Source organism: Lysobacter koreensis (assembly GCF_042677045.1).
Lineage (GTDB): Bacteria > Pseudomonadota > Gammaproteobacteria > Xanthomonadales > Xanthomonadaceae > Lysobacter_K > Lysobacter_K koreensis.
This window is the reverse complement of record NZ_JBHTIH010000002.1, coordinates 1-57,158: the sequence shown is the minus strand read 5'-3', so window position 1 is coordinate 57,158 and position 57,158 is coordinate 1. Positions and strand designations below refer to the sequence as shown.

General features: G+C 69.8%; 50 protein-coding genes (1 of these 50 running past the window's edge). 31 read left to right on the top strand and 19 right to left on the bottom strand.

Translation table 11 applies throughout. From position 1 onward, the window contains the following. Positions 1-1,153, top strand: partial view of a penicillin acylase family protein gene (locus ACFQZQ_RS00495; protein WP_386810735.1) — the 3' portion only. Its footprint begins 1,241 nt before the window's first position; the window shows 1,153 of its 2,394 coding nt (coding positions 1,242-2,394); its start codon lies beyond the left edge, outside the window; the stop codon is at positions 1,151-1,153. Continuing rightward, positions 1,150-1,668, top strand: a complete 519-nt coding sequence (locus ACFQZQ_RS00490; protein ID WP_386810734.1) for a GNAT family N-acetyltransferase — start codon at positions 1,150-1,152, stop codon at positions 1,666-1,668. Before ACFQZQ_RS00495 ends, ACFQZQ_RS00490 begins: the two co-directional genes overlap by 4 nt. Positions 1,669-1,742: 74 nt before the next feature. Here the strand turns inward: ACFQZQ_RS00490 and dapE are convergent, their stop codons facing one another. The 5 genes from dapE to map are packed head-to-tail and all read right to left on the bottom strand — an operon-like array spanning position 1,743 to position 7,584. Then, on the bottom strand, positions 1,743-2,870 hold the full coding sequence (dapE, locus tag ACFQZQ_RS00485) for a succinyl-diaminopimelate desuccinylase (RefSeq protein ID WP_386810733.1): 1,128 nt from the start codon (positions 2,868-2,870) through the stop codon (positions 1,743-1,745). Next, a complete protein-coding gene (locus ACFQZQ_RS00480) occupies positions 2,867-3,229 on the bottom strand; it encodes a Spx/MgsR family RNA polymerase-binding regulatory protein (protein ID WP_386810732.1) in 363 nt (120 codons plus the stop codon). Before ACFQZQ_RS00480 ends, dapE begins: the two co-directional genes overlap by 4 nt. A gap of 7 nt (positions 3,230-3,236) precedes the next feature. After that, entirely contained in the window at positions 3,237-4,136 is a 900-nt protein-coding gene (gene dapD / locus ACFQZQ_RS00475; RefSeq protein WP_386810731.1) for a 2,3,4,5-tetrahydropyridine-2,6-dicarboxylate N-succinyltransferase, read from the bottom strand. Further along, positions 4,133-6,811 (bottom strand): [protein-PII] uridylyltransferase, encoded by a 2,679-nt coding sequence (glnD, locus tag ACFQZQ_RS00470; RefSeq protein WP_386810730.1) that lies wholly within the window; start codon positions 6,809-6,811, stop codon positions 4,133-4,135. Before glnD ends, dapD begins: the two co-directional genes overlap by 4 nt. Next, a complete protein-coding gene (gene map, locus ACFQZQ_RS00465) occupies positions 6,808-7,584 on the bottom strand; it encodes a type I methionyl aminopeptidase (protein ID WP_386810729.1) in 777 nt (258 codons plus the stop codon). The genes glnD and map overlap by 4 nt, the downstream gene beginning before the upstream one ends. 326 nt (positions 7,585-7,910) lie before the next feature. Here map and rpsB point away from each other — a divergent pair, with 326 nt between their 5' ends. From rpsB to rnhB, 15 genes are all read left to right on the top strand, one after another. Next, the gene (rpsB, locus tag ACFQZQ_RS00460; protein WP_386810728.1) at positions 7,911-8,789 is read left to right on the top strand and encodes a 30S ribosomal protein S2; all 879 of its coding nucleotides are present in this window, start codon (positions 7,911-7,913) and stop codon (positions 8,787-8,789) included. Positions 8,790-8,949: 160 nt separating this feature from the next. Then, complete coding sequence (tsf, locus tag ACFQZQ_RS00455; protein ID WP_386810727.1) at positions 8,950-9,819, top strand: translation elongation factor Ts; 870 nt, start codon at positions 8,950-8,952, stop codon at positions 9,817-9,819. A 252-nt stretch (positions 9,820-10,071) separates the two neighbouring features. Next, entirely contained in the window at positions 10,072-10,803 is a 732-nt protein-coding gene (pyrH, locus tag ACFQZQ_RS00450; protein ID WP_386810726.1) for a UMP kinase, read from the top strand. A gap of 107 nt (positions 10,804-10,910) precedes the next feature. After that, on the top strand, positions 10,911-11,834 hold the full coding sequence (locus ACFQZQ_RS00445) for a cation diffusion facilitator family transporter (protein WP_386810725.1): 924 nt from the start codon (positions 10,911-10,913) through the stop codon (positions 11,832-11,834). 103 nt (positions 11,835-11,937) lie between these two features. Continuing rightward, positions 11,938-12,495 (top strand): ribosome recycling factor, encoded by a 558-nt coding sequence (frr, locus tag ACFQZQ_RS00440; protein WP_386810724.1) that lies wholly within the window; start codon positions 11,938-11,940, stop codon positions 12,493-12,495. 187 nt (positions 12,496-12,682) lie between these two features. Further along, positions 12,683-13,438, top strand: a complete 756-nt coding sequence (gene uppS, locus ACFQZQ_RS00435; RefSeq protein WP_386810723.1) for a polyprenyl diphosphate synthase — start codon at positions 12,683-12,685, stop codon at positions 13,436-13,438. A 114-nt stretch (positions 13,439-13,552) separates the two neighbouring features. Continuing rightward, positions 13,553-14,404, top strand: coding sequence for a phosphatidate cytidylyltransferase (locus tag ACFQZQ_RS00430; protein WP_386810722.1), 852 nt, complete (start codon positions 13,553-13,555; stop codon positions 14,402-14,404). 27 nt (positions 14,405-14,431) lie between these two features. Continuing rightward, positions 14,432-15,631, top strand: a complete 1,200-nt coding sequence (locus ACFQZQ_RS00425; RefSeq protein ID WP_386810721.1) for a 1-deoxy-D-xylulose-5-phosphate reductoisomerase — start codon at positions 14,432-14,434, stop codon at positions 15,629-15,631. Between the two features lie 42 nt (positions 15,632-15,673). Further along, positions 15,674-17,035: an RIP metalloprotease RseP gene (gene rseP / locus ACFQZQ_RS00420; RefSeq protein ID WP_386810720.1), complete on the top strand. Its 1,362-nt coding sequence runs from the start codon at positions 15,674-15,676 to the stop codon at positions 17,033-17,035. Between the two features lie 130 nt (positions 17,036-17,165). After that, positions 17,166-19,634, top strand: coding sequence for an outer membrane protein assembly factor BamA (bamA, locus tag ACFQZQ_RS00415; protein WP_386810719.1), 2,469 nt, complete (start codon positions 17,166-17,168; stop codon positions 19,632-19,634). A 51-nt stretch (positions 19,635-19,685) separates the two neighbouring features. Further along, positions 19,686-20,795 (top strand): UDP-3-O-(3-hydroxymyristoyl)glucosamine N-acyltransferase, encoded by a 1,110-nt coding sequence (gene lpxD, locus ACFQZQ_RS00410; RefSeq protein WP_386810718.1) that lies wholly within the window; start codon positions 19,686-19,688, stop codon positions 20,793-20,795. 94 nt (positions 20,796-20,889) lie between these two features. Continuing rightward, positions 20,890-21,360 carry a 3-hydroxyacyl-ACP dehydratase FabZ gene (gene fabZ, locus ACFQZQ_RS00405; protein WP_386810717.1) on the top strand — a complete coding sequence of 157 codons (471 nt, stop codon included), beginning with the start codon at positions 20,890-20,892 and terminating at the stop codon, positions 21,358-21,360. A 3-nt stretch (positions 21,361-21,363) separates the two neighbouring features. Beyond that, positions 21,364-22,167, top strand: a complete 804-nt coding sequence (gene lpxA / locus ACFQZQ_RS00400) for an acyl-ACP--UDP-N-acetylglucosamine O-acyltransferase (RefSeq protein ID WP_386810716.1) — start codon at positions 21,364-21,366, stop codon at positions 22,165-22,167. 92 nt (positions 22,168-22,259) lie between these two features. Further along, positions 22,260-23,480, top strand: coding sequence for a lipid-A-disaccharide synthase (gene lpxB, locus ACFQZQ_RS00395; protein ID WP_386810715.1), 1,221 nt, complete (start codon positions 22,260-22,262; stop codon positions 23,478-23,480). Next, the gene (gene rnhB, locus ACFQZQ_RS00390; RefSeq protein ID WP_386810714.1) at positions 23,473-24,123 is read left to right on the top strand and encodes a ribonuclease HII; all 651 of its coding nucleotides are present in this window, start codon (positions 23,473-23,475) and stop codon (positions 24,121-24,123) included. Before lpxB ends, rnhB begins: the two co-directional genes overlap by 8 nt. Before the next feature lie 9 nt (positions 24,124-24,132). Here the strand turns inward: rnhB and ACFQZQ_RS00385 are convergent, their stop codons facing one another. Together ACFQZQ_RS00385 and ACFQZQ_RS00380 are read right to left on the bottom strand one after the other, a co-directional pair. Further along, positions 24,133-24,441, bottom strand: coding sequence for a hypothetical protein (locus ACFQZQ_RS00385; protein WP_386810713.1), 309 nt, complete (start codon positions 24,439-24,441; stop codon positions 24,133-24,135). Positions 24,442-24,482: 41 nt separating this feature from the next. After that, on the bottom strand, positions 24,483-26,738 hold the full coding sequence (locus ACFQZQ_RS00380) for a tetratricopeptide repeat protein (protein ID WP_386810712.1): 2,256 nt from the start codon (positions 26,736-26,738) through the stop codon (positions 24,483-24,485). Between the two features lie 165 nt (positions 26,739-26,903). On the opposite strand from ACFQZQ_RS00380, the gene ACFQZQ_RS00375 reads away from it, so the two are divergent. Further along, positions 26,904-27,548 carry a hypothetical protein gene (locus ACFQZQ_RS00375; RefSeq protein ID WP_386810711.1) on the top strand — a complete coding sequence of 215 codons (645 nt, stop codon included), beginning with the start codon at positions 26,904-26,906 and terminating at the stop codon, positions 27,546-27,548. 90 nt (positions 27,549-27,638) lie between these two features. Here the strand turns inward: ACFQZQ_RS00375 and ACFQZQ_RS00370 are convergent, their stop codons facing one another. Then, a complete protein-coding gene (locus tag ACFQZQ_RS00370; protein WP_386810710.1) occupies positions 27,639-30,179 on the bottom strand; it encodes an ATP-binding protein in 2,541 nt (846 codons plus the stop codon). Positions 30,180-30,452: 273 nt separating this feature from the next. Here ACFQZQ_RS00370 and ACFQZQ_RS00365 point away from each other — a divergent pair, with 273 nt between their 5' ends. From ACFQZQ_RS00365 to ACFQZQ_RS00325, 9 genes are all read left to right on the top strand, one after another. Beyond that, a complete protein-coding gene (locus ACFQZQ_RS00365) occupies positions 30,453-31,079 on the top strand; it encodes a hypothetical protein (RefSeq protein ID WP_386810709.1) in 627 nt (208 codons plus the stop codon). A gap of 183 nt (positions 31,080-31,262) precedes the next feature. Further along, entirely contained in the window at positions 31,263-31,496 is a 234-nt protein-coding gene (locus ACFQZQ_RS00360; RefSeq protein ID WP_386810708.1) for a hypothetical protein, read from the top strand. Positions 31,497-31,619: 123 nt separating this feature from the next. Then, positions 31,620-32,276 carry a hypothetical protein gene (locus ACFQZQ_RS00355; protein WP_386810707.1) on the top strand — a complete coding sequence of 219 codons (657 nt, stop codon included), beginning with the start codon at positions 31,620-31,622 and terminating at the stop codon, positions 32,274-32,276. A gap of 185 nt (positions 32,277-32,461) precedes the next feature. Beyond that, positions 32,462-35,983, top strand: coding sequence for a DNA polymerase III subunit alpha (gene dnaE / locus ACFQZQ_RS00350; RefSeq protein WP_386810706.1), 3,522 nt, complete (start codon positions 32,462-32,464; stop codon positions 35,981-35,983). Between the two features lie 83 nt (positions 35,984-36,066). After that, complete coding sequence (locus ACFQZQ_RS00345; protein WP_386810705.1) at positions 36,067-36,924, top strand: hypothetical protein; 858 nt, start codon at positions 36,067-36,069, stop codon at positions 36,922-36,924. 334 nt (positions 36,925-37,258) lie between these two features. Then, positions 37,259-38,218, top strand: a complete 960-nt coding sequence (locus tag ACFQZQ_RS00340; RefSeq protein ID WP_386810704.1) for an acetyl-CoA carboxylase carboxyltransferase subunit alpha — start codon at positions 37,259-37,261, stop codon at positions 38,216-38,218. 74 nt (positions 38,219-38,292) lie between these two features. After that, positions 38,293-39,648 (top strand): tRNA lysidine(34) synthetase TilS, encoded by a 1,356-nt coding sequence (gene tilS, locus ACFQZQ_RS00335; RefSeq protein WP_386810703.1) that lies wholly within the window; start codon positions 38,293-38,295, stop codon positions 39,646-39,648. A gap of 49 nt (positions 39,649-39,697) precedes the next feature. Beyond that, entirely contained in the window at positions 39,698-39,967 is a 270-nt protein-coding gene (locus tag ACFQZQ_RS00330; RefSeq protein WP_386810702.1) for an exodeoxyribonuclease VII small subunit, read from the top strand. After that, on the top strand, positions 39,960-40,841 hold the full coding sequence (locus ACFQZQ_RS00325; RefSeq protein WP_386810701.1) for a farnesyl diphosphate synthase: 882 nt from the start codon (positions 39,960-39,962) through the stop codon (positions 40,839-40,841). The genes ACFQZQ_RS00330 and ACFQZQ_RS00325 overlap by 8 nt, the downstream gene beginning before the upstream one ends. Before the next feature lie 48 nt (positions 40,842-40,889). Here the strand turns inward: ACFQZQ_RS00325 and ACFQZQ_RS00320 are convergent, their stop codons facing one another. After that, complete coding sequence (locus ACFQZQ_RS00320; protein ID WP_386810700.1) at positions 40,890-41,351, bottom strand: DUF4870 domain-containing protein; 462 nt, start codon at positions 41,349-41,351, stop codon at positions 40,890-40,892. A gap of 104 nt (positions 41,352-41,455) precedes the next feature. Then, complete coding sequence (pmbA, locus tag ACFQZQ_RS00315; protein ID WP_386811616.1) at positions 41,456-42,817, bottom strand: metalloprotease PmbA; 1,362 nt, start codon at positions 42,815-42,817, stop codon at positions 41,456-41,458. A 167-nt stretch (positions 42,818-42,984) separates the two neighbouring features. On the opposite strand from pmbA, the gene yjgA reads away from it, so the two are divergent. Beyond that, positions 42,985-43,548 (top strand): ribosome biogenesis factor YjgA, encoded by a 564-nt coding sequence (gene yjgA, locus ACFQZQ_RS00310; protein WP_386810699.1) that lies wholly within the window; start codon positions 42,985-42,987, stop codon positions 43,546-43,548. Between the two features lie 128 nt (positions 43,549-43,676). Here the strand turns inward: yjgA and tldD are convergent, their stop codons facing one another. The 4 genes from tldD to ACFQZQ_RS00290 form a co-directional block, all read right to left on the bottom strand. Beyond that, positions 43,677-45,119, bottom strand: a complete 1,443-nt coding sequence (tldD, locus tag ACFQZQ_RS00305) for a metalloprotease TldD (protein ID WP_386810698.1) — start codon at positions 45,117-45,119, stop codon at positions 43,677-43,679. A gap of 191 nt (positions 45,120-45,310) precedes the next feature. After that, positions 45,311-49,216, bottom strand: a complete 3,906-nt coding sequence (locus ACFQZQ_RS00300) for a YhdP family protein (protein ID WP_386810697.1) — start codon at positions 49,214-49,216, stop codon at positions 45,311-45,313. Between the two features lie 190 nt (positions 49,217-49,406). Next, complete coding sequence (gene rng, locus ACFQZQ_RS00295; RefSeq protein WP_386810696.1) at positions 49,407-50,909, bottom strand: ribonuclease G; 1,503 nt, start codon at positions 50,907-50,909, stop codon at positions 49,407-49,409. 187 nt (positions 50,910-51,096) lie between these two features. Next, a complete protein-coding gene (locus ACFQZQ_RS00290; RefSeq protein ID WP_386810695.1) occupies positions 51,097-51,681 on the bottom strand; it encodes a Maf family protein in 585 nt (194 codons plus the stop codon). Between the two features lie 356 nt (positions 51,682-52,037). Here ACFQZQ_RS00290 and ACFQZQ_RS00285 point away from each other — a divergent pair, with 356 nt between their 5' ends. From ACFQZQ_RS00285 to ACFQZQ_RS00275, 3 genes are all read left to right on the top strand, one after another. Continuing rightward, positions 52,038-52,796 (top strand): SIMPL domain-containing protein, encoded by a 759-nt coding sequence (locus tag ACFQZQ_RS00285; protein WP_386810694.1) that lies wholly within the window; start codon positions 52,038-52,040, stop codon positions 52,794-52,796. Positions 52,797-52,801: 5 nt separating this feature from the next. After that, entirely contained in the window at positions 52,802-52,987 is a 186-nt protein-coding gene (locus ACFQZQ_RS00280) for a hypothetical protein (protein ID WP_386810693.1), read from the top strand. Between the two features lie 330 nt (positions 52,988-53,317). Further along, positions 53,318-54,094, top strand: coding sequence for a flagellar brake protein (locus ACFQZQ_RS00275; protein WP_386810692.1), 777 nt, complete (start codon positions 53,318-53,320; stop codon positions 54,092-54,094). A 120-nt stretch (positions 54,095-54,214) separates the two neighbouring features. Here the strand turns inward: ACFQZQ_RS00275 and ACFQZQ_RS00270 are convergent, their stop codons facing one another. The 5 genes from ACFQZQ_RS00270 to ACFQZQ_RS00250 form a co-directional block, all read right to left on the bottom strand. Beyond that, entirely contained in the window at positions 54,215-54,622 is a 408-nt protein-coding gene (locus ACFQZQ_RS00270) for a DUF1801 domain-containing protein (protein ID WP_386810691.1), read from the bottom strand. An 86-nt stretch (positions 54,623-54,708) separates the two neighbouring features. Then, positions 54,709-55,209, bottom strand: coding sequence for a GNAT family N-acetyltransferase (locus ACFQZQ_RS00265; protein ID WP_386810690.1), 501 nt, complete (start codon positions 55,207-55,209; stop codon positions 54,709-54,711). A gap of 70 nt (positions 55,210-55,279) precedes the next feature. After that, a complete protein-coding gene (locus ACFQZQ_RS00260) occupies positions 55,280-55,939 on the bottom strand; it encodes an SAM-dependent methyltransferase (protein ID WP_386810689.1) in 660 nt (219 codons plus the stop codon). 115 nt (positions 55,940-56,054) lie between these two features. After that, positions 56,055-56,552: a TspO/MBR family protein gene (locus tag ACFQZQ_RS00255; protein ID WP_386810688.1), complete on the bottom strand. Its 498-nt coding sequence runs from the start codon at positions 56,550-56,552 to the stop codon at positions 56,055-56,057. Continuing rightward, a complete protein-coding gene (locus ACFQZQ_RS00250) occupies positions 56,549-56,995 on the bottom strand; it encodes a DUF6713 family protein (RefSeq protein WP_386810687.1) in 447 nt (148 codons plus the stop codon). Before ACFQZQ_RS00250 ends, ACFQZQ_RS00255 begins: the two co-directional genes overlap by 4 nt. Positions 56,996-57,158 lie beyond the last annotated feature (163 nt).

Here is a 57,158-nt window from a genome sequence, read left to right as displayed (position 1 = left end):
GCTGGCGGATTTTTCCCGCGCCGGCTCGCTGCGCGAAGTGCTGCAGTTGGCCGATGCCGTGGCGATGCCGGCGCAGAATCTGGTCGTGGGCGATCGCTCGGGCGAGATCGCCTGGCGGTTGCTGGGCCCGTTGCCGCAACGCAGCGCGGACTGCGTATCGACGCCGGTGGCAAGCCTCCGGCCCGCGGACACGGCCTGCGATCCCTGGGCACTGGAAACCGCCGGCACGCCCATCCTCCTTCCGGCGTCCGGGCGCGCGTGGACCGCCAACAGCCGCGTCGTCGATGGCGAGGCTTTGCAGCGGATCGGCGACGGGGGCTACGTGCTCGGCTCACGCGCGCGGCAGATCCGCGATCGGTTGTTCGCGCAGCAGCGATTCGGCGAGCGCGACCTGCTCGCGATCCAGCTCGACGACCGCACGCTTTTCCTGCGGCGCTGGTGGCAGTTGCTGGGCGACACGGCGACGCGGGCGCGCTCGCCTGCGCTGCAGCAGTTGTCCCGCGCCGCCAGCACCTGGCAGCCCCACGCCACCGCCGACTCGGTCAGCTACCGGATCGTCCGCGCCTGGCGTCTGAAAGTGCACGAGCGCATCGCCGAAGGCTTGGCCGCCCCGGCACGGACCGCACTGGGCGCGGAGTTCGAATTGCCCGCGCTGCCGCAACTCGAGGGCGTCGCCTGGCCGCTGCTGACCCAGCGACCGGCCCACCTGCTGCCAAGCCGGTTCGCGAGTTGGGATGCGTTGCTCGAGGACGCGGCGCGCGACGTGCGCGATGAACTGGCCGCGCAAGGCCCGCTGGCCGAGCGCAGCTGGGGCGAACGCAACACCGCCAGGATCTGCCACCCACTCGCCGGCGCGCTGCCCGCATTCGGGCGGCGCGCGCTGTGCATGCCGTTCGAGCCACTGCGCGGCGACACCGCGATGCCGCGGGTGCAGACACCGGACATGGGCGCGTCCGAACGCATGGTGGTGTCGCCCGGCCACGAGGCCGACGGCATCATCCACATGCCCGGCGGCCAGAGCGGCCACCCGTTGTCGCCGTTCTGGGGCGCGGGCCATGACGACTGGGTGCACGGGCGGCCGACGCCGTTCCTGCCGGGTGCGGTGCAGCACACGTTGCATCTCGTCCCATCGCAACCCGGCCAGTCCCGGTGACCCACGACGCAGACGCCGGCGAGCCAGCGCCGGTCATCCGGCAGGCGACCTCGGCCGATGCGGGCGGGCTGGCGGCCTTGGCGTTTCGCACTTCCGGATTGCCCGAAAGCGAGCGCGGCGATTTTTCGCCCGCGGGCAAGGCCGCGGAGATCGCGCGCGACAACATCGTCACCCTGCTCGCGCTGGTCGCGGGTGCGCCGGTCGGCTACCTGCAGCTGCGGTCCGGGCCGCTGCCGGCGTGCGTGGCTGGCGTGCGACCGATGCAACTGTGGCGGATCTATGTGGACAGCGAATTTCATGGCCGCCACATCGCCTCCAAGCTGCTGTCCGCCGCAGCGGCGGCGATGGCGGCACGGGATGTCGATACGGTTTGGCTGGGCGTGCAGCCGGACAACCTGCGGGCGCAGCGGTTCTACCAGAAGTCGGGGTTCAGGCCGGTGGGTACGACGTCGTGCCACGACGGCAGCGACGACCGGGTGTTTGCATGCGCGTTGTCGGAACTGGCACCCAGCTGAGGTTGGGTGGGTTTTATCCCGACGTCCTTACGGGAAGGACCGACCGCAACCGCATCGGCGGGTTGAAACCCGCCCTACGCGAGCATCTTCTCGATCAACGCCAAGTACAGCTCCGGCAGCGCCTCCAAGTCGGCCACCGCCACGTGCTCGTCGACCTTGTGGATGCTGGCGTTGACCGGGCCGATCTCGATGCACTGCGCGCCGAGCGGGGCGATGAAACGCGCATCCGAGGTGCCGCCGCCGGTGCTTTCCTCCGGCGCGCTGCCGCAGAACCGCGTCAGCACCTCGCGCGCCGCGGCGCGCAGCGGGCCCTCGGGCGTGTAGAACGGCTCGCCGCCACGCTGCCAGCGCACCTCGTACTCGAGACCGTGCGCACGCAGCACGTCCTCGCATTGCTGCTCAAGCTGCTCGGCGCGCCAGCTCGGGTTGTAGCGCAGGTTGAACAGCACCTGCATCTCGCCCGGGATCACGTTGTTGGCGCCGGTGCCGGCATGCACGTTGCTGACCTGAAGGCTGGTCGGCGGGAACGTCTCGTAGCCGTCGTCCCAGCGCCGCGCCGCGAGTTCGGCCAGCGCCGGCATCGCCTGGTGGATCGGGTTGCGCGCCTTCTCGGGATAGGCGACGTGGCCCTGGATCCCGCGCACCGTGAGCGTCGCGGACAAGGTGCCCCGGCGTCCGACCCGCAGCAGGTCGCCCAGGCGGGTGGTCGACGAGGGCTCACCGGTAATGCACCAGTCGATCCGCTCGCCGCGCGCGCGGAACGTCTCGGCAACCTTGCGCACGCCGTCGATCGCATCGCCCTCCTCGTCCGAGGTCAGCAGCAACGCGACCCGGCCGGGATGATCGGGATGGGTAGCGACGAAACGCTCCAGCGCCACCACGAATGCGGCCACGCTGCCTTTCATGTCGGCCGCGCCACGCCCGTACAGCACGCCGTCGCGGATCTCCGGCACGAACGGGTCGCTGGCCCAGGCCTCGCGCGGCCCGGGCGGCACCACGTCGGTGTGGCCAAGCAGGACCAGCGTCGGCCCGTCACTACCGTGCACCGCCCACAGGTTGTCGACCACGCCGAAGCGCAGCTGCTCGCATCGGAAACCGCTGCGTTGCAAACGCTGCGCGATCAGCGCCTGGCAGCCGGCATCGTCCGGCGTCACGGACGCCCGCGCGACCAGGTCGCGGGTGAGATCGAGGACGTCGCTCACTTGTCGATCCCGAAACGCTGCTTGAAGCCGTTGTCGCTGAAGCCCTGCGTGATCGAGCCATCGTCGGTCACCACCAACGGGCGCCGGATCAGCTGCGGATACTCGCGCAGCAGCAGCTTCCATTCCGCGTCCGAACCGGGCGACTTGCGGTGCGGCGCGAGGTTGCGCCAGGTCGTCGACGACTTGTTGACCATCAGGTCCCAGCCGCCGACGTGCTCCTTCCATTCGACCAGGGTTTCCGGCGACTGCGGCCGGTCGCGGTAGTCGACGAACACATGCGCGACGCCGAAGCGCTCGAGCCACTTGCGCGCCTTCTTGCAGCTGTCGCAGTTCGACAGGCCGTACAGGGTCGTCGTCATGACCGGATCAGTCCGCCAATCCGCGCAACAGGTCGTTGATCGACGTCTTGCCGCGGGTCTTGGCATCGACCTGCTTGACGATGACCGCGCAATACAGCGAGTGGCTGCCGTCCTTGGCCGGCAGCGAGCCGGACACCACCACGCTGCCCGGCGGCACGTAGCCGTAGCTGACCTCGCCGGTCATGCGGTTGTAGATGCGCGTGCTCTGGCCGATGAACACGCCCATGCCGATCACGCTGTGGTGGCCGACGATCACGCCCTCGACCACCTCCGAGCGCGCACCGATGAAGCAGTGGTCCTCGATGATCGTCGGTGTGGCCTGCAGCGGCTCGAGCACGCCGCCGATGCCGGCGCCGCCGGAAAGATGGCAGTGCTTGCCGATCTGCGCGCACGAGCCCACCGTCGCCCAGGTGTCGACCATCGTGCCGGCCCCGACATGCGCGCCGATGTTGACGAAGCTGGGCATCAGCACCACGTCCTTGCCGATGTGGCAGCCGCGGCGTGCGATCGCGCCGGGCACCACGCGCGCGCCGAGCTTGCGGAAGTCGCCCTCGCCATAGTCCTCGAAGCGCGCCGGCACCTTGTCCCAGAACGGCGCCGGGTCGGCCTCGACCAGTTGCATCTCGTTGACGCGGAAGTACAGCAGCACGGCCTTCTTCAGCCATTCGTTGACCGCCCAGCCGCCCTTGCCATCGGGTTCGGCGACGCGGAACTCGCCGCTTTCCAGGCCTTCGATCACGCGCTCCACGCTGGGGCGGGTGGAACCGTCGATCTCGTCCGGGGTCAGCATCGTGCGCCGCTCCCAGGCGCTCTCGACCATGAACTTGATCTCCTCGATGCCGGCGCCCTTGGGCGCGGCCTTCTTCCTGGCGGTCTTCTTGGTGGCTTTCTTGGTGGTCGGGCTCATCGCTTGTCTCCTTCGAGGCAGGCGCGCAGCGCATCGCGCAACGCCTGCTGTTGCACCTCGTCGAGTGGCTGGTCGCGCCCCTCGTCGTCCACGGTGGTGATCTGGAACACGTCCTCGGCGCGTTCGCCGAACGTGGCGATGCGCGCGTCGTGCACGCGCAACGACTGCTGGCGCAACACCTGGGTCACGTCGGCGAGCAGCCCGGGGCGGTCGGTGCACACCAGGCTCAGCAGCGTGCGGCGATTGGCGGTGGCGTCGAAGCCGATCTGCGGCGCGATGCGGAAATGGCGCAGGTGGCGCGGCTGGGCGCGGCGCGTCGGCTTGACCGCGTCGAGCGAGCCGGCCAGCGCCCGCGCCAGGCGCGCCTCGACTTCCTCCGCGCCCGGGGGATTGCGTGCCTCGGTCGGAATCACCTCGAAGCTGTCGAAGATCGTCGCGTTCGGTCCATCGAGCACACGCGCCTGCTGAATCGCCAAGCCGCAGCGGTCGAGCGTGGCGACGATTGCGGCGAACAGGCCGTCGCGGTCGGGCGAGTGCACGAACACCTCCAGCGCGCCCTGGTGCTCGTTGACCCGGCGCGCGCGCACCCGCGTGCCACCGACGGCGACCCCGCGCAGCGACGCGGCCTGCCACGCGAGCTGGTCGGGGCGACCGCGCTGGAAACCGATCTCGGGCATGCGTTCGAACAGCGCCGCGATCTCCGCGTCGCCGGTACCGAACGCGGCCAGCATCGCGTGCGTGGCCGCGCGCGCCTCCGCGCCGCGCTCGTGGTCCGCGAGCGGATTCTCCAGCCCGCGCCGCAGGGCCAGGCGGGTGGCGGTGTAGAGGTCGGCCATCAGCCGGTCCTTCCACGCGTTCCACAGTTTCGGCGACGTGCCGGCGATGTCGGCGCAGGTCAGCAGGTACAGCTGGTCGAGCCGCTCGCGGTCGCCGACCTTGGTCGCGAAGCGGTGGATCACCTCGGGGTCGGCGATGTCCTGCTTCTGCGCGGTCATCGACATCAGCAGGTGCTGGCGCACCAGCCATTCGACCAGCGCGGTGTCGCCTTCGGACAGGCCGTGCGCCTGACAGAACTCGCGTGCGTCGACCGCCCCCAGTTCGGAGTGGTCGCCACCGCGGCCCTTGGCGATGTCGTGGAACAGCCCGGCGAGCAGCAGCACCTCGGGCTTGCGCAGGCGCGGCCAGATCTCGTGCGCGAGCGCGAAGCGCTCGTCGGGCTCGCCCGACGCGAACGAGGCAATGTTCTTGAGCACCGCCAGGGTGTGCTGGTCGACCGTGTAGACATGGAACAGGTCGAACTGCATGCGCCCGGACACGTTCGAGAACGCCGGGATCCAACGCCCGAGCACGCCCAGCCGCGCCATCCGGGTCAGCGTGCCGACCGGCCGCGGGCCGCGCAGCAGCTGCATGAAGCGCGCACGCAGCGCGGCGCTGGCCTGCTCGTAGCTGGGCACCATCGGCAGGGTCTCGGCCAGCGCGCGCGCGGTCTGCGAATGCAGGCCGCGCACGTCGTCGCGCGAGGCCCAAACCGCGAACAACGCGAACAGCGCATCGGGCGTGCGCGGCCAGACCGGATCGCGTGCAGCCAGGTAGCCGCGGCGCGACTCGAACAAGGCATCCAGTGGCTGCGGAACCGCCTCGCCTTCGAGCTGTTCCTCGAAGCGCTGCAGCACGCGCTCGCCGATGCGCAGCACCAGCGCGGCGCTGCGGTAGAACTCCTGCATCATCTGCTCGACGCCGAGGCTGTCGCCGGTGTCGACATGCCCCAGCCGCGCGGCGAGCAGCTTCTGGTAATCGAAACGCAGGCGTTCCTCGCGTTTGCCCGCGACCAGGTGCAGGCCGAACCGCAGCCGCGACAGCGTGCGGCGCTGGCGTTCCAGGGTGGCGTGCTCGTCGGCGCCGAGCTGACCCATCGCCACCAGTGACTCCAGGTCCGAGGTGCCGATGATCCGCAATGCCATCCAGTGCAGCGTCTGCACGTCGCGCAGGCCGCCCGGGCCTTCCTTGAGGTTCGGCTCGAGGTTGTCGGCGGTGTCGCCGTAGCGGGCATGGCGTGCGCGCAGCTCCTCGCGCTTGGCCTCGAAGAACGCCTGCGCGGGCCACACCAGCGACGGCGCGATCGCGGCCTGCAACGCCTGGCACGCCGCGGCATCGGCGACCAGCGGACGGGCCTCCAGCAACGCGGTCAACACGGTGATGTCGGTCGCGGCCTGGGTGCACTGCGCGAGCGAGCGCACCGCGTGGCTGGCCGGCAGGCCGGCATCCCAGAGCAGCGCGAGCAGGCGCGCCAGCGCACCGGAATCCGCGGGCGTTTCGTCCGGGCCGGCCGGCTCCTCGCGCGCCAGCACCAGCAGGTCGATGTCCGATTGCGGGAACAACTCGCCGCGGCCGTAGCCGCCAACCGCGAACAGCGACAACCCGGGGTGATCGCCGATGCAGCGCTGCCAAGCGGCGCGCAGCTGGACGTCGACCGCCGCGGTGCGTGCGGCGAGCAGGCGGTCGACATCCTGGTTGGCATCGAAGCGGCTGGCGAGCTCAGCGTCGGTGGCGCTGAGCGTCTGGCGCACATGCAATGCCCAGCCGGCATCGTCGAGCGCCATCTCCGCCGAATCGGCGGCCACCGCCGGCGCCGGATTCGGAGGGCGATCGCCGGCGCCGGCGGCCGGGTCGCTCATAGGTCGTTGTCGTCGCCCGGCAGCCGCGTGAGGATCTCGACGCCGGTGTCGGTCACGGCGATGGTGTGCTCCCACTGCGCCGAGAGCTTGCGGTCCTTGGTCACCACGGTCCAGCCGTCGGGCAGCAGCTTGGTGTGGCGCTGGCCCTCGTTGATCATCGGCTCGATGGTGAACGTCATGCCCGGCTTCAGCACCAGCCCCTCGCCGGCGCGGCCGTAATGCAGCACCTGCGGGTCCTCGTGGTAGACGCGGCCGATGCCGTGGCCGCAGTACTCGCGCACCACGCTGAAGCGCTCGGATTCGGCGTAGGCCTGGATCGCCGCGCCGATGTCGCCCAGGGTCGCGCCCGGCTTGACCATGCGGATGCCGCGGAACATCGCCTCGCGGGTCACGTCGACCAGGCGCCTGGCCATAACCGACGGCGCGCCGACCACGTACATGCGGCTGGTATCGCCGTGCCAGCCGTCCTTGATCACGGTGACGTCGATGTTGACGATGTCGCCGTCCTTGAGGACCTTGGCGTCGCTGGGGATGCCGTGGCAGATCACGTTGTTGACCGAGGTGCACACGGTCTTGGGGAAGCCCTTGTAGCCGACGTTGGCCGGGATCGCCTGCTGCACGTTGACGATGTAGTCGTGGCAGATCTGGTCCAGCGCCTCGGTGGTGACGCCGGGTTTGACGTGCGGGGCGATGATCTGCAGGACTTCGGCGGCCAGGCGGCCGGCGACGCGCATCTGCTCGATCTCTTCGGGGGTCTTGATGGTGATGGCCATGCGGCATTATCGCCTGAATCGCCATTTCAGCGCCCCATTCAGGGGCTTGCCACGCCTCCAGCCGGCCTTGAGTTGCCCTCCACCTGCCCAGCCGGCTACAATCCGACGGCTTTGTGGCCGGTCCCGTACCTGCCACGCCGCCCACGCCGGGCGTCACCGGTGAATTCACACCCGCTGCCACAGCCCGTGCCGGGGTGCCTTCGCAAGAGGGTTCGGTCACGGCGCAGCGGGGAGGCCCAACCCCGGAACCTAGTCCCCGTCCAAACCCGGGGGCAGTCGCCATTACCCGATCCGGCGGCCGGTTCCACTGCCTTGGAGTTACAGCAATGCCCCAGATCACCATGCGCCAGATGCTGGAAGCCGGCGTCCACTTCGGCCACCAGACCCGTTACTGGAACCCGAAGATGGGTCCGTACATCTTCGGCGCCCGCGGCAAGATCCACATCATCAACCTCGAGAAGACCGTTCCGCTGTTCAACGACGCGATGAACTTCCTCTCGGGCATCGCCCAGAAGCGCGGCATGATCCTGTTCCTCGGCACCAAGCGCAGCGCGCGCGAGTCGATCAAGGAAGAGGCCGAGCGTTGCGGCATGCCGTACATGAACCAGCGTTGGCTGGGCGGCACCCTGACCAACTTCGCCACGGTGAAGAAGTCGGTGCAGCGCCTGAAGGAACTGGAAGCGGCCGAGACCGACGGCACCTTCGAGAAGCTGGTCAAGCACGAAGTGCTCAGCCTGCGCCGCGAGCGTGAGAAGAAGCTCGCCTCGCTGGGCGGCATCAAGGAAATGAACCGCCTGCCCGACGCGCTGTTCGTGATCGACATCGGCCACGAAGACATCGCGATCAAGGAAGCCAAGACGCTCGGCATCCCGGTCATCGCCGTGGTCGACACCAACTACAACCCGGAGCTGGTCGACTACGCGATCCCGGGCAACGACGACGCGATCCGCGCCGTGCAGCTGTACGCCCGTGCCGCCGCCGACGCCGTGCTGGAAGGCAAGGCCGCCGCGCCGATGGTCGGCGTGCGCGACGAGGACATGGTCGAGCTGGACGCCGAGGGCAACCCGGTCGCCAAGGAAGACCGCAAGGCCGCCCCGCGTGGCCGCGCCCCGGCCAAGAAGGGCCCAGCTCCGGCCAAGGCCGCCGACGCTGCTGCGACCACCGAAGAAGCCGCTCCCGCCGCGGACGCTCCGGCGGCCGAGTAAGCCCGCTGTCATGCAGCCGCGCCACCGTGCGCGGCTGCATGCGTTGTTCGCACCATCCCCATTCCTGTCACCGCCAGCGCGACGAACCTGCCTTCCGTAACCCGGAACATCCGCAGGCCCGCGCCACGCTGGCAACGACAACTGATTCGAGGCTATCCCCATGGCAGAAATTTCCGCTTCCCTGGTCAAGGAACTCCGCGAGCGCACCGGCGCCGGCATGATGGAGTGCAAGAAGGCGCTCACCGAGAACAACGGTGACATCGAGGCCTCCGCCGACTACCTGCGCAAGACCGGCTTGGCCAAGGCCGACAAGAAGGCCAGCCGCATCGCCGCCGAAGGCCGTATCGTCGCCGCCCAGGCCGACGGCAAGGCCGTGCTGGTCGAGATCAACTCCGAGACCGACTTCGTCGCCAAGGACGCCAACTTCATCGGCTTCACCGACGCCGTCGGCCAGGCCGCGCTGGATGCCGCCGACGTCGAGGCGCTGAAGAACGCCAAGCTGCCGTCCGGCCAGACCGTCGAGGAAACCCGCGCCGAGCTGATCGCCAAGGTCGGCGAGAACGTGCAGGTGCGCCGCATCGCCCGCGTCGACAGCGGCAACGTGCTGTCGGCCTACGTCCACGGCGGCCGCATCGGCGTGCTGATCGAGCTCAAGGGCGGCAATGCCGACCTCGCCCGTGGCCTGGCGATGCACGTCGCGGCGATGAACCCGCCGTACATCTCGCCGGCGCACGTCCCGGCCGACTTCATCGCCAAGGAAAAGGAAATCGCCCTGGCGCAGGTCAAGGACACCGGCAAGCCGGCCGAGATCCTCGAGAAGATGATCGCCGGCAAGATCGCCAAGACCGTCAACGAGATCTGCCTGACCGGCCAGTCGTACGTGCTCGACACCAACGTGACCGTCGAGCAGGCCCTCAAGGCCGCCGGCGCGGAAGTGGTCAGCTTCGTCCGCCTCGCCGTCGGCGAAGGCATCGAGAAGCAGACCGACGACTTCGCCGCGGAAGTGATGAAGCAGGCCGGCCTGGCGTAAGCCACCGGTTGCAAGCGAGACAAAAAAGGCCGCGGAATTCCGCGGCCTTTCTCTTTAGTCGGGCTTGTTGCCAAGCAGACCCGCCCGGCTTGCGGCGCCGCACCCCATCCGGACTGCCGCGCTATCGCGTCGCAATGCGCCAATCAGGCTTGCCGCCTCGCTGCGAGGCATGCCGCAACCCGCTGGGCGCCGCGGCGCACGCGAGGGGGCATCGGCTACAATCCCGGCGTTTGCTTCCCCCACGAGGTCCCCATGTCCCAGCTCGCCTACCGCCGCATCCTGTTGAAGTTGTCCGGCGAGGCGTTGATGGGGGACGAGGACTACGGCATCGATCCGAAGGTGATCGGGCGCTTGGCGCGCGAGGTGATCGAAGCCCAGCAGGCGGGCGCCGAGGTCGCGCTGGTGCTCGGCGGCGGCAACATCTTCCGCGGCGCGGGGCTTGCGGCCGGCGGAATGGACCGGGTGACCGGCGACCAGATGGGCATGCTGGCCACCGTGATCAACGCGCTGGCGATGCAGGACGCGCTGGAGAAACTCGGCGCCAAGGCGCGGGTAATGAGCGCGATCAAGATCAACGACGTGTGCGAGGACTACATCCGCCGCCGCGCGATCCGCCACCTGGAGAAAGGTCGGCTGGTGATTTTCGCCGCCGGCGTCGGCAGCCCGTTCTTCACCACCGATTCGGGCGCCGCCCTGCGTGGCATCGAGATCGGCGCCGACCTGCTGCTGAAAGCGACCAAGGTCGATGGCGTCTACGACAAGGATCCGAAGAAGCACGCCGACGCGGTGCGCTTCGACCGCCTCAGCTATGACGAGGTCATCGCCCGCGACCTGCAGGTGATGGACACCGCCGCGTTCGCGCTGGCGCGTGACAGCGACCTGCCGTTGCGGATCTTCGACATGAGCCAGCCCGGCGAACTGCTGAAGATCCTGCGTGGAGAGAACATCGGCACGCTGGTGCAGGGGCGCAACGAGGCGCGGTAGGGCGGGGTTTTCGACCCGCCGATCGGGTTACAGCACTGCCAGACCGGCGGGTTGAAACCCGCCCTACACGATGGTATCCGGCCACGCCCGCGTGGCACGATCGGCCGATGAGTCATTCGCACAGCCATTCGCACAGCCACGACCACGGCTTCGCCAGCGGCACCCGCGCGTTTGCCGCGATCACCCTGATCAACCTGGCCTACACCGCGATCGAGGCCGGCTACGGCTTCGCCACTAATTCGCTGGCGCTGCTGTCCGACGCGCTGCATAACCTTGGCGATGTGCTCGGCCTGGGGCTGGCCTGGGGCGCGGCGGTAATCGCCAAGCGCGCCCCGACCGACCGCCACACCTACGGCTGGCGGCGCGCGACGCTGTTGTCGCCGCTGGCCAACGCGTTGCTGCTGGTGGCGTTCGCGGGCGCGTTGAGTTGGGAAGCCGTCAGGCGTTTCACTGCCCCGCCGGAGATCCCGGCGCTACCGGTGATGCTGGTGGCGGCACTGGGCATCGCGGTCAACCTGGGCGCGGCGTGGTTCGTTCGCGATGGCCACGCCCACGACCTCAACCGCCGCGGCGCATTCCTGCACCTGGTGGCCGATGCGGCCGTGTCGCTGGCCGCGGTGATCGCCGGTGCGGGCATGTGGTGGCTGGGATGGACCTGGCTGGATCCGGCCACGGCGCTGCTGATCGGTGCGGTGGTGGCGATCGGCGCGTTCGGGCTGCTGCGCGAGAGCTTCGACGCGGCGATGGATGCGGTGCCGCGAGCGATCGATCAGACGCAGGTACGCGAGTTCCTCGCGGCGCAGCCCGGCGTCACCGCGGTGCACCACCTGCACATCTGGTCGCTGGGTGCCGGCGAGATCGCGATGACCGCGCACCTGGTCCGCCCCCATGACGACGAGCACGACGCGTTCATCGACCGCCTCAACCACGCGCTCGATCACCGCTTCGGCATCAACCACCCCACCCTGCAGGTCGAACATGGCCAGGCCTGCGAGCACGACCGCCACGACCGCGCGCCGCACGGGCATTAGCGCCCGGGACGGCCTCCCCGACGACCCGATCGCGGCACCGCGGCGGCTGCCCACGGCGATTCGCCTATAATCGCGCGATTCAGTCACCAGATCGGAGCGCGCGATGCTCAACGACATCAAGAAAGACGCCCAGACCCGCATGGCCAAAAGCGTCGAAGCCTTTCGCCACGACCTGGTCAAGGTCCGCACCGGGCGCGCCTCGACCGCGCTGGTCGATCACCTCAAGGTGAACTACTACGGCTCCGACATGCCGCTGACCCAGGTCGCCAGCGTCTCGGTCACCGATTCGCGTTCGCTGACGATCACGCCGTGGGAAAAGCAGATGGTCGGCCCGGTCGAGAAAGCCATCCTTGCCTCCGACCTGGGGATCACCCCGAATACCGCCGGCACCGTGATCCGCCTCAACCTGCCGCCGCTGACCGAGGAGCGCCGCAAGGAGTTGTCCAAGCACGTGCACGCCGGTGGCGAGGACGCCAAGGTCGCGATCCGCAACATCCGCCGAGACGCCAACAGCCAGGTCAAGGAACTGCTGAAGGAGAAGCAGATCACCGAGGACGAGGCCAGCCGCAGCGAACTGGAGATCCAGAAGGTCACCGATGACGCGATCAAGAACGTCGACGAGGTGGTGCGTGCCAAGGAACAGGAGCTGATGGCGGTCTGATCCACCGCGATCCGGCCGGCGCGACCCGGGCAGGATCGCGATCAGCGCTGAACTTATCCGCGCGCCGCAGGTCCGCTACACGAGCGCTGCGGCGAGTGCGTCCAGACGCATGCCCCGAGCGCGACCATCGCGCGAATCCGTATCCCGCCTCGCAACCTCCCGACCCACAGGTTCCCCCATCGGCGCCATGCCCACCGCCCCTGCACGCCTCCCGCGCCACCTGGCCGTCATCATGGATGGCAACGGACGCTGGGCGCAGCGCCGTCGCCGCCCGCGCGTGATCGGTCACCGCGCCGGCGCGCGCGCGGTCAACGTCTGCATCGATTTCTGCCTCGAACAGGGCATCGAGGCGCTGACCCTGTTCGCGTTCTCCAGCGAGAACTGGGGCCGGCCCGAGGACGAGGTCGGCGCGTTGATGAAGCTGTTCCTCAACGCGCTCGAACGCGAAGTCGACGAACTCGACCGCCGCGGCGTGCGGGTGCGCTTCATCGGCGAGCGCGAGCGCTTCGCCGAACCGATCCGCCGGCAGATGGCCACGGCCGAATCGCGCACCCTGGCCAACACGCGCCTGCACCTGACCGTCGCTGCCAGCTACGGCGGACGCTGGGACATCGCGCAGGCGGCCCGGTCGCTGGCACTCGACGTGGCCGCCGGCCGGCTGGCGCCCGAGGCCATCGACGAAGCCGCGCTCGCCTCGCGCATGGCGTTGGCGGAGCTGCCCGCGCCGGATCTGTTCATCCGCACCGGCGGCGACTTCCGGATCAGCAACTTCCTGCTCTGGCAGTTGGCCTACACCGAACTGTGGTTCACCGAAACGTTGTGGCCGGAGCTGGATGCGGCGACACTGCGGCGCGCCCTGGATGACTATGCAAGCCGCGAACGCCGATTCGGCCTGACCGGCGCCCAGGTCGCGGCCATGCCTATCGGTTCGGAACCAACCTAGCTTGAGATCGGCCGAATCAACTCCCCCCACCCTTGCCCACCCCCGCGTTGCGAGGGAGGGAAATTGGAAGGCACTCGCGATATCCGGGTGCCGTATCCATGATGAGATTGCTGAATGACCCGAACCCGCTTCCTCGCCGCCCTGGTGATGGCCCCCGTCGCGATCGCGGCGATCCTGTTGTTGCCCACCGAGTGGATGATGGCGCTGGCCGCGGTGCTGTTCCTGGCAGGCCTGTGGGAATGGTTCGACCTGGCCGAGATCGACGACACCCTGGCGCGGACGGTGCTGCTGGTCGCCAACCTGGGGGTGATGGTGGCGATCGTGTGGGCGTCGCGCTGGAGCGCGGGCTTCACCTTGGTGCTGTTCAAGCTTGCGTCGGTGATCGGCGTGATCTGGTGGTTGCTGGCCCTGCTGTGGCTGGGCCGTTACAAGTTCGCCAGCGACCACGACACCCATGCGCGTGTGTTCAAGCTCGCCGCCGGCGCGCTGGCGGTGATCCCGGCGTGGTGCGCGCTGGCGTGGATCCATGCCGAGGAGCCCAACGGTCACCGCTGGCTGCTGACCGCGCTCGCGATCGTCTGGGCCGCGGACACCGGCGCCTATTTCGCCGGACGCAAGTTCGGCGGCCGGGTATTCGGCAGCCGCAAGCTGGCGCCGCTGGTCAGCCCCAACAAGACCATCGAGGGCCTGGTCGGCGGCGTGGTCGCCGGCATCGTGGTTGGCATGGCGTTCTCGCAGTTCGCCGGCGCGCCACCGTCGCAGCTGCCGGCGGTCGCGCTGGTGGCGCTGGCCGCGGTGCTGTTCTCGGTGGTCGGCGACCTGTTCGAGAGCCTGCTCAAGCGCCACGCGGGCGTCAAGGATTCGGGCGACCTGATCCCGGGGCATGGCGGCATTCTCGACCGCATCGATGGCGTGCTCGCGGCCTTGCCGGTGTTCGCCCTCGGCAAGGCCCTGCTGGGCTTCTGACGATGCCGGCGGCAGGACACTGTAGCCATGCGTGAAGTCGCGGTACTCGGCGCCACCGGCTCGATCGGTGCGTCCGCGCTGGACGTGATCGCGCGCCATCCCGAGCGCTTGCGCGCCAGCGTGCTCGCCGCCGGCCGCAACGTCGAGGCGTTGCTGGGGCTGTGCCGCGTGCACCGCCCGCGGCACGCGGTGATCGCCGACGCGTCGCTGTTCGCGGCGCTGCGCGATGGTCTGCGCGACGCCGGCCTCGCCACCCACGCGCACAGCGGCGATGAGGCGCTCGAAGCCCTGGTCGCCGGCGATGCCTGCGACACCGTGGTCGCCGCGATCGTCGGCGCCGCCGGCTTGCCCTCGACGCTGGCCGCGGCGCGCGCCGGCAAGCGCCTGCTGCTGGCCAACAAGGAATCGCTGGTGCTGGCCGGCGAGCTGCTGATGCGCGCCGCGCATGCCGCGGGCGCGACGATCGTGCCGATCGACAGCGAACACAACGCGATCTTCCAGTGCTTGCCGACGGCTCAAGAGAAGCCCGGCGCTCATTGGTCGCCCGATGCGCATGCCGGGCTGCAGCGCATCGTGCTGACCGCCTCGGGCGGCCCGTTCCGCGGCCGCCGCCGCGACGAGCTCGCCCAGGTTACGCCCGAGCAGGCCGTCGCCCACCCGAAGTGGTCGATGGGGCCGAAGATCTCGGTCGATTCGGCCACCCTGATGAACAAAGGCCTCGAGGTGATCGAGGCGCACCACCTGTTCGGCGTGCCCGGCACGCGGATCGAAGTACTGGTGCACCCGCAGAGCCTGGTGCACTCGCTGGTCGAGTTCGTCGACGGCTCCACCCTCGCCCAGCTCGGGCTGCCCGACATGCGCACTGCGCTGGCGGTCGGGTTCGGCTGGCCGGAACGGATCGCCTCCGGCGTCGCCGGGCTGGACCTGGTCGCGCAGGGCGGACGGCTGGATTTCGAGCCGCCCGACCTCGAGGCGTTTCCCTGCCTTCGCCTGGCGTTCGAGGCACTCGCCGCCGCCGGCACCGCGCCGGCGGTGCTCAACGCGGCCAACGAAGTCGCGGTTTCAGCCTTTCTTCAGCGGCGGATCGGTTTCCTAGCGATACCCGCTCTGGTCGAAGCCACCCTGGCCGCGCTCCCCGCCATCCCGGCCACGTCACTGCAGGTGCTGCTCGAGGCCGATGCGCAGGCACGGCGCCATGCCGAAGCCGCGATCGAGGATTTTTCATGACTGCGATGTTCCAGGCTCCCGATCATGCGCGAAGGCAATTGAATGACTGAGTTCATCGGCTCGGTCTGGTGGCTGATCGTCAGCCTCGGCGTGCTCGTCACGTTCCACGAGTTCGGCCACTACTGGGTCGCGCGCCGCTGCGGGGTCAAGGTGCTGCGGTTTTCGGTCGGCTTCGGTCGCCCGCTGTGGACCCGGCGCGGCCAGGACGGCACCGAGTATGTGGTTGCCGCGATCCCGCTCGGCGGCTACGTCAAGATGCTGGACGAGCGCGAGGGCGAGGTCGCCGCGACCGAGCTGCCGCACGCGTTCAACCGCCAGTCGGTGTGGAAGCGCATCGCCATCGTGGTTGCCGGCCCGCTGGCCAACCTGCTGCTGTGCGTCGGGTTGCTGTGGGGGATGTTCGTGATTGGCCGCCCCGACTACGCGCCGGTGGTCGGCCAGGCCAGCGGGATCGCCGCGCAGGCCGGCTTGCAGCGCGGCGACACGGTGCTCGCGGTCGGCGAACGTGATACCCCGACCTGGAGCGAGGTGCAGCTGGCGTTGATCCCGGCCGCGCTCGACCACGCCGACGTGCCTTTGCGGGTGCGCAAGGCCAGTGGCGCCGAGGACACCCGGCAGTTGCGCCTATCGCGCTTGCCGGCCAGTTTCGACGAACGCCGCGCGGTCGACGCGATCGGCTTGACCCCGCGCCACCAGCTGGTGCCGGCGACCATCGGCCGCGTCGCGCCGCAGACCGCGGCGTGGGGCGTGCTCGCCGAGGGCGACCGCATCACCGCGATCGACGGCGCACCGGTCGCCTCATGGGACGACATCGGCCCCTTGGTGCAGCGCCTGGGCGAGCGCGGTGGCGGCGCGATGGTCGAGGTCCAGCGCGGCGACGAGCGCTTGGCGCTGCAGGTCGCCCCGCGGCAAACCCGATCCGCGCAAGGCGACACCTATTGGGCGCTGGGGGTGGCTTCGGCCGCGGTCGCCGAACCGGCCACCGACGCGGTGCTGCGCTACGGCCCGGTCGCAGCGCTGCCCGCCGCGCTGCGCGAAGCCAACCACCAGGCCGGCGAACTGGTCGCGATGATCGGCCGTGCGTTCAGCGGGCGGGTGTCGGTGCAGAACACGGTCGCCGGCCCGATCACGATCGCGCGTGCCGCCAATGCCTATGCCGCGCACGGCCCGGCCTGGTACCTGTCGATGCTGGCTATGCTGTCGCTGAGCCTGGGCATCCTGAACCTGCTGCCGATCCCGATCTTGGACGGCGGTCACCTGCTGTATTACCTTATCGAACTGGTCAAAGGCAGCCCGGTCAGTGAAAGCGTGATGGCCACCGGCCAATACGTGGGCCTGGCCCTGATCGCCGGCCTCATGGGCCTGGCGTTCTACAACGACATCGTCAACAACCTGGTTCGATGACGCCCGCGAGCGGGCGCTTCGATGAAGCTTGTCCGCCGATGCCGGGACGTTCCCTGAAATTCCTGCCTCGACCCGACGCCCGGGCCTGCTGTTCCGGCCCGGCGTTTACGACTCCCAACCGGACGTAATGATGACGCGACCCCATACCCGCCGCCTGCTTGCCCTCGCCCTCGCCTCGGCCCTCGCCGCACCGGCATGGGCGCAGTCGGTGGCACCTGCTTCCGTCGAGCAATTCCAAGTCAGCGACATCCGCATCGACGGCCTGCAACGCATCTCCGCCGGCACCGTCTTCACCTACCTGCCGGTCGAACGTGGCGACACGATGGACCAGGCGCAGGCCGCCGAGGCGATCCGCGCGCTGTACAAGACCGGATTCTTCGAGGACGTGCGCCTGGACCACCAGGGCGACATCCTCGTGGTGACCGTCACCGAACGGCCAGCGATCAACAAGCTGACCCTGTCGGGCAACAAGGACATCAAGACCGAGGACCTGACCAAGGGCCTCACCGAAATTGGTTTGGCCGAGGGCAACACCTTCGACCGCCTCGCGCTCGACAAGGTCACCCAGGAACTCACCCGCCAGTACAACAACCGCGGCAAGTACAACGTCGAGATCACCCCGACCGTGTCGCGCCTGGACCGCAACCGCGTCGATGTCACCATCAACGTCAAGGAAGGCAAGGCGGCCAAGATCCGCCACATCAACCTGGTCGGCAACGAGAAATTCGAGGAAGAGAAGATCCTCGACACCTGGGAATCGCGCGAGCACAACTGGCTCAGCTGGTACCGCCGCGACGACCAGTACTCGCGCGAGAAGCTGTCCGGCGACCTTGAGCGCCTGAATTCCTACTACCTCGATCGCGGCTACGTCGATTTCAGCATCGACTCCACCCAGGTCGCGATCAGCCCCGACCGCCAGGACATGTTCCTGACCGCCGGCATCACCGAGGGCGAGCAGTACAAGGTGTCCGCGGTCCAGGTCAGCGGCGACACCATCCTGCCCAAGGAACAGATCGAGCGGCTGGTGCTGGTCAAGCCCGACCAGATCTTCTCGCGCCGCCTGCTCGAGCTCAGCTCGGAAACCATCACCGCCACCCTGGGCAACGTCGGTTACGCGTTCGCGCAGGTCAACGCGATCCCGGACGTCGACCGCGAGGCCAAGACCGTCGGCATCAACATGCAGGTCGTGCCCGGCCCGCGCGTCAACGTGCGCCGCATCGTGTTCAAGGGCAATACCCGCACCGGCGACGAAGTCCTGCGCCGAGAGATGCGCCAGTTCGAGGGTTCCTGGTACTCGCAGGCCGCGATCGACCGTTCCAAGATCCGCATGCAGGGCCTGGGCTACTTCGAGACCGTCGACGTCGAGACCCAGCCGGTCGCCGGCAGCAACGATGAAGTCGACGTGGTCTACAACGTCAAGGAAACCACCTCGGGCAGCTTCGTGTTCGGTCTGGGCTTCTCGCAGCTCACCGGCCTGACCACGCAGATCCAGCTCTCGCAGAACAACTTCTTGGGCAGCGGCAACCGCATCTCGGTGCAGGCCAACCGCAACGACTACCTGCAGCGCTACGACTTCTCGTTCGTCAACCCGTACTTCACCGACTCCGGCGTCTCGCTGGGTTACAACCTGTGGTGGCGCGAGTTCGACAACTCCGACTTCAACACCGCGCAGTACTCGAGCACCAGCGGCGCGGCGCAAATGGTGCTGGGCGTGCCGATCACCGAGACCGACACCGTCTCGGCGATGCTCGGCATCGACAGCAACGAGATCTTCGCGTTCCCGGGCTCGACCCCGCAGCCGATCATCGACTACATCGACGCCTTGGGCGAACGCACCTTCCACACTTGGCGCACCCAGCTGGGCTGGGCGCGCAACTCGCTCAACAACGCGCTGACCCCGACCGCCGGCATGTACCAGCGCGTTGGCCTGGAAGTCGCGCTGCCCGGCTCGACCGCCGAGTACTACAAGCTCACCTACGACTTCTCCAAGTACTGGCCGATCTCGCGCCACCTGGTGCTCAACACCCGCGCCGAGCTGGGCTACGGCGACAGCTACGGTGACGCGGTCACCCGGGATGTCTGCTTCATCGCCCCGACCACGGCCAACCCGAACCCGGTCGTGACCCCGCCGGAAGACTGCACGCCGTCGTCGCCCGACTACGCGCGCACCCTGACCGCCGACGGCCTGCCGTTCTTCGAGAACTTCTACGCCGGCGGCGTGCGTTCGGTGCGCGGCTTCACCGACAACACCCTCGGCCCGCGTGCCGCGCCGGTCGCCGGCAGCACGTTCACCCAGCCGATCGGCGGCTCGTTCAAGACCACCGGTTCGCTGGAGATGTTCTTCCCGACCCTGCTCGACACCCCGGCCGCGCGCGTATCGGCGTTCCTCGACTTCGGCAACGTCTACGACGGCGTCGACAACTTCGATGCCGGCGAGCTGCGCGTCTCCACCGGCCTGTCGCTGATGTGGCGCTCGCCGATGGGCCCGATCTCGATCAGCTATGCGTTCCCGCTGAAGAAGGAGGATGGCAATCCGGCCACCGGGTTCCGCGGCGACGAGATCGAGCGCCTGCAGTTCACGTTCGGCGGTTCGTTCTGACGCTCGCCTTCGACTGACGAGCAGCAGCCAGGCGAGCCCGTGGACGGCCCCATGCCTACTACCAGCGTGCCTACTACCAGCGTGCCTACTACCAGCGTGCCGAGGACCAGCGTGTACAGCGCCGCGCAGCTGGCCGAGCGTTTCGGTCTGGTGCTGCACGGCGACGGTGCCGTGCAGGTGCACGGCGTCGGCACCCTGGCCCGCGCCGAGGCGGGGCAACTGGCGTTCCTCGCCAACCCGAAGTACCGAAGCCAGCTCGCGCAAACCAGCGCGAGCGTGGTGGTGATGCGCGCCGACGACGCCAGCGATTTCAGCGGCACCGCGTTGATCGCGCGCGATCCCTACGTCGCCTTCGCCAGGCTGGCGGCGTTGTTCGAACCGCGTCCTCGGCACGCGCCGGGCATCCATGCTTCGACCGACATCGACCCCAGCGCGGTGGTGGCCAACGACGCCCATGTCGGCGCATTTGTCAGCATCGGCGCGCGCAGCCGCGTCGAGGCCGGCGCGCGGATCGGTCCGGGTTGCGTGATCGGCGACGACTGCGTGGTCGGCGCCGGCTGCGAGCTGGTCGCCGGCGTCACTCTCGTTGCGCGCGTGCGCCTGGGTCAGCGCGTGCTGGTGCATCCGGGCGCTGTGCTGGGCGCGGACGGTTTCGGATTGGCGATGGACCGGGGCGGCGTGCAGACCGGCGGCCCCCAGAACGACGCGCCGGGCGAGCCCCATTGGCTGAAGGTGCCGCAACTGGGCGGGGTTCTGATCGGCGACGACTGCGAGATCGGCGCCAACACCACCATCGACCGCGGCGCGATCGAGGACACCGTGCTCGAGGCCGACGTGCGCCTCGATAACCAGATCCAGATCGGCCACAACGTCCACATCGGCGCGCACACCGCGATGGCCGGGTGCTCGGCGGTGGCCGGCAGCGCGCGCATCGGCCGCTACTGCCTGATCGGCGGCGGCGCCGGCGTGCTCGGCCACCTGGAGATCTGCGACAAGGTCGTGGTCACGGCGATGAGCCTGGTCACCGCCTCGATCCGCGAGCCGGGCGAGTACTCCTCAGGCACGCCATTGATGGACAATCGCAGCTGGCGCAAGAATGCCGCGCGCTTCAAGCAGTTGGACGCGTTCGTGCGCCGCACCGGCGGACGACGCGAGCCCTGAACACAAGGCCGGGCTCGACCCGCCGGCTCGGCATTGGAAAGTCCGCGCACGGATGCGCGGGGTTTCGCGAAGGACCCGCATACCAGGAATCCGCATGACCGCCCTGCAACTCCCCGTCGACGTCGCCACGATCAACACGCTGCTGCCGCACCGCTACCCGTTCCTGCTGGTCGATCGGGTGATCGAGCTGGAACCGGACAAGCGCGTGCTCGCGTACAAGAACGTGACCTGCAACGAGCCGTTCTTCAACGGCCATTTCCCCGGCCACCCGGTAATGCCCGGCGTGCTGGTGGTCGAAGCGCTGGCCCAGGCCGGCGGCCTGTTGACCCAGCTGTCGGCGCGCGCCAACGCCGCTGAGGTCGCCCCGGCCGGGGAGAAGCTCTACTACCTGGTCAAGATCGACGCAGCCAAGTTCACGCGCATGGTCGTGCCCGGCGATCGCCTCGACCTGGAGGTCACGCTCAAGCGCACCATCCGCAACATGGCGCTGTACTCCGGCATCGCCCGGGTCGACGGCGAGCAGGCCGCGTGCGCCGACATCCTCTGCGCCGAGGTCAAGGTCTGAGCCATGCGTGACGCCGGCCACCCTTCCAGCGTGGTGATCCATCCCAGCGCCGTCGTCGAAGCCGGCGCGACGCTGGGCGACGGCGTGCAGGTCGGGGCGTTCTGCTACATCGGCGGCGAGGTCACGGTTGGGGCCGGCACCACGTTCGGCCCGCACTGCAGCGTGCACGGCCCGACCACGATCGGCCGCGACAACCGCTTCCACGGCCACTGCGCGATCGGTGGCGAGCCGCAGGACAAGAAGTACGCCGGCGAGCGCGTCGCGTTGGCCATCGGCGACCGCAACACCTTCCGCGAGTTCGTCACCATCAACCGCGGCACCGGCGGCGGCGGCGGCAGCACCCGCATCGGCGACGACAACTGGCTGCTGGCCTATACCCACGTCGCCCACGACTGCGTGGTCGGCAACCAGTGCGTGTTTTCCAACAATGCCACCCTGGCCGGGCACGTCAGCGTCGGCGATCAGGTGATCCTCAGCGGCTTCGTCGGCATCCACCAGTTCTGCCGGATCGGCGCGCACGCGTTCATCGGCATGGGCGCGTTCGTCAACGGCGACGTGCCGCCATTCGTGATGGTGGCCCAGGAAGGCTACGGCCGGCCGCGCGGCATCAACGCCGAAGGCCTGAAGCGCCGCGGTTTCGACCCCGAACGGATCGCCTCGATCAAGCGCGCGTATCGCGCGCTGTACGTGTCCGGCGTGCCGCTGGACGAGGCGCGGACGAAGCTGGCCGAGATCGCCGGCGCCAGCGACGACGTGCGCGCGCTGCTCGAGTTCCTCGACAGCAGCGACCGCCCGTTGTTGCGCTGAAGCGGTAGCGCGGGAATGGGGAACAGGGAACAGGAAATCGCGGCGACGTGCAGCGCCCGCGCGCTACCTGCAGCCGTGCAAGCAGCACTCCGATGAACAGCCGCACAAACGCCATTCCCGATTCCCCGCTCGCCGCTCGCGCCTCTCGCCCCTTGCGCTTCGCGCTGGTCGCTGGCGAAGCGTCCGGCGACCTGCTCGGCGCGGGCCTGATCGGGCAGCTGCGCGCGCTCTACCCCGATGCGCAGTTCGCCGGCGTTGGCGGCGACGCGATGCGCGCGGCGGGCCTGGCGGCGTGGCATGACGCCAGCGAGTTGGCGGTGATGGGCCTGTCCGAGGTGCTGCGCCACCTGCCGCGGCTGCTGCGGCTGCGGCGCGGGCTGCGCGAGCGCTTGCTGGCATGGCAGCCGGATGTGTTCATCGGCATCGACGCGCCCGACTTCAACCTCGGCGTCGAGCAGTGGCTCAAGCAACGCGGCATCCGCACCGTGCACTACGTCAGCCCGTCGGTGTGGGCGTGGCGCGAGAAGCGCGCGGCGAAGATCGGCCGTAGCGCCGACTGCGTGCTGTGCCTGTTTCCGATGGAGCCGGCGATCTACGCCAGGCACGGCGTGCAGGCGCGCTTCGTCGGCCACCCGCTCGCCGACGAGATGCCGCTGGAGCCCGACCGCGCCGCCGCCCGCGCCGCCCTGGGCCTGAGCCCCACGCGGCCGGTGCTGGCGCTGCTGCCCGGGTCGCGCGTGGGCGAGATCGAACGGCTGGGCCACGACTTCCTCGCCGCCGCGGCGCGCGTGCTGCGGGCCGAGCCGAACCTGCAGATCGTCGTGCCGATGGCGAACGCGCAGGCGCACGCCGCGTTCAAGCGCGTGTTCGCGCGCCATCCCGACGCGCCGGCGCTGTCGGCGGTGTTGCAGGAAATCGTCGGCCATGCGCGCCCGCTGATGATCGCCAGCGATGTGGTGCTGCTGGCGTCGGGTACCGCGACGCTGGAAGCGATGCTGGCCAAGCGGCCGATGGTGGTCGCCTACAAGGTGTCGCCGACCACTTACCGGCTGGTCAAGGGCCTGGGAATGCTCAAGGTCGACAGCTACGCGCTGCCGAACGTGCTGGCGGGCGAACGCGTGGTACCCGAACTGATGCAGCACGACTGCACCCCGGAAAAGCTCGCCGACGCCACCCTGGCCTGGCTGCGCGACCCCGGCGCCGCGGCCGCCCTGCTGCCGCGCTTCCGCGAGCTGCACCTGCAACTGCGGCGCGATGCGTCGGCGCAGGCCGCGCAGGCGGTGGCCGAACTCGTATCGTTGCGCGATGGCTAACGGCGCCGGCCAACTCACGCTCGATCTCGCGTTCGCCGCCGGCGGGCAACGCGGCGCCGGCCGGATCGACGTGCCTGCGCAACACATTGCCGGGGTCGACGAGGCCGGGCGCGGGCCGCTCGCCGGGCCGGTGGTGGTCGCCGCGGTGGTGCTCGGACCGGGGCGCACGCCGATCAACGGCCTGGCCGATTCCAAGCAGCTCAACGCGCCACGGCGCGAGCAGCTCTACCAACGCATCATCGGCCGCGCCGTGGCCTGGCACGTGGTGTCGGTCGAGGTCGACGAGATCGACCGCCTCAACATCTTCCAGGCGACCATGCTCGGCATGCAGCGCGCGGTGCAGGCGGTCGCGCACGCCGCGCAGCTGGCGCGCATCGATGGCAACGCACTGCCACGCAACCTGCCCTGCCCGGCCGAGGCCTGGATCGGCGGCGATGCCCGCGACCGCGCGATCATGGCCGCGTCGATCCTCGCCAAGGTCACCCGCGACCGCGCGATGCGGGCGCTGCACGAGCAGTGGCCGCAGTATGGCTTCGACGCGCACAAGGGCTATGGCACGCCCGCACACCTGGCCGCGCTGCGCGCGCACGGCCCCTGCCCGCAGCACCGGCGCAGTTTCGCGCCGGTGAGACAGGCCTGCTGAGACTTGCGCTCAGGGGTTTATCCCGGGCTGGGGACCACTGACCTCGGGGTGACTCTGAAAATCTTCGTCGATCGAAATGGAGACGCCGAGAACCAGGTCTTCATCAAGGCCGTGTTGCAGCTCCGCGTCGCCCAGACGCCGTGGCCTGGGCGGATTGACGGCCGGATGGGCCGAACTTAGGCCCACCCGTACCGTCACCAATCGACCCCGCGGCAGTTCGAACGTCAACACCCGCTCATTTTCGTCCAGCCCTTCGTCCGGGCCGCCTGCCCCGCCGCTCGCGGGCATCGACCCTGTTGGATTGCCACGCGTTGCCATATCAGTCTCCTCTTGGAGCCCCTTCTCGGGGCGGTGGTGAACTACTGCGCGCCCGCCGTCCGCGAAACCAGGCCGGCGCGAACAAAGACCGCGTTGGTGGTAATGCGGATCTCGGGCACCCCGGCGGCCCGCGCCGCATCCAGCCGACGGCGGGCTTCGACCTGGTTGCCGAGCACCGCGAAGGTCGTGGCGTTGTAGTACGCCACCTCCGCCAGCTCTGTGGGCAGGGATTCGGAGCGCTTCACCAGTTCCAGGGCGGTGGCCGAATCGCCCAGGTTCGCGCGATACCAGCCCAGGGCGGCCAGGGCCAAGGCGTCGTCCGCCTTCACCTGCACATAGCGTTGCGCGCGGTTTGCCGCTTCCAGGTAGACAACCCGCGCCTCGTCACCGGTTTCGGGGTCGGCCAGCAGCGCGTCCCCCAAGTTGCCCCACAGCTCGAAACTCCCCGGGTTCAACTGCACCGCCTGCCGGTACAGGCGCGCTGCGGCAGCGTAGTCGCCGGCCTGGTACTTGAGCGTGCCCAGGTTGCTGAGGACCTCTTCGTCCGGCTCGATCGCCAGCGATCGCTGGAGCGCGTTCGCGGCCTCGGCGTTGCGGCCGGCCGTGAGGAGCAGCCCGCCATACGTGCTCCAGTAATCCGCATGGTCCGGCCGCAGCTCGACCGCTTGCCGATACGACTCGATCGCCTGGTCGACGTGCCCGCCGAGGTACTGCTGGTACCCCATCTCGGCCCGGACATTGGCATTGCCGGGACTGAACTCGAGTGCCCGCTGGAACTGCTTGAGGGCCAGGTCCTGGCGGCCCTGCGCGATGTGCACCTTGGCCAGCCCCACCAGCGCGGACGAGCGCACCGCCGGGTCGTGCTCGACCTTGCCGTAGTACTCCAGCGCCTTGTCCAGGTTGCCCTGCACCCGGTTAAGATCGCCCAGCGCGAGCGAGACCTCGCCGATCGTCGGATCCATCTTGCCGGCGCGCAGGCAGGCCAGGCGCGCATTGTCGAAGGCGTCGGGATTCTTGTCGGCCTCGAACCGCCAGATCTCGACCCGGCAGATGCCGGCCTGGGCACGGGCGAAGCCCTTGTCGTGGGACAGCGCCTGGTTGAAGTAGCCGATCGCGTCCTGCTTGGCGTCGCGGCCCCGCGACAGCTGCTGCAAGCCGCGGAGGTAGGCGTCGAATGCAGCGACGTTGCGGGTGGGCGCCAGTCGCTTGCGCAACCCCTCTCCGGCATCGGGCAGGACGCCCACCAGGGAGTGGACCACCTCCTGGGCGATCTCGCTCTGGGTCGCGAACACGTCCGATACGTCGCGGTCGTAGGTGCGGCTCCAGAGGGTGAAGCCGGAACCGGTGTCCGCGAGTCGGGCGCTGATCCGCACCCGCGAGCCCTCGCGGCGCACGCTGGCATCGAGCACGGTCGCAACACCCAAGCGTTTTCCCAGGAATTTTGCGTCGGACGCGCTGTCCAGGATCGAGGGCGGCATCCACGCCGCCACCTTGAGTCCGTGCACGCCGGCGAGAGCGCTGTGCAGCTCCACCGCCAGCCCTTCGGCGAAGTAGCGGTCGGCCTTGTCGGCGCTGAGCGTGGTGAATGGCAGCACCGCGATCGACGGCGCCTGGGCGCGCACCGGCGCGCGCATGCGCTCGAGCCACCACCATCCCGCCACGGCGATCGCGGCCAGCACCAGCGCCACCGACAGCCATCGCCACGTCCGCCTGCGTTGCACGCGGCGACGCTCGGGCCGGGGCGCCGCCACTGCGGCCGAAGCTGCCGTGGCCAAGCCCTCGGTCGCGGCGCTGTCGCTGGAGGTGTCTCGCGGCGCCGCCTCGTCGGCGGCGGCGCCCGGCCCTGGCACCGGGCCGCCCGGCGTGGCACCGATCGATTCCAGATCGCCATTGCCGATCGGTACGGGTGCGGGCACGGGTGCGGGCGCCGACACCGGCGTCGCTTCGGGTTCGGTTTCCAACACGCCGATGAACCGGTAACCCAGCGCGTGCTGGGTCTGGATGTAGCGCGGGTGCTGGAAATCGTCGTCCAGCGCATGCCGCAGCTGGGCGATGGCGCGGGTCAGCACCCCCGGGGTGACGTGGCGGTGGCCCCAGACCGCGTCCAGCAGGTCGTCGCGGCCGACCAGGTCGCCGGCGCGCTGCAGCAACACCAGCAGCACCGCGAACGCCTTGGGTTCCACGGTCTGTGGGTCGCCGGCGCGGAGCAGCGTGTGCGCGGCCGCGTCGACCACGACGTCGCCGAACCGGTAGCGCGACGCCGCCGCGGGGCCCGCGGCGTCCGTTGACCCCGTCACGGGCGGCTCGGGGGCGTTCATCGGCAAAACCTCATCGCAGCCTCAGCAACCTGCGACAACGCCCACACAACGCTCGCGGTCCCGTCATGACTGCCCAGCGGGCTGGACGGACTCTGCTGGCGCGCCGAAAACCCGGCGTCCAACCCAAGCCCCAGAGGTGCCGTCATGAACGCCATGTTGTCCACCACGATTCCGTTGCCTGCGATTCTCGACCAGCCCGCCAACACCCGGAGCGGCCGACGCCGTTGCATCGAGAACTACGAACTGAGCGAGTTCGGGGTCGCGCGCTTCAACAACCTGCTGCTGCGGCTGGGCCGCCGCCATTTACTCGACCGCGACCAGCTCGCCACCGCCGCGCGAGAATTGTGCGCTTGCAACACCGCCGGAGTTGCACCGGCCTCCATTCATCAACGCATGCAGCGCATCGAAACGGCCGCGCGGATGGTCGATGACCGCCGCTGGGACGCGGCCAACGACGCGTTCGATGCCGCGCTGGTAGTGGTGGACTACTCGCGCGGTGGCGATGAGCTGATCCCCAATTGGGTGCCCACGGTCGGCCGCCTGGACGACGCGATCGTCGTCGATGCCGCCTGGCCGCGCCTGGGCGCTGAGATCGACAGCTACCTCGACTATTGCCGACTGCGCGCGCTGGAAGCCGGGCTGCGCGGCTGCGGCGAGACCGAGTTCGAGTTCAACCGCGCCGACTGGCGGCGCGCGTGCGAGGACGAGGCGGCGCTGATCGCGCACCAGCGGCGGGTGCGCGAGCGCAGCTACCTGCAACAGTCGGTGCCGCGGTTCGCGATCCACTGAGTTCGTTCACTGAATTCGCGGCAAGGCGCATTCCGGGCCGCCCGCAAGGGCGGCTCTTTTTTGCTGCCGATGGCATCCGCGCGCCCTGCCTCAGCGCGCGGCCTCCGGCAGCGTCAGCCCGATCGCGGGATAGCACGCGTACAACGCCGCGTGCAGCGCCTCGTGGCGCTCCTGCCGGCCGCTGTCGAACAACCGCTGCGCCTGTGCGCCCAGTTCGCGTTGCAAGGCCAGCCACACCTCGCGTCGCGGCTGCTGCCAGTTACGCGACATCGGCACCCCCGTCAGTTCGCGCAGGGCCTGGGCATGGCCAAGCAGGCGCGCGGCCAGCGCGTGTTCGCCGTGGCGATGCAGCACGTAGCCAAAGCCCTCCAACGCCGCGGCGCTCATCCGCAGGTTGCGCAGCGTCGCGGCCAGCGACAGCGCCGCGTCGAACGAACGCGCCGCGGCCTGGGTGTCGCCGAGCAATAGTTCCTGCAACCCCTGGTTGAGCACCGCGAATCCGAACAGGAACCCCGGCGTGCTGTGGCGGCGGCGCCAGAACGTCGCCAGTTCGTCGGCGGCGCAGTGCGCCGATATCCATGCCAGCCGGTGCCGCCCACGCAGCGAATGCATAGCAGACGCCCACACCCGCGCGTAGCCGAGCACCTGCGTATCGCCGATCGCGAGCGCCTCGCGCATCGCGTGCGACAGCAGCCGCCGCGCCTCCTCGTCGCGGCCGGCGACGATGCGAATCATCGCCAGGCCGGCTAGCGCCAGGCCGTGTTCGCGCGGCAGCTTGACCTGGCCGATCGCAGCCACCGCCTCGACCAGGGTGCGTTCCGCGGCGTCGTGGCTCATGTGCAGCTGCATCAAGCCAATGAACTGCAGCGCCCGCGCCCGTGCCAACGCCCCCGGCGCCGGGTTGGCGAGCAACGCGTGCTCGATCCAGTCCAGCGCGCGTTGCAGGTCGCCTTCCAGCCACCAGTACCAGCGCAGGTTCAACGCCAGCTGCAAGGCTTCGCGCACGTGGTCGTGACCGAGCGCGAACTCGAACGCGCGGCGCAGGTTGGCGTGCTCGCGGTCCAGCCAGTGGCCGTACTCGTGCTGCGGCTGCTCGTAGAGCACCGCGTCGGCGCGCGCGGTCAGCGCCAGGTAGTAGCGCAGCAGGCGCAGGCGGCATTCATCCGCGCACGGGTCGTTGCCCAACCGCTCGAGCGCGTACTCGCGCACGCTTTCCAGCATCCGGAAGCGCCGCGGCTGCAGCTTGTGGTCGACCGCCACGAAGCTCTTGTCGACCAGCGAGCCCAACGCGTCGACCACCTGCTGCGCGCCGCCCTCGTCGTCCTCCATCAGCGCCTCGGCCGCTTCCAGCGTCCAGCCACCCGAGAACAGCGCCAGCCGCTGCAACAGGTTCGCCTCGGCCCGGGACAGCAGGTTGAAGCTCCACGACAGCATGTCGCGCATCGTGCGTTGCCGGTCCGGCGCGCCGGGCCGGTCGCTGGCGAGCAGTTCGCGCCGCGCGCTCAGGCGCCCGAGCAGTTCATGCGGGCCGAGCACCCGCAAGCGCGACGCCGCCAGTTCCAGTGCCAGCGGCAGGCCCTCGAGGTGGCGGCACAGCGCGACCACCGCCACGACGTTGTCGCGATCGAGCACGAAGCGCGGATCGACCTCGCCGGCGCGCATCTCCAGCAGGCGTACGGCCTCGCTGGCGCGCGCGGCGGCGACCGGGTCGGGTGCATCCAGCCAGTCGGCCGCCGGCAGCGACAGCGAGGGCACCGGGTAGACCTGCTCGCCGTCCACTCCCAGCCGCACCTGGCTGGTGGCCAGGATCCGCAGCCCGGTGCAGGCGCGCAACAGGTCGTCGGCGACCTGCGCGCACGCCGCGGCGACCTGCTCGCAGTTGTCCATCAGCAGCAACACGCAACGATCGCGCAGGGTGCGTGCCAGTTGCTGGTCGATGCGCAGGCGCATCTGCTTGCCCAGGTCGAAGCACGACAGCAGCGCATCGACCACGTCGTCGCTACTGCGGCACGAGGTCAGGTCCAGCACCCACACGCCATCGGGATAGTGGTCGGCTGCGTCGCGCGCCAGTTCCATCGCCAACCGGGTCTTGCCGGTGCCGCGGGGACCGACCAGGGTCAGCAGCCGCGAGGCGGGCAGCAGCTCGCGCAGGTCGGCCAGTTCCGGCAGGCGCGGCACCAGCGTCTCCAGCCGCGCCGGCAGTGGCGGCGCGCGGAACAGGTTGTCGCTGGCCCGGCGGCGCGGCGACTCGGCCGCAGGCGCGTCGGCCTGGTCGACCGCCGCGATGAATCGGTAGCCGCGCCGCGGGACGGTCTCGATGTAGCACGGCGTCGCGGCTTCGTCGCCCAGCGCATGGCGCAGCAAGCGGACGATGCGGGTGAGCGTGGACGGGGTGACGGCGCGATGCCCCCACACCGCATCGAGCAGTGCATCGCGCGTGAACAGGTGGCCCGGCTGCGCGACGAACCGCGCGAGCACGGCGGCGGCCCGGGGCTCGAGGTTGATCGCGATGCCATCGCGGCTCAGGCGCGCTTCGCCCGGCTCGAAACGGAATTCGCCGAAGCGGAACAGCCCGGAATGGGATTCTTCCGCCGCAGCGCCTGGCGCGATCGGGGGCGTGGGTTCATGCATCGGACATGCCAGTGCGTTGATTTTTCACGGACCGCGTTCAGGAAAAAACGCCAGCGTTCGCGGCGTGCGGACAGGCGCTCGCGGTCGCGCCGTCGATCATGCGCCGCGGCCTGAACGCGCGCGCGAAATTCACCGTGCCGGCCAACTTATGCACCACGACAAGCGGCGCGCAACGGCGCATCATCGACCTGCATCCAGCAAGGTGTGTGGTCGCGTTACCCGCCGGTCGGCGCGCGGCCAGCCTGCCACCGGCCGGTACCAGCGAGGTGCGCCATGCGCCTGCCAGTCCCCACCCCGACTGCCGACCCGCTGCCGTTCGAGGAACTCAAGGAGCGCAGCGAGGAAACCCGGGTCAGCGTGCCGCTGCGTAGCGATGCGGTCGCGCGATTCGATGCCCTCCTGCACGAGCTCAACCCCGACGCGCCGCGCGCCGACCCCGACCGCATCCAGCGCCTGGCCAACTGGCTGGTGACGCTGCCCGATGACACCGCCAGCGACGTGCTCGACCGGCGCCTGCATCGCATCAACGAGCTGCGCGCGATGCTCGACGACCCCGACTGGGACGCCGACGACGCGACGCGTTCGCGGCTGGAGAAGCTGCTCGGCTACATCGACCGCGACGACGGCCTGATCTCCGACCACGAGCCGCTGCTGGGCCTGCTCGACGACGTGCTGCTGATCGAGCTGGCGTGGCCGGCGTTCGCCGAGGAGGCCGAGGAGTACCGCGACTTCTCCGCGTACCGCAGCGACGAACACCCGGCCGGCAGCGGCGGCGAACAGCGCGCCGCGTGGTTGCAGGACCGGCTGGCCGAGATCGGCCTGCTGCAGCACCAGCTGCGCGTCAACGACAGCCACTACGTCCAGCGCGGCCAGCCGGAACAGATGTTCCGGGTCGGTTGAGCTTTGCCAACGCGGCCGGTCTACCGCCGGCCGCCGGAAGTCCGCCGCGGGCGCCACCGGCCGCGCTCGGGCCGCCATGCCGCGGCCTCGGCACTCCCTCGCAGTTCCATCACCGCAACCTCAAGACTTGCCGAGCGCGGCAAGCGACGCTGGCGCCATCCTGAGAACACTTCGGAGCGCGCCATGAACGTCCGTCGTAACCCTGCCGCGGGGATGCTGGCGATGCTGCTCGCCCTGCCGGTGCTGCCCGCCGGCTCGCGCGATGTCGCGGCCGACGGCGCCCGGATCGACTGCCAGCAGCGCCACTTCGGCCATGGCGATACCGCGTGGCGGTGCACGAGCCACGGCGGCGACCTCGTATTGGCCGCGCAGTCGCCCTTGCGCGAACGGCGCATCCCGACGATGGCGGTGCGTTGAACATCGGCATCGCTTGCGCCCGGCCCGCAGACGCTGCCACCTGTAATCCGTGAGCCGGTTCCCGAAACCTGTTGTTGAAACCGAAGGCCCGAATAACGGGCCACATCGCCATAGGATCCCTGCATGAACGTTTCCCTTGCCCCGTTGCCGCCGCTGCCGCGCGCACTCGCCCAGCCCGGCCTCAGCGGCTCCGGCCGCCGCCATCGCATCGGGTACCACGAGATCGATACGGTGGCCTTGCGCCATTTCAACGAACTGCTGCAATACCTCGACCTGAATGTGATGCCGCTGGATCGCGACCGCCTGGCCAGCGCCGCACGCGAACTGGTCGACCAGCCGCACGCGGGCCGCGCACCGGACTGCATCACGCAACGCATGCGCCGCGCCGCCGCGATCGACTGGATGGTCGGCGACCCCGACTGGGAGACGCTGCCCACGACCGAAGTCGCCGCGAGCCTGCTGGTCGACTACATGCGCCACAACGACAAGCGCCGCACGCTGATCCCGAACGCGCTGCCGGTGGTCGGGCGCCTGGACGACGCGATCGTGGTCGAAACGATCTGGCCATCGGTGGGGCCGGAAGTGCGCGACTACGTGGATTTCTGCCACGTCCGCCGCGTCGAGGCGAACCTGGCCGGCGATGCCCCGGCTTACAACTGCAACCGCCAGAACTGGCAGCAGGCGGCGCGCGCCGAACGCGACTGGGTCGCCCACTGCGAACGCGTGGGTGCCCAGAGCTATATCGCGGGCGATCCGGTCTCACGGTTTCGGGTCAACTGAAGGCAGCCTCGGCGACCGGGCGCGCGGGCGCGGGCCCGGCCCGACGCGGACCGACCGCACGGCCCCGATCGAGCCCCCCAGTCGGCCATTCCGGCACGGCCCACGGCGCGGCCGATCGGCGCGGTGTCAAGCCTTGTCGGCCCGGCCCGGACTGATACCCTGCCGGTTGCCTTGCCGGTTGCCGCATGTCCGCTCGTTTCGTCCACCTCCACCTGCACAGCGAGTACTCGCTCGCCGACTCGACGATCCGCATCGACGAGTTGGTGAGGCGCTGCGTGGCGCTCGGCCAACCCGCGGTCGCGCTCACCGACGTCAACAACCTGTTCGCCGCGGTCAAGTTCTACAAGGCCGCCGAAAGCGCCGGGTTGAAGCCGATCATCGGCGCCGACATCGGCCTGGCCGACGGCAACGAAGCCACCTCGCGCATGACCCTGCTGTGCCGCGACCGGGTTGGCTACCTGACCCTGTCGCGCCTGCTCAGCCGCGCATGGATGGAAGGCCACCGCGTCGATGGCGTCGCGGTGCGTCCGGAGTGGTTGCGCGAGGACAACGCCGGCTTGTTCGCACTCGCCGGCCGCCACAGCCTGGCCGGGCGCCTGGCCGGCAGCAACCGCCACGAACTCGCCCAGGCCTGGCTGGCCGACTGGCAGGGCTCGTTCGGCGACCGCCTGCACCTGGAGCTGACCCGCACCGGGCGCGACGGCGAAGACGCGTTCAACGCGTTCGCGCTGCACGCCTCGGCCTCGCGCGGCATTGCCGTCGTGGCCAGCAACGACGCGCGCTTCCTCGATGCCGAGGGTTTCGAGGCGCACGAGGCGCGCGTGTGCATCTCCACCGGCCGCGTGCTCGACGACCCCAAGCGCCCGCGCGAGTACAGCGCCGAGCAGTACCTGCGCTCCAGCGAGGAGATGGCGGCGCTGTTCGCCGACGTCCCCGACGCGATCGACAACGCGCTCGCGCTGGCGACGCGCTGCAACGTCGAGATGAAGCTCGGCGAGTACGCGCTGCCGGCGTTCCCGGTGCCCAGTGAGCACACGATCGAAAGCTGGCTGCGCAATTCCGCGCACGAAGGCCTGGCCAAGCGCCTGGAAAAAGCCCCGCTGGCGCCCGGCAAGACCCGCGCGGACTACGACGCTCGCCTGGACATCGAGCTGGGCGTGATCCTGAAGATGGGCTTCCCCGGCTACTTCCTGATCGTCGCGGACTTCATCAACTGGGCCAAGGACCACGACATCCCGGTCGGGCCCGGCCGCGGCTCGGGTGCCGGCTCGCTGGTCGCGTGGGCGCTGGGCATCACCGACCTCGACCCGCTGCCGTACGACCTGCTGTTCGAGCGCTTCCTCAACCCCGAACGCGTGTCGATGCCCGACTTCGACATCGACTTCTGCATGGACCGCCGCGACGAGGTCATCGACTACGTCGCCGCGAAGTACGGCCGCGACCGCGTCAGCCAGATCATCACCTACGGCACCATGGCGGCCAAGGCGGTGGTGCGCGATTGCGGCCGCGTGCTAGGGCATCCGTACGGTTTCGTCGACGGCCTCGCCAAGCTGATCCCGATGACGCTCGGCATCTGCCTGGACGACGCGCTGGGCGAGTCGGAGGCGGCGAAGAAGAACCCGACGCTGGCCTCGACCGAGCTGATCGAGCGCTACCGTTCCGAGGACGAGGTGCGCGACCTGCTCGACCTGGCGCGCAGCCTCGAGGACCTGACCCGCAACGCCGGCAAGCACGCCGGCGGCGTGGTGATCGCGCCCAGCCCGCTCAGCGACTTCTGCCCGCTGTTCGCCGAACACGACGGCGAAGGCCGCGGCAAGAGCCCGGTCACCCAGTTCGACAAGGACGATGTCGAGGAAGTCGGGCTGGTGAAGTTCGACTTCCTCGGCCTGCGCACGCTGACGATCATCGACTGGGCGGTGAAGGCGATCAACGTGCGCCGCGCCGCCGCCGGCGAACCGCCGCTCGACATCACCGCGCTGCCGCTCGACGATCCCAAGACGTACGAGCTGTTCGCGCGCGGCGATTCGGTCGCGGTGTTCCAGTTCGAATCGCGCGGCATGCGCGAGCTGCTCAAGCGCGCCAAGCCCGACACGTTCGAGGACATCATCGCGCTGGCGGCGCTGTTCCGCCCCGGCCCGCTGGGTTCGGGGATGGACAAGGACTGGGTCGACCGCAAGCACGGCAACGCCGCGGTGTCGTTCCCGCACCCGTCGCTGGAGCCGGTGCTGGCGCCGACCTACGGCGTGATCGTGTACCAGGAACAGGTGATGCAGATCGCCCAGGTGCTGGCCGGCTACTCGCTCGGCGGCGCCGACCTGCTGCGCCGCGCGATGGGCAAGAAGAAAGCCGAGGAGATGGCGAAGGAACGCGCCAAGTTCGAGACCGGCTGCGAGGAACGCGGGATCCCGGCACGGGTCGCCAGCCCGATCTTCGACCTGATGGAGAAGTTCGCCGAGTATGGCTTCAACAAGTCGCACTCGGCCGCGTACGCGCTGGTCGCGTACCAGACCGCGTGGCTCAAGGTGCACTACCCGGCCGAGTTCATGGCCGCGGTGCTGTCCTCGGACATGGACAACACCGACAAGGTGGTCGGCTTCCTCGACGAGGCGCGGGTGATGGGCCTTACGGTGCTGCCGCCGGACGTCGATGCCTCGGCGTACATGTTCGAGGCCACCGATTCAACGACCATCCGCTACGGGATCGGCGCAGTGAAGGGCGTTGGCCGCGGCGCCTGCGAGGCGATCGTCGAGGCGCGCCGCGCCGGGCCGTTCGTCGACCTGATGGATTTCAGCAAGCGCGTCGACAGCGGCAAGCTCAACCGCCGCGCGCTGGAGGCGTTGACCCAAGCCGGCGCGCTCGACCGGCTCGGGTGCAACCGCGCCAGCCTGATGCTGCAGCTGCCCGAGGTGCTGAAGGCGACCGACCAACTCGCGCGCGAACGCGACGCCGGCCAGGTGTCGTTGTTCGGTGGCTTCGAGGCGGCGACGCCGGCGCTGCACCTTGACCTGCCGCAGGTCGACGAGTGGCCGCTGGCGCAGATCCTCAACGGCGAGCGCGAGACGCTCGGGCACTACCTCAGCGGCCACCCGTTCGACCCCTATCGCGACGAGTTGCGCGGCCTGGTCGGTTACGACCTCGGCGAGCTCGACCGGATCTGGGAGTCGCGACCGGAAAGCGCGCGCAGCGGCTGGCGGCCGGAACTGGATCTCGTCGTCGCCGGGCAAGTCGTCGGCCTGCGCAAGAAGGGCGACAGCCAGATGTTCGTGCAGCTCGAGGACGGGCGTGGCCGGCTGGAGTGCGCGTTCTTCGGCGAGACCTACAGCGAGTTCGCCGCGCTGATCGCGCGCGACCGGCTGCTGGTGGTCCAGGGCGGCCTGCGCGAGGACGCGTTCAGCGGCGGCTTCGCGCTCAAGGTCGCGCGCTGCTGGGACTACGCCCAGGTGTGCGCGAAGCACGCCCAGCGGCTGTCGCTGCGCGTCGACCTGCGCGTGCCCGGCGCCTGGCAGCGCGTCGACGCGCTGTTGAGCAAGCAACGCCCGGGCCCGACCCCGCTGCGGCTGGACCTGTTGCGCCCCGGCGCGGCCGGCACGCTGGAACTCAACGGCAGCCAGTCGGTGCGCATCGACGCCGACCTGATGGGCACCCTGCGCGCCACGCCCGGCGTGCGCGCGGTGAAGCTGGCGCTGAACAAGCCCTGGGCGAGTTGAGTCAATCCGCCGCGCCCATCACCGCCTGCGGCCGGCGATAGCCACGCAGGGCGCCGTGCGGGCGCCGCGGCCGGTGGCGAGGGATGGCCACCACGTGGAAACGCGGGCTGAGCCTTACCATTCCGGGCTGCGCTGCGCCCTTCGGCTTGCGCCTCCCGTGGCTGTGGCCGGTCTTCCGTCGATCGACGTTGGCAGACGAAAAGCCCGAGACCATTCCGGGCGCGGCCCATCCTCCGCTCACGGAGTCGCCGATGAAATGCCCGCTTGCGCTTTTCGTCGCGTTGCTCGCACTGCATGGCCCTCAGGCGCGAGCCCTTCAGGATTCGGCCGGCCTGGGTGACGCACAACCCACCGCCGACACCCTCCGCCAGACCGCCAACGCGGTGGACTGTGCGGCAATGGCCGCGATGCCCGGGGCGCCGATGACGCGGGAAGCCTGCGAGGCGCAGAAGTCGTCGATGCTGGGCCTCAGCCAGACAATGCAGGCTTCCGGCGCGGGCGCCAGGCCCGGCGACGACGCCATGACCTGCGACCAGATCGTCGCCGAAATGCAGACGATGCAGGTCGCCGGCGTCAGCGCGGACAACGCCGCCGAGGCGCAGGCGGCGGGCCGCCAGCTGAAGGCCACGCAGGAACGCGCGCAGGCGGCAGGCGCGGCGATGATGGCCCGGCAGACGCTGGAGACCGCCGCGGCCGCCGTGGGGCCCAACGCCGTCCAAGGCGTCGTCTCGGCCCGACAGACCGCCGAACAGATCGCCGCCGGGCAGCGCAACAAAGCCGCGATGCAGGACGCCACCAGCCGCACCACCCTCGCCGTCGCCGCGGCCACCGGCGACGTCGCGGCGGCCATGCAGGCCAATCCGCGCTGGGGGCGATTGATTGCCCTCAGCGCCGCCCGCTGCGCCGGCTACACCCCTGCCGATGGCGGCCAGGACTGGTGAACCGGACGGGTGATCTGCCCTCCACATCCGCCAGTCAGGCAGCCAGAACCGCGCCGGCCTCACCCTTGGCCATCGCCAGGGCGAATTGCGCCGAGCGCGATCCCGGGGTCCGCGACAACCGGCATTTTGCGGATCAGATCGGATGTTGGGTGCCGCTGCGCTCGCCCCAACGCACGACTCCCTCCCAGTTTTGAACCCACTGCTCCCGGCGGTTTGCAAGAAAGCCGCCTGGCAGGGCCGGACGACCACCCCGCGGGGCTCGGTACGGCGGATGCGGTCGTTTCGTTAGACTGTGCCCTTCACGGCAGCCGTGCTGCCCACGAGCCTCCCACGCATGAATCCGAACTACCTCGATTTCGAGCAGCCCATCGCCGACCTGGAAGCCAAGATCCAGGAGCTGCGCCACGCCAGCCATGGCCCGGCGGTCAATGTCGATACCGAGGTCCACGCCCTGCAGGACAAGCTGCGCATCCGCACCGCGCAGATCTTCCGCGACCTGAGCCCGTGGCAGGTCTCGCAGCTGGCCAGGCATCCGGCGCGGCCCTACACGCTCGACTACATCCGGGTGTTCTGCGACGAGTTCCAGGAACTCGCCGGCGACCGCGCCTACGCCGACGACGCGGCGATCGTCGGCGGCCTGGGCCGCATCGACGGCCGCGCGGTGATGATCATCGGCCACCAGAAGGGCCGCGACACCAAGAGCAAGGTCAAGCGCAACTTTGGCATGCCGCGCCCGGAGGGCTACCGCAAGGCGCTGCGCCTGATGAAGATGGCCGAGCGCTTCAAGCTGCCGCTGCTGACCTTCATCGACACGCCCGGCGCCTACCCGGGCGTCGGCGCCGAGGAGCGCGGCCAGTCCGAGGCGATCGCGCGCAACCTGCTGGAAATGGCCGAACTCAAGACCCCGGTGATCTGCACCGTGATCGGCGAGGGCGGCTCCGGTGGCGCGCTCGCGATCGGCGTCGGCGACCGCACCCTGATGCTCGAGTACGGCACCTACTCGGTGATCTCGCCCGAGGGCTGCGCCTCGATCCTGTGGAAGTCGGCGGACAAGGCCAAGGACGCGGCCGAGCAATTGGGTCTGACCGCCAAGCGCCTGCTCGGTCTGGGACTGATCGACAAGGTCGTGCGCGAGCCGATCGGCGGCGCGCACCGCAACCCGAAGCAGATGGCGACACGCCTGAAGGCCGTGCTGCTCAACGAACTCGACACGCTCGAAGCGCTGCCGCTACCGGAGCTGCTGGAGCGCCGCTACCAGCGGCTGCGCAGCTACGGCGCCTACGAAGCGGCCTGAGCACGGCGTTCCGGCCGCCGAGACACGGGCGATCGGACCCATCGGGTAGAGCCGACAGCGCCGCGATCGAAAGCATGATGAGCGCGAAGCCCGATTTCCTCGCTCGACCGCTCGCGCCCGACGCCGGCGCCGCGATCGTGGTCGGCTTCAGCGGCGGCCTCGATTCGAGCGTGCTGCTGCACGCCCTCGCCACCGACCCCGCCCTGCGCGCGCGCGGCGTGCGTGCGTTGCATGTCGACCACGGCCTGCACGCCGACTCCGCCCGCTGGGCGGAAGATTGCGAAAAGCGCTGCCGCGAATGGGGGGTCGCGTGCACCGTGGTGCGCGTGCAGGTCGCGCGCGACGGCGGACAGGGCCTCGAAGCCGCCGCGCGTCGCGCCCGCCACGCCGCCTTCGAGGCGCGACTAGGCGACGGCGAAATCCTCGCCCTCGCCCACCACCGCGACGACCAGGCCGAGACCTTCCTGCTGCGTGCGTTGCGCGCGTCCGGCCCCGACGGGCTGGCGGCGATGCGGCCTTGGCGGCGCTTCGGGACGGGCTGGCTGTGGCGGCCGCTGCTCGACCTGCCGCGGTCGCGGCTGCTGGCCTATGCGCAATCCCATCGGCTGCGCTGGTTCGACGACCCCAGCAACGCCGATACCGCACTGGACCGCAACTTCCTGCGTCAGCAGCTGCTGCCGCTGTTGCGCGAGCGCTGGCCGCAGGCCGACGTGGCCTTCGCGCGCTCGGCGCAACTGTGCGCGGACAACGCGGGCCTGCTCGCGCGCGCCGATGCGCTCGCGCTGGCGCAAGCCGCCACCGTCGACCCACGGGTGCTGTCGCGCGCCGCGCTGCGCCTGCAGTCGCCCGCACAGCGGGCACGGGTGCTGCGGCAATGGGTCGCCTCGCAGTGCCTGCCACCGCTGCCCGCGCACGGCGTGGCCCAGGTCGAAGAGCAGTTGCTGGATGCGCGCGCCGATGCGCAGGCCGCGTTCGCCTGGAGCGGTGCGCTCATGCGCAGCTGGCGGGACATGCTGCACGTCGACCGGGAACGCGCACCACTGCCCACCGACTGGCGCTGCGAGTGGGAGGGCGACACGCCGCTGCGACTGCCCGGCGGCGACCGGCTCGCGCTGGTGACATCCCGTTTGGGAACTACGGGCAGCACCGCAACGCCGCTCGCCGCCGACGCTGCTTCGCGATTCGAAACTGCGCTGCTCGTGCACGCCCGCCAGGGCGGCGAACGCATCATCCTGCCCGGGCGATCGCACTCGCATGCGCTAAAGCACGTGCTGCAGGACCTTGGCGTGCCGCCGTGGGTGCGCGAACGGCTGCCGTTGTTGTCCGACGGCCAAGGCGAACTGCTCGCGGCCGGCGACCTGCTGTATTCGGCTCGCTTCGATGCGTGGCTGCGGGAGAACGGCGTCGGGGTGGTGTGGACGTCGGACTGATCGCCCCTCGCCGATTGACCCCCTACCCCCACCGCCCCACACTTCGCCCATGGCCCGCAAACCCGCTACCGATGCCTCGCCCGTCGCCGACTTCGAGCAATCGCTCGACGCGCTCGAACAACTGGTCGAGAAGATGGAACACGGCGAGATGAGCTTGGAAGACTCGCTGGCCGCGTACGAACGCGGCGTCGGCCTCTATCGCCGCTGCCAGACCGCGCTGGAGCAGGCCGAGCTGCGCGTGCGCCTGCTCAGCGACCCGCAGGACCCGGCCAGCGGCGAGCCGTTCCTGCCGCACGCAGCGTCGACGCCCGATGCCTGACCCGCGTTTTGAGGTGTGGCGCGCGCGCGCCGATGCCGCGCTCGCCGCGGCGCTGCCCGACCCCGATGCCTCCCCGCAACGCCTGCACGCGGCGATGCGGCATGCGGTCTTGCTCGGTGGCAAGCGCATGCGGCCGTTGCTGGTGTACGCGAGCGGCGCGGTCTTCGAGACCGACGACGCCGTGCTCGACGCCCCCGCGACCGCGATCGAGCTGATCCACGCCTACTCGCTGGTGCACGACGACCTGCCGGCGATGGACGACGACGCCCTGCGCCGTGGCCAGCCGACCGTGCACGTCGCGTTCGACGAGGCCACCGCGATCCTCGCCGGCGACGCGCTGCAGTCGCTCGCGTTCCAGGTGCTCGCCGGCACGCGGGTCCCCGACGGCGCGCGCGTGGCCCTGCTGCGCACCCTCGCCTTGGCTTCGGGCGCAGGCGGCATGTGCGGCGGCCAGGCGCTGGACCTGGCGGCGACCGGCAACGGCGCCACCGTGTCCATCGACGAGCTCGAACGCCTGCACATGATGAAGACCGGCGTGCTGATCCGCGCGGCGGTGCGCATGGGCGGGCTCAGCGGTGCGGCCGATTCGGCGGCGATGAAATCGCTGGACCGCTACGCCAGCGCCTTGGGCCTGGCCTTCCAGATCCGCGACGACATCCTCGATATCGAAGGCGACAGCAGCACCCTCGGCAAGACCGCCGGCAAGGACGTGGCGCAGGCCAAGGCCACGTTCCCGGCGCTGATCGGGATGGACGCGTCGCGGGCGCGATTGCACGAACTCAGCGAGGCGATGAATGACGCGCTCGCGCCGGTCGGCGAACGCGCCGATGCGCTGCGTGCGCTGGGTCGCCTGGCGGTCGAGCGCGACCGCTGAGCCGGCACCGCAGGCCGCCGGTCGCGGCCTGCGGTTGGCCAGATGCGGCTACTTCAGCAGCCGGATCGTCAACGGATAGCGGTACATCTCGCCGTTGTAGGCCTTGAAGATCGCGATCACGCTGCACACCAGCCACATGATCCCGATCGCGGCCACCGCCAGCATCAGCACGATGCCGACCGGTCCGGTGAAGATGATGCCGACGCCGAGCGTGAGCACCGTCGCGCCGATCAGCAGGAACGCCAGCACCACCGCGGCGCACGCGTACAGGAACATGCTGAGGTTGAAGTTGACCGCTTCCTTGGCATGCGCGGCGGCGAACGGCGAATCGTCGCGCTTGAGCATCCACACCACCAGTGCGCCCAGCGCGCCGGCGATGCCGGCCACCCAACTGGTCAGCAGCGCCAGCGTGAATGCCAGCAGGTGCGCGCCGGCCGCCCACAGGCGGTCGCTGTCGTTGGCACTGGTGGCTGAGGTGGAAGTCGAGGTGGCGGTTTGCATCGGGTCCATGGTCGGCTCCTCCCGGAAAACGTTCCGGCTCGGGTTCCACAATGAGGCCGTGCGCGCGCCGCACAAGCCAACTTAAGGCATAGGTGCGGCCGGGCTGCGTGCGGTCATTCGCCGGCGACGGTCATTTTCCCGACCAGGATCGAGCCGGTGCGCACGTGCGAGCGCGGGTCGACGTCGCTGCCGACCGCCTCGATCGCGGCGAACATCTGCTTGAGGTTGCCGGCGATGGTGATGCCGTCGACCGGGTACTGGATCTGCCCGTTTTCGACCCAGAACCCGGCCGCGCCGCGCGAGTAGTCGCCGGTGATGGTGTTGACGCCCTGCCCCATCAGCTCGGTGACCAGCAGGCCCCGGCCCATGCCGCGCACCATCGCCTCGAAGTCGCCGGAATTGGCCTGCACCTGCAGGTTGTGCACGCCGCCGGCGTTTCCGGTGGTGCGCAGGCCGAGCTTGCGTGCCGAGTAGCTGCCCAGCACGTAGCGCTGCAGCACGCCGTCCTTGACCAGCGGCGACTCGTGGGTGGCGACGCCCTCGGCATCGAACGCGCTGGAGCGGAAGCCGCGGGCCATGAACGGCAGCTCGTCGATCGCGAACCATTCCGGAAACAGCTGGGTACCGGCGCTGTCGAGCAGGAAGCTCGCGCGGCGATACAACGCGCCACCGGAGACCGCGCCGATCAGGTGCCCGATCAGCGAGCGCGCCGATTCGGCCGCGTACAGCACCGGGTAGTCGCCGGTGGGGATCTGGCGCGGATCCAGCCGCGACACCGCGCGTTCGGCGGCCTTGCGGCCGATCGTCGCCGCCGACTGCAGGTCGTCGGCAGACAGGCCGATGCTGTACCAGCCGTCGCGCTGCATCGCGTCGCCGCTGCCGGCGATCAGTGCGCAGCCCAGCGAATGCTGGGTGCTGCGCTCGCGGCCGACGAAGCCATGCGAATTGGCGTAGACGCCGATGCTCTCGCCGCTGCCGACCGAGGCGCCGTCGGAGTTCTCGACGCGGCGGTCGAACTCGCGCCCGGCCGCTTCGCACGCGGTCGCCAGGTCGATCGCGTGGTCGGCCTCGATCGCCCACGGGTGCCAGCTGTCGAACTCGCGCAGGTCGCTGGCCATCAGCTCCGCATCGGCCAGGCCGGCGGCGCTGTCGTGCTCGGTGTAGCGCGCGATCGCGCAGGCCTGCGCCACGGTCGCGTCGAGGCTGTCCTCGCGCAGGTCGGCGGTGCTGGCGCTGCCCTTGCGCTGGCCGAAGTAGACGGTGACGGCGATGCCGCGGTCGCGGGTCGACTCGACCGTCTCGACCTCGCCCATGCGCACGTTGACGTTGAGTCCCGACTCCTCCGAACACGAGACCTCGGCTTGGCTCGCGCCACTGGCGTGGCAGCGCTCGAGCAGGCGCTGGGACAACTCGGCCAGCGCGTCCAGGCGCGCGTGGCTGTCGCCCAGCGAGGTGGCGTGGGTGAGCGTGGCCATAGGGCCGGTGCTGACCGGGCCGGCGGCATGGGGGGTCTTCGCGTTCAATGACTTATCCTTGCAAGGTGCCGTCCCGGGACCGGAAGCCGCGGGACCTGATTATTTCCCCGGCGCGCGCGAGGCAGAGCCCCCGCCGCGCCCGGAATGCCAGTCTGGAAGAGTTGACGATGCGTGGTGTAGACGAAGAAACGGGCGAGTACCGGGGCGACAGCCGCAGCCAGAACCGGCGCGACGCACTGGAGGTGCTGGCGCTGTGCGAACGCCTGGTCGCGCTGACCCCGGCGCAGCTGGCCAAGCTGCCGGTGCCCGAGTCGCTGCTGCCGCATATCGCCGAGACCAAGCGCATCACCTCGCACATCGCCCACAAGCGGCAGCTGGCGTTCCTGGCCAAGCAGACGCGGCGCGAGGATGACGAGACCCTCGACGCGATCCGCGACGCGCTCGATGTAGGCGGTGAGGCTTCGCGGCGCGAAATCGCCGCGATGCACCGGGTCGAGGCCTGGCGCGAACGCCTGCTGGTCGACGGCGACGCCGCGCTGGCCGAGTTCCTCGACGCGTTCCCGTCGGCCGACCGCCAGCTGCTGCGGCAGCTGGTGCGCAACACGCTGGAGGAACGCAAGCGCAACAAGCCGCCGCGCGCGTTCCGCGAGCTGTTTCGCGAGTTGCGGGAGTTGGTGCTGGGCGGCGGCGCGGTCGGCGACGACGCTGAAGAAGGCGACGAGCCGCTTTAGCCCCTCTCCCCTCGGGAGAGGGGTTGGGGTGAGGGGCCGCCGCGAGCGTATAGCTCCACCGTACATCGGCCCCTCATCCGCCCTTCGGGCACCTTCTCCCGAGGGGAGAAGGAAAGAGAACCGCAACATCACGCCTGCGTGCCGCCCACCGTCAGCCCCTCGATCAGCAGCGACGGCTGGCCGACGCCGACCGGCACGCTCTGACCGTCCTTGCCGCACACGCCCACGCCCTCGTCCAGCGCAAGGTCGTTGCCGATCATGCGCACCTTCTGCATCGTTTCCGGGCCGTTGCCGATCAGGGTCGCGCCCTTGACCGGCGCGGTGACCTTGCCGTCCTCGATCAGGTAGGCCTCGGTCGCCGAGAACACGTACTTGCCCGAGGTGATGTCGACCTGACCGCCGCCGAAGTTCACTGCGTACAGGCCCTTCTTGATCGAGCGGATCATCTCGGCCGGATCGTGGGTGCCGGCCAGCATGTAGGTGTTGGTCATGCGCGGCATCGGCAGGTGCGCGAACGATTCGCGGCGGCCATTGCCGGTTGGCGCCATGCCCATCAGGCGGGCGTTGAGCGTGTCCTGCATGTAGCCGACCAGCACGCCGTCCTCGATCAGCGTGGTGCACTGGGTCGGGGTGCCTTCGTCGTCGACGTTGAGCGAGCCGCGGCGTCCGGCCAGCGTGCCGTCGTCGACGATGGTCACGCCCGGGGAGGCAACGCGCTGGCCGATGCGGCCGGCGTAGGTGCTGGTGCCCTTGCGGTTGAAATCGCCTTCCAGGCCGTGGCCGACCGCCTCGTGCAGCAGCACGCCGGGCCAGCCGCTGCCGAGCACCACCGGCATCACCCCGGCCGGCGCATCGACCGCCTCCAGGTTCACCAGCGCCTGGCGCAGCGCGTCGCGCGCCCAGGCCTCCGGCTTGCCGCCATCGAACAACTCCACGTAGCTGTAGCGCCCGCCGCCGCCGGCGTAGCCGCTCTCGCGGCGGCCGTTCTGTTCGACGATCACCTGCACGTTGAAGCGCACCAGCGGCCGCACGTCGGCGGCCAGCACGCCGTCGCTGCGCGCGACCAGCACCGTGTCGACGCCGCCGGCCAGGCTCACCACCACCTGCTGCACGCGCGGGTCGGCGGCGCGCAGCAGCTTGTCGACCCGGCGCAGCGCCTCGACCTTGTCCTCGTTGCCGAGCGAATCGATCGGGTCCTGCGCCGGATACAGGGATCGGCCGCCGCCGCGCACCAGCGATTGCGTCGCCTGGGTCGAGCCGTCGCGGGCGATCGCGCGTGCCGACTTCGACGCGGCAATCAGCGCCTCGGCGTTGATCTCGTCGGAATAAGCGAAGCCGGTCTTCTCGCCGCTGATCGCACGCACGCCGACGCCCTGCTCGATCGAATGCGAGCCGTCCTTGACGATGCCGTCCTCGACCGTCCAGCTCTCGCGGCGCGCGTGCTGGAAATACAGGTCGCCGAAATCGATGCCCGGCCCGAGCAGCGTGCCGAAGGTGCGCTCCAGGCCACTGGCGTCGAGCCCGGCGGGCAGCAGCAGGCGGGTTTCGGCGAGTTGGATGGGCAAGGTCATGGAGTGGTCCGGGAATTGGGGTCGTTGCGTAGGGCGGGTTTCAACCCGCCGGCTTCTATTCTGCTTGTCCCGATGCCGGGTGACGGCAACGCGCAGCGGTGGCTATCCGAACCGCCAACGCAAAAGGCGGGTTGAAACCCGCCCTACCGGGAACGGGTGGCCAGCACGAGATGGTGGCACAGCCGGATGAATCAACCGGCCGGCACGGGTGGCACCGCCGAGACCCGGCTCTGCGCGCGCGAGATCACCTCGACCTTGGGCTCCTTCCACGGCCCGGTGACGCGGTAGGTCTTGGCGCCCAACTGGCCCAGCGGCTTCTGCAGCACCGCGTTCGCGGCCGCGCCGATCGCCGCGCCGACCGGGCCGCCGGCGATCGCGCCGGCCACGGTCAGCAGGTTGCCGGACTTGGGGCGCACCTCGATGGTCTGGTCGAAGCTTTGCGCGCGCAGGTTGGCGGTACCGCGGATGTCGATCGCCGCGGCCGGGCCGTCGATCGCCAGCTTGTCGCTGCGCGCGCTGCCGCCGGCGAAACGCACGGTGCCACCGATGGTGTTGAACGCGAAACCCTTGGAAAAGAAGTCGCGGAAATCCAGGGTCAGCCGCCGCGGCAACTCGGCCAGGCTGAGCAGCCCGAGCACGCGCCCGGCACCGGGCTCGACCTCGAGCAGGCGGCCGTCGCGCGCATCCAGCACCAAACTGCCGTCGAGCGCATCGAGCCGAAACTCGGCCGGACTGCCGGGCCAGCCGGCATCGAAACGCGCGGTGCCGCTGCCGCCGCCCAGGCGCCCGCCGAAACCGAAGCCGGCCAGCAGCGCGCCGAAGTCGTCGCTGCCGATGCGCACGTCGAACCGGCTGCGCGCCGCCACGCCACGCCCGGTCCAGTCGCCGCTCAGGTCGATGCGCTGCTTGTCGGCGCGCGCCAGGAACTGTTCGATGCGCATGCCGGCCGCGCTCGACCGGGTACGCAGCTTGGCCGTGCCCAGGCGCGCATCGGCGACACGCAGGTCGTCGATGTCGAGCGCCAGTGGCGGAATCCGCGCGGGATCGAAACCGGCATCCATCGACGCCCGCGACCGCGATGCCGTCGCGGTGCCGCTGGCACGCGCCGCGGCGGAGCTGGCGCCGCTGCCGGCGTTGGCCGCGGCCGCCGAACGCCAGTGCACGCGCGCGAATCGTCCGGCGACGGTGGCGCCGTCCCCGGCCGGGCCGTTACCTGGCGAAACCAACAACGCGCCGTCCAGCGCCGCGCCCTCGGCGCGCACCGCGGTCGCGCCGCTGGCGGCTGGCACGACCACGACCCGGGTATCGGGGAACGCGCCGCCGAGCAGCAGCAGCCGCTGCGCATTGACGTCGATGCGTTGCAGCGGCAGGCCCGCGCCGCCTTCGCCGCCGCGCGCGAGCGCGATCCAGTCGATCGCATCCAACGCGCCGGCATTGCCGGTCGCGACCAGGCCCGAGGCCGGCGGTGCGTCGTCGACGCGCGCCGCGCCCAGCACCACGCGCACGCCGGTCTGGCCGTTGCCGCTGCGCGCGCGCAGCGCCATCAGGTTGCCCAGGCCGACGCGGATGTCGCCGCTGCCCAGCGGCAGCGGCGTCTCGACGCTGGTCGCGAGCGCGGCCGCGGCCGGCTTGCGCAGCGGCGCGGGAAGGTCGAGCGCGGTGCCGACCAGGTTCGAACGCAACTGCAGCAGGGTCGGAGCCGCGCGCCCTGCGGCGGACTTCGGGATCGCGATGCCGACCGTCCAAGTCGAGCGTCCGTCGAGGTGCGGCTTCAACCACGCCAACTCCTTCGGGCCGCGGTCGATCAACTCGTCGGCACCGAGGCTGGCGTCGAGCCCGGCCTCGAACACGTTGCGCGGCTCACGCACGTAGCCATCGCCGGCGCGCAATGCGAGCCGGCCGGGCTGGCCTTCGTGGCGCACGCGCAGCTCGTCGGCGCGGAAGCCGCTGCGCGAGTATTGCGCGCCGCCGTTGACCTGGTCGAACGCGAGTTTCCAGCGCGCGTCGGCGAGCCTGGCGTCGCGCAGCGCGACCGTGCCGCCGAGCGCGAGCTTGCTGCCGCGCGCGAGCGGCAGCTTGAGGTCGAAGGTGGCGTCCGCCGCGCCACTCACGGTGAGGTTCGCGAACGTGTCGCGGTGCTGCTTCTCCAGTGGGCTGCGGCGCAGCACGTCGAGCAGCTGTCTGGCATCGCCACCGCCGCGCGCCGTCACCACCAGCGCGCCGTCCTTGTAGTGGTCGATGCCGGCATGCAGTTGCGCGATGTCGACCTGGCCCAGCCGCCCCGTGCCATCGACGGTGAAGCCGTCGGCGATGAAGCGGGCGTCGGCCTCGACACCTTCGACCGCGGGCCAGTCGGGCTGGAACTTCACCGTGCCCTGGCCGATGTGCGCGCTCGCCTCGAAGCGGCCGTTGCGGTCGCGGAACGGCCAGTGGTCGAGGTCGCCGGAAATGATCGCGTGGCCGTCGCGCACGGTGCCGGCGACCAGCGCGGTGTCGAGCCATTGCACGAGCGCCGGTGACATCAGGTGGCGCACCCAGAAGCCTTTCGCGACCGGCACGCTGGCGTGGTCGATGTCGGCGGCGATATCGATCCACGGCCGCGTGCCGTCGCCTTGCCACCACAGCCCGCCGCGCGCGTTGACGCCGAAGCCGTCGCCGGCCACGCGCAACGCCGGCGTGCCGATGCGCCAGCCGCCGCCCTCGCGCCAGCCGCTGACCAAGCCGTCGAGCTTGACCGTGCGCACCACGCCGAACCCGTGCGGCCAATCGAACGCGGTCGCCGCGCCGGGATCGAGCTGAAGGGAAAACCCGTCGGCGTCGCCGTCGAGCTGCCCACCCAGGCCACACACGCCCGGCGCGGTGCCGACCGCGCCGAAACCCAAGCCGCTGATGCGCGCGCGCGCGTGCAGCGCGCCATCGCGCCGGCCGGTGACTTCGATCTGCTGCAGCGATGCCTGCGGCCGCGCGGCCTGCAGCCAGCTGCGCAACGCCGGCGACAGCCGGTCGCTGAGCGCGGCGAGCGCGAACAGCGGCGCGGCATCGACGCGCTGCGCGAGCAATGCGTAGCGCTCGCCGCCGGCCAGGACCAGGCCATCGAGGGTCTGCCGCTGTGCGCCGCTGCCGATCCGCAACTTCGGCGCGTCGAAACGCCAGCCCGGCACGCCGGGTTTGCCCGCGCGCGCGGCCGCGTCCAGCCGCCAGCGCGCGCGCGACTCGACCCGCGCGAACCGCACGCGCTGCGACGACGCGTTGCCGGGCAGCGGCGCGCCGCGCAAGCCGACCTGGTCGAGCGCCGCATCCACGGTCACCTCGGCGATGCGGTGGCCGCGCAGTTCCGCCCAGGCCTCGGCACGGCCGTGTCCGGACTCGACGCCGATCCCGGCCAACCGCAGCAACGGCGACCACGCCGCCAGGTCGGCCTGGCGGGCGCCGGCGTAGGCGCGTCCGTCGCCGCGCTTGCGGTCGAAATCCAGCACCGCATCGAGCGGCTTGGCCTGCACCCGCGGCCACGCGCGCACGCCGGCGCGAACGCGGTCACCGTCCACGCGCAGGCGCAGGTCGATCTTCGGCAGCGTGGTGTCGATGCCCAGCGCCGGCGCATGGATCGCCAGCTTGCCGCCGATCACCTGCAGTTCGCCCAGCCCTTCCAGCGCTGCGAACGGATCGCCGCCGGGCGTCTGCTGGCCCGGCAGGCCGCGCACCTGCCAGCGGCCGTCGGCGGCACGTTCCAGGGTCAGGTCGAGCCCGCGCAGGCGCAGCTCGGAAAACGCCTTGCCCGGCAGCAACCCGGCGTAGACCGACACCAACATCTCGGTGTCGCCGATCGTGAACGCCTGTGTGCCGGCGCCGATGCGCAGGTTGTCCAGCTGCAGCAACGGCCCGCGCCGTGTCCATTGTGTCTGCACGCGGTCGAACGCCACCTGCCGCCCCGCACGCTGGCTCAACCACGCCGCGACGCGGTCGGGGTGGCTCTCGGCCAGCGGCAGCACCTGGCTGACCGTGCCCAGCAGCAGCGCGACCAGCACCAGCGCCAACGCGAGCGCGTAGCCGAAGCCACGTCGGGCGAAGCGGAGGCGGCGGCGCAGCGGGGTGGGCATGGGCTCTTACCCCCTCCCTTGCGCATGGCGCAGGGGAGGGTTGGGGAGGGGTGACGAGGGCCGAAGGCGCGAGTGCTCTTGCTGTTGTTTCTTCCTCATGGCCAGACGCAAAGACAGAAGCAAAAGCACCCCTCCCCAACCCTCCCCTGCGCTTCGCGCAATGGAGGGGGCACTTACGCGGCCAACCACCTCAAAGCAGCACGACATCGAACTGCTCCTGGGCGTACTGATCATCCGGCTGGAAGCGGATCGACTTGCCGAGAAACTCCTCCAGCTCCGCCACCGCCGCCGACTCGTCCTCGGTGATGCGCGCCACCACCTTGGGCGAGGCGATCACCAACAGCCGCGCGGCATCGAACTGCCGCACCTGGCGGACGATCTCGCGGAAGATCTCGTAGGTCACCGTTTCCGGCGTCTTCAAGGTGCCGCGGCCGCCGCATTCGTGGCACGGCTCGCTGAGCTGGCGCTCCAGGCTTTCGGTGGTGCGCTTGCGCGTCATCTCGACCAGACCCAGCGGCGAGAAGTCGTAGACCGTGGTCTTGGCGTGGTCCTTGGCCAGCGACTTCTCCAGCGTGCGCAGCACCTGGCGCTTGTGCTCGGCATCGGTCATGTCGATGAAGTCGATGATGATGATGCCGCCCAGGTTGCGCAGCCGCAGCTGGCGCGCGACCGACTGCGCGGCTTCGAGGTTGGTGCGGTACACCGTCTCCTCAAGGTTGCGCTGGCCGATGAACGAACCGGTGTTGACGTCGACCGTGGTCATCGCCTCGGTCTGGTCGATCACCAGGTAGCCGCCGGACTTCAGCGGCACCTGCTTGTCGAGCGCGCGCTGGATCTCGTCCTCGACCCCGTACAGGTCGAAGATCGGGCGCGCACCGGAATAGTGTTCGATCTTGTCGGCCAACCCAGGCATGTACTGCGCGGCAAAGGTCTTCAGGCGCTCGCAGGTCTCGCGCGAATCGACCTTGACCTTTTCGACGTCGCGGCGGATCAGGTCGCGCACCGCGCGCAACGGCAAGGTCAGGTCTTCGTAGACGCGCTCGCCGACCCGCGCCGACTTGGATTTCTCCTCGATCAGGCTCCACGCGCGGCTCAGGTAGGCGACGTCCTCGGCCAGCGCTTCCTCCGGCTGGCCCTCGGCATTGGTGCGCACGATGTAGCCGTGCAGCGCGCCGGCCGGCGCCTGCGCGGCGACGTGGGTCTTCAGGCGCGCGCGCTCGGCCTCGTCCTCGATCCGCGCCGACACCCCGACCACGCGCGTGCGCGGCAGCAGCACCAGGTAGCGCGACGGGATGGAGACCTGCATCGTCAACCGCGCGCCCTTGCTGCCGATCGGGTCCTTGACCACCTGAACGATGATGTCCTGGCCTTCGCGCAGCAGTTCGGCGATCGGCCGGGTCGGCGTCGGCGGCAACACCACCGGCGCTTCTTCGCCGTCGCCGCCGCTGCCTTCGGAAATCGGCGCCGGCTTGATGATGTCGGCCGCGTGCAGGAACGCCGCGCGGTCCAGGCCGATCTCGACGAACGCCGCCTGCATCCCCGGCATCACCCGCAGCACGCGGCCCTTGTAGATGTTGCCAACCACGCCCCGGCGCCAGCCGCGTTCGATGTGCAGCTCCTGCAGCATGCCGTTCTCGACCACCGCCACGCGGGTCTCGCGCGGGGTGACGTTGACCAGGATTTCCTCGGTCATACCGACACCGCAATGCGCATGCATCCAGGGCTGGCGGCGAGCTCGATCGCAAGCGCCTCCCGCGCGGCACCAACGCCCCCTCTCCCGCTTGCCCCCCAAGGGGACTTCCTTCGGGGCGCGGGAGAGGGCTGGGGTGAGGGCACGCGCAACACGCGTGCGTCAGCAGTGCCGATGTCGCGCGCGCCGATCACGCCAACACCCCGAACTGCCGCAGCAGCACCGCGGTCTCGTACAGCGGCAGGCCCATCACCCCGGAATAGCTGCCGTCCAGGCGCGCGATGAAGGTCTCGGCGTCGCCCTGGATCGCGTACGCGCCGGCCTTGCCGTCCCACTCGCCGGTGGCGAGGTAGGCGTCGATGCGCGCGTCGTCGAGCTCGGCGAACACCACCTTCGACACCGACACCGCCTGCGCCTCGCGGCCCGGCGACACCAGCGACACCGCGGTGATCACCTCATGGGTGCGCCCGGACAGCTTGCGCAGCATCGCGGCGGCATCGGCGGCGTCGCGCGGCTTGCCGAACACCTCGTCGTCGAGCACCACCTCGGTGTCCGAGCCCAGCACCACCGCCGACGGGTTGCCCATCACCTGCAGCAGGCCGGCACCGGCCTTCTCGCGCGCGACCCGGCGCACGTACTCCTCGGCCGGTTCGCCGGGCTGGCAGTGCTCGGGCAGGTCGAGGTCGAGCACGCCGAAGTCCAGGCGCGACGTGCCCGATGACAGCCGGCCGAGCAATTCGCGGCGACGGGGGGATTTCGAGGCGAGATAGAGCATCAGGGCCTGCTGGCAAGAAAAAAGGGCGCGCGCCGGAGCTGATGGCGTGCGAAGCAAGGAAAAAAACCAGCGAAAGAACCAGCGACACCACATCGATGCGCGCCGGCCGATGACACGTCCCGCGCGCCCGCGACGCCGGCCCTTCGGGCCTATTGCACGCCTGCCAACAGGTGCCCGGAAGCATAACCCGCACTGACTGAGCGCCAGCCGACACCTGGCGCGTAACCCCGACCAAGCTCACGGTTCGTTCACTACACCGGCAAGACCCTGCCTGCATCACCGGTTGGTTCCGATTGCCTGCCATCCATCGCCTGCCACTCAAGGAGTTCGACCCCATGCCCCGGATGTTGTCCCCGATGCCCCGCCCCGCATCCCCCTCCCTGCTGCGCCCGCTCGCGCTGGCCGCCGCCCTCGCCCTTGGAGTCATCGGCATGACCACCGCCTCTGCCCAGACCATCCAGAGCACGCCGGCCATCGCTGGCGTGGACGGCACCCTGCTGTCGGTATCGGCGATGGCCGAGGCCAAGCGCGTACCCGACATCGCCACGCTGTCGGCCGGCGTCGTCACCCAGGCCGCCGACGCCAACGCCGCGATGCGCGCCAACGCCGAGCAGATGGCCAAGGTGGTCGCCGCGATCAAGGCCGCCGGCATCGCCGAGCGCGACGTCCAGACCAGCGGCGTCAACCTCAACCCGCAGTACCGCTACGCCGAGAACCAGCCGCCGGTGATCACCGGCTACCAGGCCAGCAACAACGTCAACCTGACCGTGCGCGACATCAGCAAGCTCGGCAAGATCCTCGACGCGCTGGTCGCCACCGGCGCCAACCAGGTCAACGGCCCGAGCTTCGACGTCGACGACAAGGAATCGGCGTTCGACGAAGCGCGCCGCAGTGCGATCGAGAAGGCGCAGGCGCGCGCGCAGATGTACGCCAAGACCCTGGGCATGCGCGTGCGCCGCATCGTCAGCATCAGCGAAGGCGGCGGCTACGGCCCGCCGCGGCCGATGCCGATGATGGCGATGGCGATGGAGAAGGCGCAGGCCGACACCTCGATCTCGCCCGGCGAGAACACGCTGTCGGTGAACCTGGACGTGGTGTTCGAACTGGCGAGGTAACGACGATGAGCCGCGACAAGACCGCCCCGCCCGCCCCGGACCCCAAGCCCGGCCGCAACCCCGGCTACGCCGAACCCAACCCGCGCGACCGCGAGGACGCCGCCAAGCCCGACCCGAAGAAGCCGCCCAACCCCGACGCCGGCGGCATGCAGCGCGACCCGAACCCGGCGCCCGACCCGACCGACGGCTAGTGAGGTAGCCCGGGTAAGGCCGAAGGCCGCACCGCGCCGCGATATGCCTCGGTTGCGAAGATGACTAACGCGCCGCCGCGCGTCTGGAAGATCGAGTGCGGGCTGTTTGCTCTCGCCCCCCGTACAGCCCCCGGGTGCGCTTCGCGTACCCGGGCTACGCTGCTTGCGGTGTGATGCGGCACCCGGGCACGCCGCCTCGTAGGATGGGTTGAGCCAAAGGCGACACCCATCGGCCCCCGCCCCCGATCACCGATGGGTACTGCTGCGCTCAACCCCTCCTGCGAGGCGCTGCACCTTCAGATTCCGGGGTGGCGGCCGTTAGCAGACGTGATGACGACCTGCGCCTCCCGTGAACCGCCGCGCCTCCCCGAGGCCGACGGCCTCTACGACAAATGCCTGCTGCACGACGCCGCCGGCATCCGCGCGCTGCTGCAGCAGCTGATCGACGCCCGCTGCACCCTGATCGCCACCGGCGAGGCCGGCGCCGTGAGCATGGTCACTGCCCCGCTCTCGATCGAAGGCGCCACGCTGTGGATCGACGTGCCGCAAGACCACGCCGTGCTGCAGCGCCTGCTGCGCTGCCCGAAGCTCGCGTTCGAAGGCGTGCTGGACAAGGTCACGCTGCGCTTCAGCAGCGGTCCGCCGGCACTGGGCAGCCACGGCGGCCGGCAGGCACTGCACCTGCCCGTGCCCGAGCGCCTGCTGCACATGCAGCGGCGCGAACTGATGCGTCGCGAGCCGGTCACCGGCCCGCTCCACTGCCTCGTATACGGGCGCGACCCGGCCGACCCCAGGGCGCCGACCCACGCCACCATCCGCGACATCGGCGGCGGCGGGCTGGCCCTGTTGACCCCGGACGACGACCTGCCGCTGGCCCCCGGCGACCTGCTGCCCGGCTGCGAGCTCGAGTTGCCCGGGGTGGACCCGGTGGTGGTCACGCTGCGCGTGTGCCACGTCCGCCACATCACCCAGCGCGGCCGCGAGGTCCGCCAGGCCGGCTGCGCCTTCGTCGACCTGCCGGCCGCGGCGCAGACCCGGCTGTTCCGCTACCTGATGCAGCTCGATCGCGAGCAGCTCGCGCGCCGGCGCGAGCTGGAGCCTCTCTAGCTCTTGTAGGGCGGGTTTCAACCCGCCGCACACGATCGCCGCAGAACCGGCGGGTTGAAAACCCGCCCTACCGGCGCGTAGCGCTTACGCCACCAGCGGTTGGCCGGTTCGCGCACGAACTCAGGCCGCGCGTTCCGGCACATGCCGCACCCACTGGCGGAGAACGGCCCGAAGTGCGCTTGCGCGGGTGCGCACGTCGCCTGGCCCGGCAAAGTTGACGCAAGCCCGGTCCGGGCCGAGCCACACCAGCAATCCAGCCGGATCCTCGATCGCGTAGGGCGGAAGCTCGCGCTTCTTCGCCCCGAGGTGAAGGATGAGTTGCAGCGGCACTTTGCCAGGGAGGCGCATGGTGGCGAAGTGCTCACCCGTGCAGAAGCTCGGCGCGTTCCATTTCACCTCCTCGCCGATCCCTTCCGCCGCCGAGAGAATGACTTGCCGCAGGGCTTCGACATCCGCCTTGAACGGATGCTCCAGGCCTGCCAGGAACTGGTCGACGGAAGCGGCGGGGGTGGCTTTGCGATTGCCCATGACGTCTCCCATGCGATCTGACGCTCGGATCAAGCCGCGCAGCGCAACGGCGTCGGCCTGGACGAATAGCTAGCCTGCGCGGCGGCTCAGCATGTGAGCTGGTAGCACGCAAAGTCCCAGCCAGAGTGGCTGCGCTGGCCACACAGCGCATAACCGTGCCGCTCGTAGAAGCGCCGCAGTCCTGCGTTGATCGCAAGGACGTCGCACCTGACGGCAGCAGCACCCTGCGCCTCGGCGTAGTGACGAATCGCCGACAGGCACCAGGCGCCAATACCCCGGCCTTGTTGCGCAGGGTCCACCGCAAGACGATTCATGTACAACGCAGCCTTCTCGTCACCCGGCCAGAATCCTTGCGGGTAAGGCCGCACCGCGGCCAGGGCCAGCGAGTAAGTCGCCACCGGCTCGCCTTCCGACAACAGCAAAAAGACCGTGCGCGACTGGATCTCGGCAAGCACCTGATCCAGCGAAAACGGCGGGTTCCAGTTGTGGAAGCCACTCTCGGCCAGACCCGCTCCCGCAAGCGCAAGCAACCGGTGCACCGATGTGGCATCGGCTTCGGTGGCCTGGATGAGCTGGTACTCAGACATTGCGTGACCTGACCAACGCAGGCTCCGGAACTGGGCCGAGCCGAGGAGCGGCGTCGGCCTGGATGAACTGTCAGGCGCCGGATTGGCGCGCCTTGAGCGTGCCGCTCGCCAGAAACATCGAACCGAAGAAGAGCTCTTCGACGTTCAGATCGTCGACGCGCCCTGCGAGCAAAGCCCACGGCGCCGGGTCCGGGGTCGGCGTGGCCGGGGACAGCTTGCGGCACATGAGCAGGAAGAACGGATTCAGGAGCTTGCCGGCAAGCCCCTGGGAGAGCTTTGCGCCAAAAATCGCGACGCGAGCACGGTCCTTCAGGCAAGGCTCGATATGGGCCAAGGCCGACTCGGACGCGTACACATCCGCCGCAGCGAACATCAGCGCGCCGTCATAGCGTCCGGGCAGATCCACGCTTTCCGCAGCAGCCTCGATCACCTCGACATTCTTCCATCCGTTGCGCTCCACCCTGTGGCGGGCGTTGATGCAACTCTGCGGGCTGATGTCCACGCCGACCACCTTGCCAGTGGAGCCAACGGCCTTGACCAGGTACGGGAAGCTCCCTCCGCCACCGCAACCCAGGTCAAGCACGTGTCCGCCTGGCCTTAGCTGGAGCGCTTGCACGGCCTTCTCACGAACGCGCTTGATAAAGAAGAAATCGAAGTTGGGAAAAGGCCGAATGAGGCGACTCAAGTGCTTCGCATACGGAGGTTCACGGCGGTACGGGCTGTGGTTCATCTCCTCACCTTTCCGGGACCGGAGCACAGGAAGATCGAGCTACAACGCAGTGTTGCATCGAGCCGCGCCGCGAACTACCGGTTCGGCTTGGACGAATCCGTGGGCAACAGGGCTGCTAGCCCAGTATCTGCGGGTTGAGTTGCCACACCGAATAGTTGAGCGCGCAGGCAAAGCTGACCCACAGCAGGTACGGGATCAGCAGCGCACCGGCGAGTGGCCGGATGCGCCAGAACGCCACCAGGGTCGCAACGATCAGCACCCATAGCAGAACGATGTCGGCGAATGCCAGCGCGCCCCGATGCCAGCCAAAGAAGAGCCAGCTCCACAGCGCATTGACCGCGAGCTGCACGAGAAAAAGGCTCAGTGCGGTACGTGCAGCGCGAAACCCTCCGACGCGCCACACCAGCCACGCCGCGACGCCCATCAGGGCGTACAAAACTGTCCACACCGGGCCAAACACATCCGGTGGCGGTGCCCAGTCCGGGCGGACGAGCTGGGTATAGAACGAGCCGGCCTGCAGCGACGCCGCGCTGCCGATGGCCGCTGCAATGAAGCTGACCGACAGCCACGCAACAAGGCCAATAATCTGCTGCTTTCTGGAAAATTCAGTCACGTGTCACTCCCTGTGATGTTGGACGCTGAAGATAACGCGGAGCCGCCGGCGGTTGAGTTCATCCTCCCACCGAATTCCTGGCGAGCCCGAACCGTTAGTGCAACTTGCACGATGGATACCAGGAACGTTGCGACAATCAAGAACACCGAAAACGGCAGATGGAATTGGCTGAAGCCAGATAGTGCAAAGGCAGCATGGATGGGCAAAACCGACGCGCAGAGCAACGCGATGGCCAGCGAGCAGCGGAACCCGGAAGGTCGGCGCTGAATGACCGCCACAAAGCAGGAAAGCACGACCAGAAAAATGACGACATTGAGCGCGTTGAACAGCTGGATCCCGCCAAGCAGCCCAAACATCTCCCACTCCCGCCAAAACGCAGCATCTACCTGATGGGTCAGGACCAGCGCGAGGTTGAGGACGATGATGTGGTTGAGAGAGAGCACGCGGGATGATGCCTGGTGTGTGGCCTACGCCTGGATCAAGCCGCGCCGCGAAGCGATTGGGACTTCCTTCGATAAAGTGGACACCCGCTGGTTAGGCGCATTGGCGCTCGAATTCGACGGGCGACTGGTAACCCAGCGCCGAGTGTAGGCGCCGATGGTTATA

Bases quoted from the DNA above. Each gene is read 5' to 3' on its own strand.
- frr (WP_386810724.1), top strand. From the start codon at position 11,938: ATGCTCAACGACATCAAGAAAGACGCCCAGACCCGCATGGCCAAAAGC.
- ACFQZQ_RS00385 (WP_386810713.1), bottom strand. From the start codon at position 24,441: ATGGCAACGCGTGGCAATCCAACAGGGTCGATGCCCGCGAGCGGCGGG.
- rseP (WP_386810720.1), top strand. From the start codon at position 15,674: ATGACTGAGTTCATCGGCTCGGTCTGGTGGCTGATCGTCAGCCTCGGC.
- ACFQZQ_RS00480 (WP_386810732.1), bottom strand. From the start codon at position 3,229: ATGACGACGACCCTGTACGGCCTGTCGAACTGCGACAGCTGCAAGAAG.
- tilS (WP_386810703.1), top strand. From the start codon at position 38,293: ATGATGAGCGCGAAGCCCGATTTCCTCGCTCGACCGCTCGCGCCCGAC.
- ACFQZQ_RS00265 (WP_386810690.1), bottom strand. From the start codon at position 55,209: ATGTCTGAGTACCAGCTCATCCAGGCCACCGAAGCCGATGCCACATCG.
- dapD (WP_386810731.1), bottom strand. From the start codon at position 4,136: ATGAGCCCGACCACCAAGAAAGCCACCAAGAAGACCGCCAGGAAGAAG.
- lpxB (WP_386810715.1), top strand. From the start codon at position 22,260: ATGAACAGCCGCACAAACGCCATTCCCGATTCCCCGCTCGCCGCTCGC.
- tsf (WP_386810727.1), top strand. From the start codon at position 8,950: ATGGCAGAAATTTCCGCTTCCCTGGTCAAGGAACTCCGCGAGCGCACC.
- ACFQZQ_RS00370 (WP_386810710.1), bottom strand. From the start codon at position 30,179: ATGCATGAACCCACGCCCCCGATCGCGCCAGGCGCTGCGGCGGAAGAA.
- yjgA (WP_386810699.1), top strand. From the start codon at position 42,985: ATGCGTGGTGTAGACGAAGAAACGGGCGAGTACCGGGGCGACAGCCGC.
- ACFQZQ_RS00345 (WP_386810705.1), top strand. From the start codon at position 36,067: ATGGCCACCACGTGGAAACGCGGGCTGAGCCTTACCATTCCGGGCTGC.
- uppS (WP_386810723.1), top strand. From the start codon at position 12,683: ATGCCCACCGCCCCTGCACGCCTCCCGCGCCACCTGGCCGTCATCATG.
- ACFQZQ_RS00290 (WP_386810695.1), bottom strand. From the start codon at position 51,681: ATGCTCTATCTCGCCTCGAAATCCCCCCGTCGCCGCGAATTGCTCGGC.
- fabZ (WP_386810717.1), top strand. From the start codon at position 20,890: ATGACCGCCCTGCAACTCCCCGTCGACGTCGCCACGATCAACACGCTG.
- pyrH (WP_386810726.1), top strand. From the start codon at position 10,072: ATGTCCCAGCTCGCCTACCGCCGCATCCTGTTGAAGTTGTCCGGCGAG.
- ACFQZQ_RS00300 (WP_386810697.1), bottom strand. From the start codon at position 49,216: ATGCCCACCCCGCTGCGCCGCCGCCTCCGCTTCGCCCGACGTGGCTTC.
- ACFQZQ_RS00430 (WP_386810722.1), top strand. From the start codon at position 13,553: ATGACCCGAACCCGCTTCCTCGCCGCCCTGGTGATGGCCCCCGTCGCG.
- ACFQZQ_RS00270 (WP_386810691.1), bottom strand. From the start codon at position 54,622: ATGGGCAATCGCAAAGCCACCCCCGCCGCTTCCGTCGACCAGTTCCTG.
- tldD (WP_386810698.1), bottom strand. From the start codon at position 45,119: ATGACCTTGCCCATCCAACTCGCCGAAACCCGCCTGCTGCTGCCCGCC.
- ACFQZQ_RS00320 (WP_386810700.1), bottom strand. From the start codon at position 41,351: ATGGACCCGATGCAAACCGCCACCTCGACTTCCACCTCAGCCACCAGT.
- rnhB (WP_386810714.1), top strand. From the start codon at position 23,473: ATGGCTAACGGCGCCGGCCAACTCACGCTCGATCTCGCGTTCGCCGCC.
- ACFQZQ_RS00275 (WP_386810692.1), top strand. From the start codon at position 53,318: ATGACGACCTGCGCCTCCCGTGAACCGCCGCGCCTCCCCGAGGCCGAC.
- ACFQZQ_RS00365 (WP_386810709.1), top strand. From the start codon at position 30,453: ATGCGCCTGCCAGTCCCCACCCCGACTGCCGACCCGCTGCCGTTCGAG.
- ACFQZQ_RS00285 (WP_386810694.1), top strand. From the start codon at position 52,038: ATGCCCCGCCCCGCATCCCCCTCCCTGCTGCGCCCGCTCGCGCTGGCC.
- glnD (WP_386810730.1), bottom strand. From the start codon at position 6,811: ATGAGCGACCCGGCCGCCGGCGCCGGCGATCGCCCTCCGAATCCGGCG.
- ACFQZQ_RS00340 (WP_386810704.1), top strand. From the start codon at position 37,259: ATGAATCCGAACTACCTCGATTTCGAGCAGCCCATCGCCGACCTGGAA.
- rng (WP_386810696.1), bottom strand. From the start codon at position 50,909: ATGACCGAGGAAATCCTGGTCAACGTCACCCCGCGCGAGACCCGCGTG.
- lpxD (WP_386810718.1), top strand. From the start codon at position 19,686: ATGCCTACTACCAGCGTGCCTACTACCAGCGTGCCTACTACCAGCGTG.
- ACFQZQ_RS00260 (WP_386810689.1), bottom strand. From the start codon at position 55,939: ATGAACCACAGCCCGTACCGCCGTGAACCTCCGTATGCGAAGCACTTG.
- ACFQZQ_RS00355 (WP_386810707.1), top strand. From the start codon at position 31,620: ATGAACGTTTCCCTTGCCCCGTTGCCGCCGCTGCCGCGCGCACTCGCC.
- ACFQZQ_RS00425 (WP_386810721.1), top strand. From the start codon at position 14,432: ATGCGTGAAGTCGCGGTACTCGGCGCCACCGGCTCGATCGGTGCGTCC.
- pmbA (WP_386811616.1), bottom strand. From the start codon at position 42,817: ATGGCCACGCTCACCCACGCCACCTCGCTGGGCGACAGCCACGCGCGC.
- ACFQZQ_RS00375 (WP_386810711.1), top strand. From the start codon at position 26,904: ATGAACGCCATGTTGTCCACCACGATTCCGTTGCCTGCGATTCTCGAC.
- lpxA (WP_386810716.1), top strand. From the start codon at position 21,364: ATGCGTGACGCCGGCCACCCTTCCAGCGTGGTGATCCATCCCAGCGCC.
- ACFQZQ_RS00325 (WP_386810701.1), top strand. From the start codon at position 39,960: ATGCCTGACCCGCGTTTTGAGGTGTGGCGCGCGCGCGCCGATGCCGCG.
- rpsB (WP_386810728.1), top strand. From the start codon at position 7,911: ATGCCCCAGATCACCATGCGCCAGATGCTGGAAGCCGGCGTCCACTTC.
- dnaE (WP_386810706.1), top strand. From the start codon at position 32,462: ATGTCCGCTCGTTTCGTCCACCTCCACCTGCACAGCGAGTACTCGCTC.
- ACFQZQ_RS00280 (WP_386810693.1), top strand. From the start codon at position 52,802: ATGAGCCGCGACAAGACCGCCCCGCCCGCCCCGGACCCCAAGCCCGGC.
- map (WP_386810729.1), bottom strand. From the start codon at position 7,584: ATGGCCATCACCATCAAGACCCCCGAAGAGATCGAGCAGATGCGCGTC.
- ACFQZQ_RS00330 (WP_386810702.1), top strand. From the start codon at position 39,698: ATGGCCCGCAAACCCGCTACCGATGCCTCGCCCGTCGCCGACTTCGAG.
- ACFQZQ_RS00360 (WP_386810708.1), top strand. From the start codon at position 31,263: ATGAACGTCCGTCGTAACCCTGCCGCGGGGATGCTGGCGATGCTGCTC.
- bamA (WP_386810719.1), top strand. From the start codon at position 17,166: ATGACGCGACCCCATACCCGCCGCCTGCTTGCCCTCGCCCTCGCCTCG.
- ACFQZQ_RS00445 (WP_386810725.1), top strand. From the start codon at position 10,911: ATGAGTCATTCGCACAGCCATTCGCACAGCCACGACCACGGCTTCGCC.